This window comes from Nocardia amamiensis (genome assembly GCF_015477605.1).
In the GTDB taxonomy this organism is placed as follows: domain Bacteria; phylum Actinomycetota; class Actinomycetes; order Mycobacteriales; family Mycobacteriaceae; genus Nocardia; species Nocardia amamiensis_A.
In genome coordinates this window covers 1-57,671 of the sequence record NZ_JADLQX010000019.1, presented here as the reverse complement: position 1 = coordinate 57,671, position 57,671 = coordinate 1, and the positions used below count along the sequence as shown (strand labels likewise).

Sequence of the window (57,671 nt, the reverse complement as noted above, 5' to 3'; positions counted from 1 at the left end):
TCGGCGGGGGACCCATGCTTGGCCAGCGCCACCGCCCGCGCGATCTCCGCCCACGCCGTCGAGAGCGTCGAGCCGGACGACACCGACCGCTCCAGGAACCGCGCGGTGTTCTCCAGCGCCTGCTGCCGGTCGCCGACGAGGGCGGAGCAGAACGCCACGAATACGTCGCTGCGCTCGGCGCCGATGCGGTCGCCCTGCTCGGCGAACTTGTGCCGGGCGCGGGTGAGGACGGTGATCGCGCGCGGGTCGCCGCGCACCAGCATCAGCTCGAGTCCCCACATCCATTCCACCGGCGCGGGCAATCCGAAATCCACGTCGGTGTAGCGCGGCCCCGCCTCGGCCGGCTCGGTCACGCAGCCGGCGAGCAGCTGCGGGATGTTGTCGGTCCGCCCCTGCCACAACGCGATCCAGCCGAGCAGCGCGGTGGCGAGGTCGGCGACTCCGGAGGGACCGATCCCGGCCGCCTTGGTCGCATCCAGCGCGCGTTCGGTGAGCCGGGTCAGCGCGCCCGCACCGGACTTGACGAACGGCACCTTCATCGAGAGCAGCACCGTCGCGGTCTCCAGCGCGATCACGGCCTCCGCCGGATCGGCGAGGCCGGATTCGATGCCGAGCACGATGTCGTTCCACGCCGACCGCGCCCAGGCCAGCCAGGCCAGGTCGTGCGGGCCGAGCCACATGGCCTGTCCGGCGACGACCTTGTCCCGGAAGTACCGGCGGTGCCGGGCGGCGAGGCGATCGAACTCGCCGCGGTCGCGGCGGCGCAGGTGCTCGCGGGCGAACACGCGCACGCTTTCCACCAGGTACCAGCTGACCGTCGTCGCGGTCAGATGCGCCGACACCAGCGATTGCTCGGTGAGCCGCTCCAGCAGGTGTTCGATCTCGCGCGCGGGAAGGGAGTCGTCGGCACACACCGCGATCGCGGCGTCGAGATCGATGCCGCCACGAACCGACTCGTCGTCGGTCTCGTATCCCGCGGCGAAGACCGACAGCCGTTCCAGCAGCAGTTGCTCGGGAGCGCCGCACAGCGCGAAGGACCAGGCGATGACGTCGTAGACGCCACGGTGGCGCTCCTCGGCGCCTGCCCGGGCTCCGTGCGTCCAGCGCAGGCGCTTGTCGTCGGCGTCGCCGGTGAGTTCCCGCAGCACCATCGTCGCGGGCTGATGCCGCAGCCGGGCCGCGGCAAGCCGGATGAACAGCGGGTTGTGGTCCACCCGGCGGCAGATCTGGGCGGCTACGGCGACCTGCTCGCGATCGTCCGGGATCGCCCGTCCGATGAGTTCGGCGCGCTGGCGGAACAATTCGAGCGACTGGCGCGGCGACAGCGGCGGCACGGCCAGGAGGTACTCGTCGGCCCAGCCGATCGGTTCCCGGCTGGTGGCCAGGATGGTCAACCCGGGCGCGGCATCCAGCAGCTCGGCGATCATCGCCACGACCGCGCCGAGCAAGTGTTCGCAGTTGTCCAGCACGAGAACCGCGCGCTCCGCGGAACGGTCGCCGCTGGTGAAGGTGCGCACCAGCGCGGCGCGGGTCGGCGGGGAGCTGAGATCGGTGCGCACCGCGGACTGCATCACGTCCTGCGCGGTAGCGGTGCTGTCGGGCTCCAATTCGGCCAGCCGTGCCCAGTAGACCGGCCTGCGACCGGCCCGTGAGCCACGGCGCAGCGCCTCCGCGGCTAATCGCGTCTTGCCGATACCGCCGGGCCCGACCAGGGTGATCAGGCGGGCGTCGCCGTCCAGCAGCTCGCCCAGCCGGTCCAATTCCGTTTCCCGGCCGACGAATTCACTGGTGGACGCAGGCAGCACGTCGCCTGGTGCCTGAACCACGGACATAAAACGAAAGTTAGCCGACGACGCGCCGACGCGCTGAGCAATCAGAGGTTAACGTTCGTCTCACATGCCGCGTGGGCGGCGGGCGGCCGCGTGCGTGTACTAGCCGATCGACGCCGAGGCCGTCTGCTGGTAGTGCATTTGGACCACCGCGCTGTCGAACGTCATCACGTCGACGAGCTGTAGCCCCGAGGCCACCGCGGGCGTCGGGAACAGCGGGATACCGCCACCGAGCAGGATGGGGTGGACGAACAGCCGGTACTCATCGATCAGGTCGTGCTTCATGAACACCGACGCGGTCTCGGCCCCGCCGAACAGCACCATATCGCAGCCTGGCTGCGCGCGTAGCGTGGTGATCTGCTCGACGAGATCTTCCCGGACGATGCGGGTGTTCCACCCGGCGGTGGGCAGGGTCCGGGAGAAGACCAGCTTCGGCGTCTGCTTCCAGCACCGCGCGAAATCGACATAGAACTCCGAGATCGCCGGATCCACATCGGCGGTCGGCCAGAACGATGCCATGATCTCGTACGTCTTGCGGCCGTAGAGGAACAGATCGGCCGAACGCAGTTCGTCGAGGAACGACTCGCACAGTTCCTCGTCGACCACCGGCCAGTGGATTTCCTCATCCGGCCCCTCCGCGAAGCCGTCGAGCGACATCTGCATCCACAGCGTCACGCTTCCCATTGCCCACACCCATCTGCTGCCCTTGTGCGACCGTCAGATTGTCGGGGAGAGCGACACTTCGGCGCATCGGTAGGTCGGGGGAAGACATACTTAGGTAGCCGACCATAGGTAGCGTCGCAACAGTGCGAACGCGCGCCGAATCAGGCCAATATACCGCTAATTAACGGCACGTTACTGTTACGTATCGCCACTGATGGGAATCTGAAATAGAGATGTTTCCAGCGGTTTCGGCCGCACCAGCCGATCAGTCCCCGGGCAGTATCTCGGCGACCTCGGCATCTTGGTCGAGATACTTTGCGATGAAGCGGTTTACGAGTTCCGCGGCGGTTTCACCGGGGATCGCGCGGGCGGCGGCCAGCTGTTGCCCGAGGTCGGCGATCTCCGCCGGGCCGCCCGGGGAATCCTGGAACAACGCCCAGATGGTGCCCCGGAACAGGTCGACGAAGCGGCGGGCGATCCGGTCGGCGTCGGCGCGCAGCCGCTCCAGCTCGCCGAGCGCTTGATCGGCCGGGATGCCCGCGGCGGTCAGGCGATCGAAGCCGTGTGCCAGCCGGCGATCCGCGATCCGGTAGGTCGCCGCGTCCACGGGCTCGTACAGGCCCGCGGCGACGACTCGCGCCAGACCGTTGGGCACGTCGCGGTAGCGCTCGGCGAGCTCGGTCGCCGCGACGGTGTCTCCGGTTTCGGCGACGGCCGTCTCGGGTGCGCCGGGCTCGCCCACGCCCAGGATGTCGCCGAGGTCGTCACCGCGGTCCCAGGCGTTGAGCAATTCCTTGATGCCGTTGAGTTTGATCCCCCGGTCGAGCAGCCTGCTGATGGTGCGCACCCGGTTGAGATGGTCGGCGCCGTAGAACCCGGTCCGCCCCTTGACCTGCGGAGGCGGCAGCACCCCGCGTTCGTGGTAAACGCGCAGGCTGCGCACGGTCGTACCGGCCTCACGCGCCAGCTCGTCGATGGTGTACTCCACACCCGCAGTCATACTTCAAGGAAACCACATCGCAACACGGCGCGGCGGCCGGTGCACGGCCATTGCCTGCGCAACCGACCGGTCTCTAGCGACAATCCAGCAAACGTCATGCGCGTGGGCGCGCGCCATGCTCCGCCAGGCGCCCGCACAGCACGTGGCCGACCGCCCTTCCCGTCCTTGGAAAACCACGCGGTGCACCGCTTTTGCCGCTGCACCTATCCTTCCGGCATGGGTGAATCTGCGGGCACTCCGGCCAGTATCGCCGACCGTGAGCGGGCGCTTCGCGAGCTGACCCAGCACTTGGGCGCGGGCCGAATCGGCCTGGCCGAGTTCGACGAGCTCAGCGCGGCCGTCGCGGCGGCGACCAGCAGAGCTCAGCTAGCCGAACTGTTCGCCGACCTGCCCGGCAGCACACCGCCCGCACCCGAGCCGACCGCGGCCAATCCACTGCCCCGCCTCGTCGTCCTGGCGGGGGCGGCCGTGGTGTTCTCGGTGGTGCTCGCCGTGACCACCGGCAATTGGCTGTGGCTGCTGGTGATCCTGGCCGCGCCAGCGATTTTCATGCTCACCGCGCGGACGATCTGAGTCCGGTCACCACCGCGACTTCGGCCGCACGTAGTTGGCCAGGTCGACCAAGCGGTACCGGTGCAGGCGATGCGGCGCGATCCGCGCCAGCGCACGCAGGCTCGACTCGAGCCCGCGTTGCAGCCCCAGCAAGGTGAACGGGAACCCGAGCAGGGTCGCCTCGGGGGTGGCCGATTGCCCGCCCGCCCGCACCCACTCCAGCGCCGCGCCCACCACGATGACCTGCAGTTGCAGCGCTCGCGGCTCGTCCGGCGCCGCGTCCAGGCGCGCGGCGGCCTCGAGCAGGTCGGCCTCGGTCGTCTCCGGTATCGGTTGGGAGACCAACAGCAGACACCCGGTCATCCGCGCGACGTTCTGATATCGCGACGCCTCCGGCACCTGGTCCAGGACCTCGACGGCCTCCAGCAGCCCGCCGTCCGCGGCGAGCCTGCGCGCCAGACCGAAGGCAGCGCTCACCACGCCGTGGTTGGTCCGCCAGACGGTGCGGTAGTACTCCTCGGCGAGCCCGCCCCAGTCGGTGTCGCCGGCGGCGTCCCCGAGGTGTTGCAGGGTGAGTTCGGCCGTCGCGGCCAGAGCCAGCGCGGGCGCGATCTCGCCGGGCAGCATGCGGTGCACCAGATCGAAGTACTCGAAGGCGCGCTCGCACTGGCCGTCCAGCAGCGCGGCGATGGCGGAGTACCACTCGATACGCCAGTCGGTGCCGTAGTCGGTCCGCAGGTCGGCGAGCCGGTCGCACGCGGGCACCACTTCACCGAGATCGAGGTGCGCGCGCACCGCGGTGAGCGTGCCCTCCAGCTCGAAGGTCTCCGGTTCCCCAATCGTCCCGGAGACGATCCGGTCGGCGGTGCGGCGCAACGCGTCCAGGGCGTGTCTCGGGTCGCCGTGCAGCAGCGTGGACAGCAGGTCGGCGCTGGGGTCCTCGCCGTCGATCAATGGAACCGGCAGCGCCGCGACGACGCTCGGCGCGTCCAGCGCGGGCAACCGGTGCCGCCCGTCGGCCATCCCGTCGGTCTGCCCGATCAGCGTTTCGATGCCGAAATCTCCACGCATCGCGCCGAATTCGAGCGACGCCTGGGGGTGCTCCTTGCCCGTGTCGTAGGCCAGCACCATCCGCAGGACACCGGCGAGCTGGCCGTACATGGCGTAGGCGGTCGGGAAGCGGCGGGCGGGATCCGGCTCGGTCGCGCGCACCAGCAGCCGGTGCAGCGCCGGGTAGCGCCGCAGCAGCGGCTCCTGTTCCAGCGAGGGGATGCCGGGCAGCTGGTGTCCGTCGGCGTTCTTGGGCATCTCCATGACCAGCGCGGCCAACGTCCGCCCGACGGTGTAGATGTCCGAAGCCACGGTCGGGCCGGTCTCGGTGATCTCGGGCGCCTGATAGCCGGGGGTGCCGTAGATGCTGCCGTAGGACTCCATCGCGGCGACCGCGCCGAGGTCGATCAGCTTGACCTCGTCCTCGCTGACCATGATGTTGTCCGGCTTGAGGTCGTTGTAGGCCAGCCCGAACGAGTGCAGATAGTCCAGCGCGGGCAGGATCTCCATCATGAAGGCGATCGCCTCGGAGACCGGAATGCGATCCGGCGCACGGAGGTCCAGCATCTTCTTCAGCGAGCGTCCGCCGACGTACTCCATGACGATGTAGCCGTCGGGCACGTCGCGGCCGGAGCGGTGCTTGACGAAGTTGTGGATCTTGACGATGCCCGGATAGGCCACCTCGGAGAGAAACTGGCGTTCGGCGAGGGCGACCACGTGTGCTTCGAAATCGAGCGGGTTCTGCAACCCTTTGAGCACCACCCAGCGGTCGCTCACGTTGCGATCGACGGCGAGGTAGATCCATCCGAGCCCGCCGTGGGCCAGGCAGCCCTGCACCTCGTACTGGTCGGCGACCATCTCGCCCGGCTGGAGCGAGGGCCGGAAGTTGAACGGGGAACCGCATCGGCCGCACTCCCCCTCGACCGCACCCGGCCCGGCTTCGGTCGTGCGGCCGACCGGCTGCTGACACTTCCAGCAAAATCGTTTGTGCTCAGGGACTTCCGGGTCCTGCATGACCGCGGTGCGCGGATCGAGCGGACTCACCTTGGGCATGGACACCAGACCACCGCCCAATCTGCGCACGCTCGGCCGCGAGCGCGCGCTGCGCCCGGAACCGGGTTCCGATTCGAGTTCACCGAGCAGCAGCTCGGCGGTGCCGATGGTCGGCTCCGCCCCGGTGTCCGTACCGGGCGCGGCGCCCGGCGCGGTCGGGGGCCCGACGGCGCTCGGGACGGAGTCCACGGCGACGGCACGCTTCGACCGCTCCTCGACCCACCGCGGTGTCGACCACGGATCGGGCAGTCGTGGGGGCACTTCGGTTTTGAGCAGGTGCCGAGTCGCCCAGGGGTGGGAAGTTCGCCGAGGCACTTCGGTGCCGCGCATTCGCCGATTCGCCCACGGATGCGCGAGCGGACGGTCGGAGGCGCTGGGGTGCTCCGGCATACGAACCTCTCAAACCCACCGTTGAATCGGGGTTTCATTCTGGTCCGCCGCCTGTCGATGCGCAGAGTGTTGTTCCCGGCATTGGGAATAGCTCCGCCCCGGGCGGAACGCCCGGGGCGGATACTGCCTCACTCCTCGTCGGGCTTGTCCAGGATCACCACGGTGTCCCCCCCGTGCTCCCGGCGCTGCGGCCGCTCGGCCAGGACCGGGAACTGTCCGGTGACGCCCTCGCGGACCGCCGCGATCTGCAGCACCCGCTTGCGGGCGAGGAACCAGCCACCGACCAGTGCGGGAATCATGATGACGACCATGGCGATCACGGCTCCGCGTTGCACGTGGTCGTCACTGAAGGCCATCAGGCCGACCACGGCCACCAGGAAGACCAGCGTCGCGAAGCTGGTGTACGGCGTGCCGATCAGCCGGAAGGACGGCCGCTCCACCCGGCCGGTGCGCGACCAGCGCCACAGCTGCAGCTGGCAGACCACGATGGCAGCCCACGCGAAGATGGTGCCCAGCGCCGACATGTTCAGCACGATCTCGAACGCCTGCTCCGGCACCACCGCGTTCAGGCCGACGCCGATGAGCGCGACCGCGCCGGTGGCGAGGATGCCGACGTAGGGCACGCCGCCGCTGGACATCCGCGCCGCGATGGTGGGCGCGCTGCCGTTCATCGACATCGAACGCAGGATGCGGCCGGTCGAGTACAGGCCGGCGTTCAGGCTGGAGAACGCCGCGGTCAGCACGACCAGGTTCATCACCGAACCGGCACCGTCCAGGCCGAGCTTCGAGAAGAAGGTGACGAACGGGCTCTCACCGTTCTTGAAGGCGGTGTAGGGCAGCAGCAGGCCGAGCAGGACCAGCGAACCCACGTAGAACAGCGCGATACGGGCGATCACAGAGTTGATCGCGCGCGGCATGATCTTCTCCGGGTTCTCCGCCTCACCGGCCGCCGTGCCGATCAACTCCACTGCGGCATAGGCGAAGACGACGCCGGTGGTGACCAGGACCAGCGGCAGCAGGCCGGAGGGGAACAGCCCGCCGTTGTCGGTGATGACACTGGGGCCGGTGACCTGTCCGTCGATCTTGAAACGGCCCGCGAGGAACACCGTGCCGACGATCAGGAAGGTGACCAGCGCGACCACCTTGATCAGCGCGGCCCAGAACTCGAGCTCGCCGAACCACTTCACCGAGATGAGGTTGATGCTCACCACGACCGCGAGGGAGACCAGGGCGATCAGCCACTGCGGTACCGCTTCGAAAGCTCCCCAGTAATGGACATACGTCGCGATGGCGGTGATGTCTACGATCCCGGTCATACACCAGTGGAAGAAGTACATCCACCCGACCGCGAATGCCAGCTTCTCGCCGTAGAACTCACGCGCGTAGGAGACGAACGATCCGGAGGAGGGGCGATGCAGGACCAGCTCACCGAGCGCCCGCAGGATGAAGAAGACGAAGACGCCGCAGATGGCGTAGACGAGGAACAGCCCAGGACCCGCGCTGGCCAGTCGCCCGCCCGCACCCAGGAACAACCCGGTGCCGATCGCGCCACCGATCGCGATCATCTGCAGCTGACGGGGACGCAGGGCCTTGTGGTATCCCTCGTCCTCCTCATGCAGCGCGGCAGCGGGTGCGGGCGCCTCCGCGGGAGGTCGAACTGTGGTCATGGCGATGGCCTTTCAGGTGACGGCGATCATAACTTCGCTCAATGTACCGTTAGATAGCGGTACGTTCAATAGCGACTCGCCACTTGTAACATGCTGGACATCAATGATTTTGATAAAAAGCCGTCCGAGCAGCGGTGATCGCAAAGAGGAATCATTGAGCGAGCCACTTGTTATCGGTACGCTCGATGGGGAAAGACAGTAGAGGGAGCGCAGATGGCGTGGTTCGAGCGGGAGTTCATCGCGGTCCCCGAGGAGCGCAAGAACCAGTTGGTCTTCAAGTGGCCGGATGTCAACATCCGCCGCTACAGCCGCGCGATCGTCAACGCCGACGAGATCGCCTTGTTCGTCCAGTCCGGGCGGGTGATCGCCGCGATGGGCCCGGGCCGGCACCGCATCGACGCCGCCGAGCTTCCGGTGCTCGGCGCACTGGTCGACACGGTCACCGGCGGGAACTTCTATCGCGCCGAGCTGTATTTCGTCTCCACCAGAGAGTTTCCGGGGATCCGGTTCGGCGGTCGGCTGGCCGACATCCTCGACCCCGTCAGCGAGCAGGTGGTGACCCTGCGCGTGTTCGGCGAGTTCGCCCTGACCGTCCGCGATCCGGCCGAGCTGCTCACCCAACTGGCGGGCACCGCCGACCTCACCGACCAGCAACGGGTGCAGAGCTGGTGTGCCGACTTGCTGCTCAAAGCCATGAAAATCGCTGTGACCCAGGGCATCTCGCGCGGCGACTGGCAAGTGCTCGGGCTCTCGGCGCAGTTGCAGCCGATCGAGACCGCGGTGCTGCGCCAGACGAACACGGCGCTCTACGAATACGGCCTGCGCATTCCCCGGATCGGCAACTTCGACATCTCACTGGCTCCAGAGGACGCGGAGCGGCTGAAGCGGCTGGCCAAGGACGTCAAGTACATTCGCCTGACCGGCGATTTCCAGCGCTACGCCGCGGGTGAACTCGCACTCGGCGCCAGCCAGGGTTTCGCGCACGGTCACCACCACGGCGCCGACGGCGGATTCCTCGGCGCCGCTCTGAGTTTGAACGCCATCGGCCAGCAGGTCGGCACCCATTCCGCCGCACCGCAGCTGCCACCCGCGGCTCCCGCCGCGGGACAGGTGTCGTGCGCCGCCTGTGAGACCGCGAACCCGGCGGGCGCCCGGTTCTGTATGAACTGCGGCGCGCGCCTGGCGCCGCAGCCGCGGCACTGTCCCAGTTGCGGCGCGGAATCGGCCGCGTCGGCCAAGTTCTGCGGTGCCTGCGGAACGCCGATGCCCGGAGGCTGACGCCGAGCGCGCCATGCCTCCGGGCATCGTCCGAATGGATCAGCCGGCGACCGCCGGTGCGACGGCGGTCGACTCACCACCGCTCACCATGCCACGGACCTGCCGCGCCGCCACCGAGAGGGCGGCCAGGTCGTGGGTCTCGGCGGCGAAGATCTGCGCCAGCGACGCACGGGCGCGGGCCAGCCGCGACCGGTTGGTCGACTCCCAGTACGCGATCTTCTCGGCGGTGCTGTCCTGCGGTTCGGAAGCGGTCAGCACGTCCAGGGTCAGCGAGCGCAGCGAATCGTAGAGATCCTCGCGCACCGCGAGCCGGGCCAGCGCCCGCCAGCGCCCGCCGCGCTCCAGGTTGCCCACCGCGGTCAGCAGTCGCTCGATCTGGAAGTGCTCGTTCAACGCGTAGTACAGCACCGCGACCTCCGCGGGATCGCGGTCGGCGATGTCGGCCAGGTCGATCACATCCAGCAGCGGGAAGCGGTGGATCAGCCCGAAGGCCTCCTCGGCCAGCTCACGCGGCGCGCCACGGGAGATCGACCGCCGCGAGCGCTCGGCGAGATCGTCGGTGAGATACCCGGTCAGCCAGGCCGGCACTTGACCGGCCAGAGCACGCACTCCGTCCCGGTACCTGGCGATGTCGGCGCCGATCGCGATCGGCTGCGGCCGGTTGGACAGCAGCCACCGCGACGCCCGGTCGAGCGTGCGCTTGGTCTCCAGCTCCAGTTCGTTGCGCGCCGCCGTGGACATCGGCGTCTGCCTGATCCGCTCCCACAGGGTGTGCAGATCGAAGATCTCGACCGCCGCCTTGTAGGCGCGCACCGCGTCGTCGGTGGTCGCCCCCGCCTCCTCCGCGAGACGGAAGGCGTAGGTGATGCCGCCGTAGTCGACCATCTCGTTGACCACGACGGTGGCCACGATCTCGCGCCGCAGCGGATGCCTGCCGATCGCGGCGGCGAACCGCTCGCGCAGCGGCGCGGGGAAGTAGGCGGGCAGCACCGACGCGAACGCGGCGCTGTCGAGCAGGTCGCCCGCGAGCAGGTCGGCCTTGAGCGACAGCTTCACGTGCGCCATCAGGTTCGCCAGTTCGGGCGAGGTGAGCCCGGTGCCTTCGGCGGCGCGGCGGGTCAGCTCGGCATCCGCCGGCAGCGCCTCCAGCTCGCGGTCCAGGCCGCGGCGCTGCTCGAGATCGTTGATCATCCTGCCGTGCACGCCGGACATGCCCGCGGCGTCGGCCCGCGACATCCCCAGCCGGAAGTTCTGCGAGATGTTGTCGCGCAGCACGAGTTCGGAGACCTCGTCGGTCATCGAGGCCAGCAGCGGGTTGCGCTCGGCGATCGGGAGCTCGCCGCTGGAGACGACGGCGTCCAGCAGGATCTTGATGTTCACCTCGTGGTCGGAGCAATCCACACCCGCCGAGTTGTCCAGCGCGTCGGTGTTCATCCGTCCGCCGTTGCGGCTGAACTCGATACGACCGAGCGCGGTCGCACCCAAGTTGCCGCCCTCGCCGATCACCTTGACCCGGAGTTCGTCGGCATTCACCCGGACCGCGTCGTTGGACTTGTCGCCCACCTCGGCGTTGGTCTCCGTGCTCGCCTTGATGTAGGTGCCGATGCCACCGTTCCACAGCAGGTCGACCGGCGCGAGCAGAATTGCCTTGATCATCTCCGGCGGCGACAGAGTGGTCACGTGTGCGGGCAGGTCGAGTGCCGCACGCACTTCCGGCGTCACCGGAATCGCCTTGGCGGAGCGGTCGTAGATGCCGCCGCCGGAGCTGATCAGCGACCGGTCGTAGTCGGCCCACGACGAGCGCGGCAGGGCGAACATCCGCTGCCGCTCCTGGAACGAGCGGGCCGCATCCGGAATCGGGTCGAGGAAGATGTGGCGGTGGTCGAAGGCGGCCACCAACCGGATGTGCTCGGACAACAGCATGCCGTTGCCGAACACGTCACCACTCATGTCACCGACACCGACGACGGTGAAATCCTGCGTCTGCGTGTCGATCTCCATCTCACGGAAATGCCGCTTGACACTCTCCCACGCACCCTTGGCCGTGATGCCCATCGCCTTGTGGTCGTAGCCCGCGGACCCACCCGACGCGAACGCATCACCCAACCAGAAGCCATAACTCTGCGCCACATCGTTGGCGATATCCGAGAACGTCGCCGTCCCCTTGTCCGCGGCCACCACCAGATAGGTGTCGTCGCCGTCCCGGCGCACCACCCGAGCAGGCGGCAACACATCGCCGGTCGCGCGGTCCACGTTGTCGGTGATGTCCAGCAGACCGGAGATGAAGGTGCGATAGCAGGCAACACCTTCCGCGCCAAGCGCCTGCCGATCCGCTACCGGATCACCAGTCGCCGCGGGCGGTTGTTTGACCACGAATCCGCCCTTCGCACCGACCGGCACGATCACCGCGTTCTTCACCGCCTGTGCCTTGACCAGGCCCAGGATCTCGGTGCGGAAGTCCTCCAACCGATCCGACCACCGCAAACCACCGCGGGCGACCGACCCGAAGCGCAGGTGCACGCCCTCGACCCGCGGGGAGTACACGAAGATCTCGAACTGCGGACGCGGCTTGGGCAGTTCGGCGATCGCGTGGGGGTTCAGCTTGACCGACAGGTAGTCCAGCGGATCGCCTGCCTCGTCCCGCCGGTAGTAGTTGGTCCGCAGCGTCGCCTCGATCAAGCCGAACAGGGCGCGCAGGATGCGGTCGGTGTCCAGGCTGACCACGGCGTCGATCTCGCTCTGCACCCGCTCGGCGATCTCGGCGGCGCGGTCCGCGGTCTGATCGTCGACGCTATCCGGATCGAAGTACGCGGCGAACAGTTCGGTGCACGAGCGGGCGGTGGCCGGGTGGGTGAGCAGCACTCGGGTGATGTTGCCGAAGGTGTAGGCGAATCCGGCTTGCTGCAGGTACTTCGCGTAGGCGCGCAGCAGAGCCACCTGACGCCAGTGCAGGCCTGCGCGCAGGATCAGTTCATTGAGGCCGTCCACCTCGGCCCGGCCGAACCACATCGCGGTCACGGCGTCCGGGAAACGCCGTCGCACACTGGTTTCCGGAAGCGACGCGACATCCAACGACTGCCCGAGCTGCGCGGGCGGCTCGCTGTCGAGCGCGTCCCGCAGCGGCGCGGCCGTCACGCGCAGTCCGAAGTCGTAGATCCAGCGGTCCGGCCGGTCCGGCACCGTGATGCGGTAGGGCCGCTCGTCGACGACTTCCACACCGAGACTGTGCAGCACCGGAAGCACCCGGCTCAGCGAGATGCCCTCGCCCGCGACGTACAACGTGAATCGCCAATCCGCCGAGGCCGATTCACCGTGCCGGTAGAGATTGGTGTCGATCTCGCCGTCGTCGAGCCGCTCCAGCCGGCGCAGATCGGTCAGCGCACGCGCGGGCTCGTGCTCCTGCTGATAGCTCGCCGGGAAGGCGGCCACGTAGTCGCCGACGAGCGCCTGCGGTACGTCCGGCACGCCCGCCGCCTCGGCTACCAGGCGGTCGGTCCAGGTCCACGTGGTGGCCAGCAGCAGCTCCTGGATCCGCTCGCGGTTGTCCTCGGAGATGTCGCCCGGCTCGGCGCCCGGCTTGCGGTGCACCGTGAAATAGACGACGGCCAGCTCCGATTCGGTGGCCCGCGCGGAATAGGCGATCTGCTCGGCGTCGAACTCCGCACGCAGTATGTCGCCCATGCGCACTCGGACCTCGGTGGAATAGCGGTCCCGCGGCATGTACACCAGGCAGTAGATGGTGTCGCTGCGCGAATCGCGCCGGAGGAACAGCCGCACTTGGCGCCGCAAGCCCAGATTCATGACGGCGGAGACCGTTTCGAACAGCCGTCGCGCGTCGGTGGAGAACAGCTCCACCCGCGGGAACGACTGCAACATCTCCAGCATCGCCTGGCCGGAGAACGAGTTGAGGTCGAAACCGGCCCAGTCGATGACCTGCAGCACCCGCCGCGAGATGACCGGGATGTCGAGGATGTTCTCGTGCAAGCCCGCGACGGTGAAGGTGCCGACGAAGACGTGCTCGCCCTTCACCATGGCGACGGTGTCACCCCAGGCCGCGCGACCGCTCGGGTCGGTCGCGCCGTAGTCGGCGACACTGATGAAGTACAGATCCCGCGACCCCGGCAGCAGCGATTCCACCGAGCCGTTGGCCATGCGCAGGACCGTCCGCTTCGCGCCGACCACCGGCACGCTGATATCCGCGGCGGCCCCGCCCGCGAGCACGCCCAGTCCGGTGCCGGGCAGCTGCCACGGCTCGAAGTCGGCGTTCGCGCTCGGCGCGGAACGACGGAAATGGTAGTAGCCGTAGCCCAGCGGGGTGAAGTGCCCGTCGGACAGCCAGCGCAGCAGGCTGGCGGTCTGCGGGATCTCCGCGTCACCGGCCCACTGCGCGGCCTGATCGAGCTGGCCGGCAACGGTGGTCAGCACCTCGACCATGGTCGGCGTGTCGTCGGCGACCTGGCGCAGGTCGGCCAGCAGTGGCGGCAGCGCACGTTCGATCCGGTCCACCAGTTCGTCGGACAGCCCCGCGCCCAGCTGCACGTGGATCCACGACTCGCGCAATGTCTGTCCGTCGGCCTCGTCCGCGGGTTCGGCCTCGCCGTCACGTGGCGCGATGGCCAGCACCCTGCCCTCGGCGTCCCGCGACACGTCGAACACCGGGTGCACGACCTCGGTGATCGTCGCGCCGAGCCGCCGCAGCGCGGCGGTAACCGAGTCGACCAGCAGCGGCATGTCGTCGTTGACGATCTGGATCGCGGCGCCGAGCCCCGCGCTGTCGTCCGGCCGGTAGACCCGGGTGGTCGCCGAACCGGGCGCGCGGGTGGCCGCCAGTCCGAGATGCTGGCGGAAGATCTGCTCGGCCCGATCAGTGATCGCCGATGTCGAGGAACCCGGCTGAATCCAGCGGAAGTAGGCCGCCTCTAGGTCGGTCGGATCATCGTGGAACCGCTTCGGTGAAATCGTCTGCTGGGTGGTAGCCACCATCGATCCGTTGCCTTCCCGAGAACTGCACTCGTACGTGTTTCGTACTTTAGTTAACGTACCGCTGAATAACGGCACAATCAACAGTGTAACAATAATTCGTCGTGGCAGATACGGGTTACGACGTCCGGATCAGGGAGTTTCTCCGGACGAACGGGTGCGAGTGGCGCTGTGTCAGCGGACCAGTCCCGCTCGCGAGACGAAGGTCTGGGCGGCCGTCTGACCGGCGAATGTCCCTGTCTCCAACCGCAAGCCCGCCCGGGTGTCGGCGTACCAGACGGTTGCCGAAGGGCTGATCGCCACGTAGACGGGACCGTCGACGAGCACGACCGCGCGGGCGTTGCGCCAGCGAGAAATGGTGTCGGCCAACTGGTCCGGCTGTACCAGCTCGGAATAGAAGGTCATGTCCCTGCCGCCGGCGATGCCGCCGAAGAGCATCGGGTTGTTGGCCGCGATGACGCACTTCTCCCCCCGCCCGGTGGCATCGAGGGCCTGACACGATGCCGCGGACCGCAGCAGGCCCGGCATGGCCTGCGCCGGTGTGTCCGCACGCGGAAACGATGGCAGCGAACAGGACCGGATTCCGAGGATGGCGGCAACGATCATGGCCAGGATTCCGATTCCGACGGCACGCCACTGCCAAAGCGGATAGGTCTTGCCGACAATCTTTTTGGTCTCGGCGACCGCTTTCTCCGCCTCCGCGCCGACCTTCTCGACAGCCCCGGCGACCTGGGCGGGCAGCTTGCTCTCGACAACGGACTTGTCTCCGGACGCGCGCAGCGGCGCACCGCAGTGCGCGCACCGGGAATCGGCACCGGTATTGCGATGCCCGCAGTACTCGCAGACCAGCTCGCGGAGCGTGGACACGTCAGCGCCCCGTGACGACGACCGAGGAGATCGCGGTGGTATTGACCGACGGATCGCCCTTGGACTCCAACACCGTCAGCACGATCTTCGACGCGCTCACCGGGGGATCGATCTTGGTCACCACCAAGGTGCGCTGATCGAGCGTCGGCTGCGTGTAGACGGTCTTGTTGCTGTCGTCGAACTGGTACGAAACCCGACTGACGGTACGGTATTTCGCCCACTGGTCGGCGCCGTCCGGGCTGATGTGGTCCCAGCCGGGCACGATGCCGATCGAGTCGATCTGGTAGGTCTTGCCCAAGTCGATGGTGATGATCTGGCCGTCGACCTTGTAGGCGCGCGCGCACGACCACGCCTTGCCGGATTGCCCGGAGAAGGCGTCCATTGCCGAGGTGCTGCCGGGCCCGCATTTCGAATCGGCGGACTTCACCTGGATGATCGAGCCCGCCGCGGGAGCGGCCGACGTCGTCGGCGCCGCGGAGGTCGGCGGCGGGGTGACGACCAGCAGCTGGTTTTGCGCTGTGTTCTTCGAGTCGCCGCCGCCGGTGGTGACCAGCAGCAGAACCAGCAGCACTGCGACCACCGCGGCGACGATCAACGCCACCCTCGGTTTCCGCAGCTGGACGAGCGCGTCTTTGGCCACCTGCTGCGCCGGCGCGAGCCGGTTGGACTGGGTGGGTGCGGGGCGTTCCGGTTCCGGTTCCGGCGCGTCCGGTGTGTTCGAGCGCGCCGCCACCGCGGAGTAGTCGCCCGCGAAATCCATCGCCGGCGTCGGGTCCTGGGTCTGCCCGTTCAGCAGCGCGAGGATTCGCTCGCTCGCCCTCGGGCCGTCGGTGCTGCGGCGCCGTGGCACCGCCGGCTCGGAGTCCGGATCGAGGTCGGGAAACCCGAGCGACGCGGAGCCGAAGTCCGGGCTGTCGCTGGGCGGCGCGGCGGAAGGTCCGAACGACGGATCGGACAGCAACGCCTCCAGGACCGCGCCTCGATGACGGAGAAAGACGTCTCCCGCGTCCTCATCGGGCATGAAACGGATCGTATCCGGCGCGGGCAGCCCGCCGAGCTCCCGCTATTCCCGCTGAAGGGAACAGCCGAGCGGCCGGTTCAGCGCTTCTTCTCCTCGGTCACGAAGTACTCCGGCGGCACGTCGAACACACGGGCCAGCGCGATCACCAAGTCCAGCCGCGGGATCGCGTCGCCGTGGATGAGCCGGTACAGACCGGACTGCGACACCGGCACGTCCGGGTAGGCCAATTCCAGGTGCTGTGCCAGCGAATAGAGCGTCAGCGAGCGGGTCGATCCGTCCTCGGTGGACACGACGGATTCCGCGATCAGCTCCGACAACCGGCTGGAGAAGATCGCGGCGGCGGCCTGTCTCGGCGTCAGCGCGTCCCCGGCGTCCTGATGCGGGAGATCGCCACCATCGGAATGGGTGTCCGCAACCACGGTGATAGACATTAACCGACCGCTCCCGTCAGCTCACGCGACGGCCACCAGGTTGCGGAGGCGCAACCATGGGTGCAGTTGCCCGAGCGCCAGGCGCGGGCGGGCCGTCGACTGGATCGAAATATCGTGTTTCGCCTCTCGGCTCGATGAGGTCAACCCGCACCGTGCGCATCGGAATGCTCACGTCCACCGCGGTCGCGCTGACCTGGTTGATCGCGAGATCGACCGCACGCCTGCGCGGACCGCCGGGCTCGCTGATGGTGACCGTCGTGTGCGCGCTGGACGCACGCGGCGGCAGGTGGTCGAAGACGGCGATCGTGGCGGGGGTGTCCGCTTCCGCACCGTTCTGCGCTCCCGGTGCTGCGTTCGGATCGGCCATCCGCATCGAGCGCGAGTCGCCGACCGCGGTGACGAGCTGACGCCAGCTGTCCGGTCGCGCCGAATGGATCTCCACATCCGCGCCGACCACCATCGCGCGCAGGATGATCTGCTGCGCGACCGGCAACACGGCATGCACGTCGATGGTGCGCCTGCGCGGGTTGTACCGGGCCGGGTCGAACAGCGGCAGCGCCAAGGTGTGCCTCGGCTGTCCGCTGATGGCACCGAGGATCTGGCCGTTCGGGCCGATCGCGATGGTCAACTCGGCGACCACGTCGTCGGGCGCGACATCGGAGCCGGACTCGAAGCCGCGCAGGGCGCGGACCGAGTCGCCGGTGGGCAAGGACGCCATCAGCGCCGTCGACTGATCGCCGCCGAGCAGGCGCAGGTATTCCGGCGGCGCGGTGGTCAGCGCCGGGCCGATGAACCGAACCAGTGCGCGCGGCCCTTCCCCATCGTCGGTCAGACTCACCACCAGCGTTGTGCGGCCGCGGTTCCAGGTCCAGCAGTCGTCCAGGCCGACGCCATCCAAGCGGGTCCAGTCGATCAGGAAGCTGGTCACGAACCGGCCCGGCACCGACGACTCCAGATGGCTCCAGGTCTCCCGCAGATCGGTGAGTTCGACACCGGCGTGCAGTAGGCGCGTCGCGTCCCGCAAGGCGTCGGCGGGCAGCGCGTGCGCGGCGACGCCGCGTTCGCGCAGCCGTCCCGCGATCCGGTGCGCGGCGCTGGCCAGCGCCTTGGGCGCGACTACCGAGCACGGGCCGCGCTTGCTCAGCGCGGCCAGGTTGCGTTCCTGATCGAGCCGGACCACCAGCCAGGTCAGCCGATCGCCGACCACCGGGTGGGAGCCGATCAGCTGGTCGTAGAGCATGCTGTAGCTGCCCGCGGAACGGACCCGCTGCCCGGTGGTGACGATGTCGATGTCGACCGAGATGCCGAACTGGTCCAGCATCGGATACAGCACATCGACCGGAATGGTGTCCTCGGTGTAGAGCGTCTGCTCCCCGATGACGGTGGGCAGGTCCAGGTTCGGCGCGAGCTGGATCATCGCGATCAGCGTGTTGCCCGCCTCGTTGATACCGCACACACCGGCCGCGACCTGTACATCGCGGATTGCGGCGAGCTGCGCTCGTTCCCGCGCCCGTGTGGCCCGGCCGGATCGGTATTCCACCCAGTCGAGCAGCCAGCGCGCGCCGGTGCGACCGTTCACCCGGACGGTCACCGTCGTGACCAGGACCGTGACGACCACCGCGCTGACCCACCACGGTGTCTTGGCCGACAGACCGACCAGCAGCGGGCTGCCGACCACGACGAAGGCCGCGAAAGGACCACGCTCGACGCCGCCGACCCGGACGCTCGGAAAGCTCACCGCCGCCTCCGCATCAGGGAGTTCGCGTGACTGCCCACGAGGCCGATCAGCAGGGCGATGACGATGACGACGGTCGCGATGACCGCGGGCAGCGGATCCTTGGGGCGCGGCGGGGCGGGCATGGGCAGTTCCGAAGACCGGAACAGGCCGGCGGGCTGCTTCGGCGGCGTCCGGTAGCTCAGCGCCGCCAGCGGGTCGATCATGCCTGCGCCCACCGCGTTATCGATGCCGCGAGCCGGAGCGTGCGCACTGGCCTGCAAACGGGCGGCGATCTCGGAAGGCGTCTCGTTGGGGAACCGCGACCGCAACAGGGCGGCGACCCCGCTGACGTAGGCCGCGGCGAACGACGCGCCGCCGACCGGAACCAGCTTGTCCGGTGAGCCGACGCCGTTGATCAGACCGCCGCCGCCGGGACCCAGCGACTCGATGCCGGTCCCCGGCGCCGCCACCGAAACCCACGGCCCGTTCAGCGAATCCTGCATCGGCGCGCCCGTCGCGGTGGTGAATCCGACGGTGAGCACATCGGCGCCGAACCACCCCGGCGTGGAGATCGTCTTCACGTCCCGCCAGTTGCGGGAATCGGCGGGCCGGGCCGGATCGATGTCGGGATTCTGCGAGCAACCGGCGCTGCCGGCGGTGTTGCCCGCTCCCGCGACGATGAGCGCCCCGCGGACGTGCACGGCGTGGCCGATAGCCGCCGAGAGCATGGACTGGTCGACCTGCGCGTCTGCGGGCACACAGATCGGCAGCGACACCGTGATCACTCCGGCGCCTTGGTTCGCCGCGCGGGTGATCGCTCGCGCCATGGTGCGCAGCTCGATCGAGAGTTGCAGGTTGGGATCGGAACTCGGTCGTTCCAGGCTGAACGCGCCGGAACGCGTGCGAATGGAGATGATCCGCGCGTCCGGGGCGACGCCGGCGAATCCGTCCGCGGGATCGGAGGCGGCGCCGATGATCCCGGCGACCAGGGTGCCGTGCGCGTCGCAGTCGGACAGGCCGTCACCACCCGCCGCGACGTAGTCGCCGCCGCCGACGAGGTTGGGCAGGCGCGGATGGGGAGTCACGCCCGTATCGATCACGGCGACGGTCACGCCCGCGCCGCGGCTCAGCGCGCGGGCGCGGCGCAGATCCAGCGCGAGTTCCGGTGGCGGAACGCGGGACACGTCGCTGTCCGGCAGCAGACCCGCGGCCAGACAGCCCTTGTCCTGTTTCGTCGGGAGTTCGGGTCCGGGCGGATCATCCGCGGGCGGCGAACCGACCACGACCTGCGGCGGTTCCAATGCGATGGCGGGCGCGGCCGGGACGGCCAGCAACACTCCGGCCAGAGCCGCCACAGCGGCGCTGCCGACCCTCATCAGATCCCTCGCATCGCGGTGTAGACGCCCATGATCCAGAAGGCGATCACCGGAACCATCAGGATGAGCGCGTACTCCACCAGGTCGATGACCCGCCGGGTCACCGGGGAAAGTCGCTTGCCGGGCAACCGGATCGCCGCGACACAGGCCGCGATGGCGGCGATGGCGAGCACCAATCCGACCACCAGACGCGCGACCGGCGTCTCATAAGCGCCGACCAAGACGAAGCCGACGCCGCACACGGTGACGGCGGAGCCGGTGATCAAGGCGATTGCTTGCACCCGGTCCGGATGCCAGCGCGAGCGCATCGCCAGCAAGCCCGCGATCGCGGCGGCCATGACGATCTCGCGAATACCGCCGGGGCTGACCGCGGCCGAGATCACGGCGGAGACCGCGAGCACCGTCGAGGTCGAGGCGATCAGCCCGCGCAGACTGGTCACCGCCAGCCGCGCACGGCTCTCGATGCCCACCTCGTTGCTCTGGCGCTGTCGCTCGCTGTCCTCGGTGTGTTCGTCTCCTTCACGCACCGTCTCGGCGTCGAAGATGTCGGTCAGCGTCGTCGGGGAGACCTCGTTGCCCGGGTCGGGCAGGTCCGGCGGCCGGATCCGCGCGATCACCACGGCGATTCGTGCCGCCACGGTCAGCAGCACGATGCCGACGAACACCGCGCCACCGGCCACCTGCCCCACGGACAGATCCAGGTACGTCAGCGGCAAGGCCGCGGCGGTCAGGGCGGCCCCGAGCACCGTCACCGCCATCAGCGTGGCGATGCCGAGTCCGCTCAACCGCATCATGGTGGCGGCGGCCACCGCGGCGACCACCGCTCCGGCCGCGAGGTTGGCCGCGGCGAAAGGTCCAGGCTGGCCGTAGGCGGGCGGCACCAACATCGCGCCGCCCGCGAAGAGCAGCGGCGTCGCCGACAGCGACAAGCCGAGGCAGACCTTGGCCGGAGCGTCGCGCCGGCGCGCGATCGCGGCGGCGGCCCAGCACAGCGCGCCCAGCAGCAAGGCGGGCAGCCCGCACCACGCGACCGAACCGGTCATGGTCCACGACCAGTACAGCATCGCGGCCACCGCCGACGTGCCGATGCCCAGCGCGGTGAGTCCGACGATCGTCGCGGTATTCGCGTCGAATTCGGCGAACTCACGCTCGTTGATCAAGGCGAGCGCGTCGGTGATGTCCTCGACCACCGGCGTGAACACCTCCGCCGACTCGACGACCGACAGCATCAACACGGTGCCGTCGGTGACGTCGTGGTCGGCGAGGCTGCGCCAGCGCGGCATCGGCGGCTCGCCGGGGCGGGCCAGGCTCCACTGGCCCTGCGGCGGGGTGAAGTCCACGCTCTCGTCATCGATCGCCGAGGCCAGCACCACGAGCAGATCGTCGATGAACGTCTCGATGGTGAACTTGGTCGGCACCACCACGTCGACCTGGTAGGAGGCGACCATCACGGCGATCCGGGCCCGTGCGACCTCCGCCGACGACTGCGTCGCGGCGGGCGCGGGCGCGACGGCAGTCGTCATCGCCACGCTCCGTGATCACCGGAGTTGTCCGCGCCACCGGCGAGGTATCCGGGGAATCCGTCGGACAGCCAGGCGGCCAGTTCCTCGAACGCGAGCAAGGTCTCCTTCTCCAGCAATCGAAGGTCGATCTCGCCGCCTTCGGCCAGGTGCGCGTCGTAGGGCAAGACGCAGGTCGGGCGCTGCGCGGTGGCGAACAGCTTCTCGATCGCGTCCACGTCGACAGTCGGTTTCAAGGGCTGGTGATGCACGATCCCGACGATCGACTTGGCGATCAGATGTTGCAGACCATGCGAGCTCAGCCAGTTCAGCGTGGCCACCGCGCCGGTCACGCCGCCGACGGTGGCCGGAGTCACCACTACGACGGCGTCACTGGTCTGCAGCACCGACGCGGTCGCCGAATCGAGCACACCGGTCCCGCAGTCGACCAGCAGCAGGTTGAAGTGACGGCGCAAAACCTCCACCGCCGTGCGGTACTCCCCTCCGGAGAGTGCTTCGGTTGCCTCGGTGGTCCACGGCGAGGCGATCACGGCGAGGTCGGCCGAGTTGATCGAGGTGAACGATTGCACCGCGGAGAACGCGTCCAGGTTCTGCGACTGCGCCAGATCACGCAAGGTCAGCCCGTATGGATGCCTGCTGGTGCGCGTCGCCAAGTCCCCGAAGTCGGGATTCGCGTCGATCGCGACCACCCGGTCCGGGCGCAGGCTGGCGAAAGTCGAGCCGAGCGTGGCCGCGGTGGTGGTGCGGCCGACGCCGCCCTTCACGCTCACCACCGCGATCTGATACGTCGTGGTCAGCTGGCGGCGAATGCGGTTGCGGCGGTCCTCGGCGCGCTGCTCGGCAGGCGAAAGCCCAAGGTTGAAGCCGACTTTGTTCAGCGCACCACGAACTCCGGACTGGGACCGCAGCTGCGCGCGCTTCGCGGCGGAGATGTCGGCGAGCAGCTCGATCGAGCTGAGCGCGGCGGGCAGCACCTCGATCCGCGGCGTCCCGTCATAGGCCGAGCGGTCGACGCGCTCGGGAACCCAGGACGTCGCCGATTCGGACGACCAATCCTGATTCGTGGACGCGGCTTCCTTCCGCGCCAGCGCCTGAGAAGGCGCGGCCGCCTGCTCGGCTTGGTACTGCTCGGCGGCCTGTTGCTGGACCGAATGTTGCTCGGCCGCCTGCTGTTGCCCCTCCGCCGGTGAGGCGGCGGCGTAGTCCCGCTGCGTATTCGCCTGCGGCGGTCGAACGCTTGCCTGCGGCGGCTGCGCACTGCCCTGTGGTGGCTGCGCACCGGCTTGCGGGGATCGAGGCTTCACCTGCGGCGTCGGCACACTCGCGCCGGGCGGCGGCGCACTCGCCGCGGGTGGCGAAGAGACCACGCCCTGCGAATGGTGGTCGGATTCCGCCTGCGGCTCGCGCGGCGCTCCGGCAATGGGGTCGACCTGACCGAACGCGTCGGACTCCTGGCGTGTTTCGGCGGCGGGCCCCGGCGCCACGGCCGCGTCGGCCAGCTCGCCGGTCGATGCGAAGAACGCGTCGTAGCCGCCGCGAGCCCGCGCGGCGTCGGCCGAATGACCGTTTCTGCTCGGTGCTCGGTTCATTTCCGTCGTCCTCTCCACAACCATGGTCCGACGTTCAGTTCAGTCTGCTGGTGTCGAACCAACTTCGGCCGGGCAGCAACTCGACCAGCGCCCCGATACCCGACCGCAAGGCCGCATCGTCGCCAGGGGCGAACGTGGACCATACCTCTCCATCCATGGCCCTGCTCGGGGTGACGATCAACCGCCCCGAAAGCGTGTCGAGCACACTCACGCACGCCTCGGTCTGGATGGAGCCGCCGTCCCGATGCTCGACCATCACGATCTCGGCGCGACGGACCACCTCGTCCAGCGCCCGGGTCAGCGCGGCGGCGGTCTGCGGCTGGGCGCCCAGCTCCAGCAACGCTTGTCGCCGTTCGTCCGGTTCGGACGGCACCTCATCGAGTTGCTCGACTGTGGTCGTCATAGGCGTGAACCGAAGAATCTGCGCGGGGCCGAGCGCGGCGGCCAGCGCAGCCGTCACGTGATCCAGGTTCTGCCCGTCCTGGAACATCGTCTGAATGACCACATTGTCGTCGCAGCGCACGGCCAGCACATGGGTGTCGCCGCTGCGCACCAGTGAAAACCGCAGTATCCCTTGCGGTTCACCGTCCAGCCCGGTGGTGAGAACAACGGCCACCACTTCCATATCCGGCCGGTAGAGGCACTGCAGCCAGTGCTCGACCGTCGGATCCACCCTATCGCCATCGATGATGCCCGCCTCGGCGAGCTCCTGTGCTACCACAGCATGCACCCGCCTTTGATCCTCGAGCCGGTAGACATTGGGCAACAGCGCGAGCACCGCGGGATAGGAATCGATGCCCACCATGTCTTGCAACAAAAGGGCGGCATCGACATTCAGTTCGACCGAGACAGGATCAGCTTCCACACCTTCACCGAATACAGATCGAGGCCGTCGAACGCACCGGGGCAAGGTGCGGCACTGGTCTTCGAGTCCTTGGCTTTGTCCGGACGGACAAGGGTAAGGGCCTCCTCTCCATCGACTGGAACTCGGCAACGGTGTAGCTCACCGCGCGCGTTCCGGGTCGGCGACCGCCGGCTCATCGGCGGCCACTCCGATGACACCGACCAGCAGCAACTGTTCGATTTCCGACTCTTCGTGTTCCTCTCGGCGTTCGGGGTCGGCGTACTCGATGACGCCGATGACCGGGGGCTGCTCCAATACAGGAACTTCCTGAGGTTCACCGGGCACGAACACTTTCGACTTCTCGCGGTCCTCGTCGCGCCTGCGCCGCCGCATCTGCGCCTTCGGGGCGGTCGCTCCACGAGGCGGAGTGTTGCGCGAGGCCGGCCCGGCGGCAGTCGGATTCGACGTGGCGCCGAAGGCGGTGCCGCGGCCGAGCGACCAGTTGGACGGCATCCGGAACCCGCTCGATGCGCCGGGCATGGCACCGAGCCCGCCGCGGGCCATGTTGAGCGCGACCATACTGCCGACTCCGCCGTTCAGCCCGGCAAGGGTGGTCGAATTCAGCGATGGCTCCGAGAAACCCTGCGGCTCCATCGAACCGGTATCGGAACCATCCAGCGACGGGTTGGCGAGAGAATCGGACGGAGACGACGACGTGGAATCCACCGGCGCCTGCTCCACCGGTTGTGTGGGGTCCGGTGTCGTCGGGTCAGTGGGATCGGGGGGCGGCTTGCCCGGATCAGTGCCCGGATCGGTGCCCGGATCACCGGGCTTGTCACCGCTTCCGGTGCGGTCGCCCGGATCGACGATCGAACGGTTACCGGTCTCTTCGGAGAAGTGCTTGGTGACCGGATTCTCGAACGACGTACCCGGCGGTGTCGCCTCTGGACCGCCACCGAAGACGATCGGCGATGGCACTTCCGGCTCCGGCAACGTCGCCAGCGCAGCGTGCGCCGCGCCATCGTAGGCGGACATGACCGCCGCCGCGGTGAACCTGATCGCCTGATACTCGATCGCGAGGGCCACGGCCGCCCCAGCCGCGAGCGGAGCCAGCTTCGTCGTGCTGACCGCGGCCACCGCAGCCTTCTTCGCGTAGTGAGTGATCAGCCACGCTTCCACTCCCAGCATGGCAGCGAGCGCCGTGGAGTACGCGACCTGCGCTCCCCGCGCGGCGTGTGCCGCCTGTTCGGCCACAGCGGCCTGTCTGTGCAACCAGTCCGCATGCTGACGGAACGCTGCCTGGGCCTGCTCGGACGACGGTCCTTGCCACTCGTACCCCATCGCGTTCATCGAGGCATCGGTTCCGCTGGCAGTGGTCGCCAACGCGGCGGCCAATGACGTGTAGGCGTCTGCGGCAATCTCCAGCGCAACCGCGCCAGGACCGGTTTTCAACCGGTAAATATTCTCTTCCGGCGACTTCGCGGCGAACGCGAACGGCGAAGATGGCATGACATCAGCCTTCGCTCGAACTGACTTCGACTACTTGCCGAATTCCGAACCGTGGGCGAGAACGCGGCTGCTGCCTGCGCCGTCTTCCCCGGAGTAGGAGACCTCTACCGCCGGCAGGTGCGGCGCCGCTTCGGCGCGGTACACCGCTCCCTGTACCGTCTTGTCGTAGAGTTTGACCGCGAAATCCAAGAAACCTTCGGTGATGTCGCGACTCACGTCATCGATCCCAGGCGGCAGCGGAACGCTGGCCGGAGCCGTGACACCCATCGCGGCGATCATGTCGGCGGTCTCGCCACTCAGTTGCGCACCGATGGTGGTGATTTGCCCAGGATTATTGATGGCGAAGAACATGAAAAGCTCCTAAGGAGGGACGCCGAGCTCGCCTCGAGCGGTGCAATCAGAACGTTATGTTATTCCCACTGTTGGGAAGTGCGCTGGCGCCGCGGTCATCGGTGTGAACCGCAGCATGCGGTGCGGTTCGGCGTCCCGTGCTCAGGACCTTGGCAACCGATTCCATGTCCGGTCGGTACAGGCAGCGCAGCCGGTGTTCGACCGTCAGATGCACGCTCTCGCCACCGATGATGCCCACCTCGGTGCGCCCTCATGCTACGACAGCGTCCACCCGTTCCCGATCCCCGAGGCGGTAGACCGGAGTATCGGAATCGATGCCGACCGTGTGCCGTAACAGCAGGGCGGCATCGACATCCAGATCGATAGCTATGGGATCAGTTTCCACGCTCGCCGACCACATCGTCATCCGATGCAGTCCGTCCGCATCGCGATGCGAACCCGATGCGGACGTGGACTGCACCGTGAGCTAGATGTTGATAGCCAGGAACCTCCCGCCCTGAGCCTTGTCGGTGTTGTGCATGTCGCCGCCCGCACCGGCCACCGTCCGGACCACCTTCTGCAGACGACCGAGGGCCTCGTTGTACTGGTCCAGCTTGCTCATCAGGAGATTGATCTGCTGTTCCCAGGCCTGCTTGGCGTCACCAGTGAAGGAAGCCCGGAGTGCGGCGTCCATCCCTCGCAAGTCACCGTTGTTGGCCATGATGCTGCTGACAATGTTGTTGAATGTCAGCGAGTTTGTGTCTACGGCAGCGTAGTCGTACTTCATATTACCGGCCATGATCCTCTACCTTTCTCGAGCCAGCTTCCACCGAACAGTCGCGCTGACTGTCACCACAGGGTGTTGACCTTGCCCACCGCTTGTTGCGTTCCATCGACATTGACCGTGCCGGTTTGCGTCATGTCGCCGGAAACACTGCTGGTACCGTCCGCACCGAGCGCAGAGGCACCGTGTTCAGCAGCGGCAGCCATGATCTGGGCCCTGATCTCCTCGTCGGAGATCCCGATCCGGTTCGCACCGTCGGTCAGTTCTTGCAGAATCTGCTGCAGGGACGTGGAAAGCGCCTTTCCTTTCTCCCATGCCGAATACATGGCTGCCTGAATCGCCTGACCGCCACCAGGGCTCGTGACTGCGGTCTGCAATTCGTCCTGCACGGCGACGAGGGCCTTCAGGTATCCCTCGTGTTCGCCTTGGATACCCATCCCCTTCTGGGCGCACGGGATCAAGTGCGCCGGGTCGGCATTAAGGCCTTCCATCTGCCTGTTCCTTTCCCTAATGAATTACACTCGGCCTCGGTGCGCATCACCGGGGACGTATTCGCGAGCTGCTGGGTCGTCGAGACGATCCGAATCATCGTCATCGATGCGCGCGAACGCACCGACCAGCAGCGACCTTTCTTCGACGGACTCTTCCGTGCTTTCACCGTCGCCGTATTCGATGACGCCGACGACCCGAGGCACTTCCGAGCGCCGGCGCCTCCCGCGGTTCACCAGGCCAGACCGCCCCACGCGACGGCGTACTACGTGGCTTGTGCCGTCCATCGAAGGATCCGACGGCTGCCCCTCCCACAGCCCTGCAGTGCTCGTCGAGCTGTCCATTCCACCGGCACCGGCGGCCACTGCGGCGGAGCGGGCCTCGCACGCCTTCTCGGTACCGTCCATCTGGGACCGGTCCGCACCGACGGACAGCCCGGCGATGCCCTCCGCCGGAGTCAGCGCGACAAATGCGAACGGAATAGACGGCATGACATCAGCCTTCGCTCAGGCTCTCTCGAGATGCCGAGTTGCGTGCCGATATGGGAACCATGCTCGGGAATGATCGCGAACCATGGGTGACTCCTTACGAGGTCGTGCCGACTCGTCTCGAGCGGTACAGAAAGAACGCTAAGCCATTCTCAATCTTGGGAATGGCTTACGTACCGCACATCTCGCCGCAGCAGCCAATCGGCTCGATTCAGGAATCAGCTGGAGCCCAGGCGGATTGGACGAGATCCTTGCGGGAGCGCATCGGCTCGACAAAGATGCCGCGGCCGACCGGCTGCTTCATGGGCTTCACGTCACCGATGAGCATGCCGTCGAGTTTGGAGCCGTCCATGATCAGTCCGGACGAGTTGAGGTTCTTGATCTGGCCCAGCACGCTGTCGTACATCGCCGAATCGGCCTGGGCGATATTGCGGGCGACGATGATATGCAAGCCGATGTCACGACCGTCGACGATGACGTCCTTCAACGGTTCCAACGGGTTCATCAGCATGCCGCGCTGCGCGACCATGTGGTAGTCGTCGATGACCACGAAGATCTCCGGGCCGCTCCACCAGGAACGCTCCTTGAGCTGTTGTGAGGTCACCCCGTCCGGTGGGCGCCTGCTGCGCATCTTCTCCACGAACGGCGGCAGCCCCTCGAGCAGATCCCGCTCGCTGGTCAAGTAACCGATCATCTGGCCATCGGGAATGGCATCCATGTGCTGGCGCCGATAGTCGACCAGGAGCACGCGAGCTTCGTCCATGGTGAACTGCCTGCGGATCGACTGCAGAAAAGAGCCGAGCACCGTGGATTTGCCGCAGCCGGGCGCACCCACGACGATCAGATGCGCCGAGACACCGAAATCTGCTACGGCAGGCCGCAGATCCGACTCGCGTACTCCGAACGGAACTCTGAGACGTTCGGCCAAGCTGGTCGGCGCCGGGTGGCCTGCGAAGATCTCGTCCAAGGTGATCTGCGATGGCAGCAGCCTCACCTCCGGCGCCTTGCGGCCCTGCAGCGATCGGGTCAGGTGGTCGATCGCGGCCGCCAGACCCGCGCCCGCCGATTCGGCATCGCCCACTCCGTCGATCCGCGGCAACGCGGTCAGCATGTGCAGCCCCTCGGCGGAGATGCACCGACCCGGGCGATCGGGCGGAATGGCCGCGACCACAGCTCGATTCGCGGTGAACACGGTGTCGGTGAGATCGCCGAGGCGCAGTTCCATCCGGGTCTGCAGCAGATCCTTGATCGCCGGGCGAATCGCGGCCCAGCGTGAACTGCTGATCACCAGGTGAATGCCGTAATTGAGCCCCTGCAGTGCCAACGACTCCATGACCGGCATGTACTCGTCGTAGTACGGGCCGGTGACGGCGAATCCGATGTCCCAGCCGTCGACCACGAGAAACACGTCCCCGTGCTGATCCCCACGGGCTGTGAGTTCCGCCGATTCCCGCGGCGAGCTGCGCCGCCGCCGGAACTCCCGCATGGTGTCGATGCCGAGTTCGGCGAACAACGCCTGCCGTCGTGCGATGAGGTTCGTGATGAGTGCGAAGGTCCGCCGAATGCGGTCGCCTTCGCGAGTCGGGGCTACCGCACCGACGTGCGGCAGGTTGCGCAGACCGGACAGACCGCCGGAGAAGTCGAGGCAGTAGAACTGCACCTGTTCCGGAGTGTGCGTGAGAGCCGCCGACAGGATCAACGTCTGCAGCGCGGTCGATTTGCCCGACTGCGGCCCGCCGACCACGGCCACATGACCGCCCGCGGCGGACAGATCCACCGACCACACATCCTGGCGTTGCTGACGCGGCTTGTCCACGATCGCCAGCGGAAGCCGCAGCGTCCCTTGCGGAACCGAGCCGGCGAGCTGGTCGAGGGTGGCCGGTGTGCCCAGCGGCGGCAGCCACATCTTGTGGGCGGGCCTGCCGTGACCGGCGAATTGCTGGAGTACGGTTTCCATGATGGTCACCGGCTCGCCATCCGCGGCAGGTGCCTGCGCGGCCGGCGCGGGCGCGGCGACCGTCGCAGGACGCACGTCGGTGATGTGCGCAGCCGTGAATCGCTGCGGCGGGCGATAGCTGCCTCCTGCACGGCGCACGCGCTGGGCGGCTGCCACGGAGTTCTGCACGGGCGCGGTGTAGGGGGCGCCGACATACGCGGCTTGAAACCGCTGCAAGTCACCGGATCCGACACGCAGATATCCGGCTCCCGGCTTCTTCGGCAGGTGGTAGGCGTCGGCAGTGCCGATCGCGTCACGCGAATCGCTGGTCTGGTTGGTGCGCAACGCGACCCGATACGACAGGTGCGCCTCGAGTTCACCCATGCGGTTGGCGGGCACCTTCTGCGAGGCCAGCAACAGGTGAATGCGCAGCGATCGGCCGAGGCGGCCGATGGCGACGAACAGTTTGGAGAAGCCCGGGTGCTGCTCGAGCAGTTCGGCGAACTCGTCGAGGATGATCAGCAGCGTGGGCAGCGGGGGAAGGTCCGCACCCTGCTCGCGAGCTCGTTCGTAGTCCGCCACACTGGCGAAGTTGCCCGCGTCGCGCAGAATACGCTGCCTGCGGGCCATTTCACCGTTGATCACGTCCTCCATGCGGGTGACGAGATCGGCTTCCTCCTCCATGTTGGTCACGACAGCCGTCACATGGGAGAGGCGGTCGAAGCCGAGGAAGGTGGCGCCGCCCTTGAAGTCGACCAACAACAGGTTCAGGACATCCGGGGAATGCGTGGCGATCGCCGAAAGCACCAGGGTGCGAAGGAACTCCGACTTGCCCGAACCGGTGGCGCCGATGCACATACCATGCGGGCCCATGCCCTCTTCGGCGGATTCCTTGATGTCGAGATAGACCACACCACCCGCCGGGTCGTGGCCGAACGGAATATTCAACCGCGACCGGTCCGCGTCCCGTCGCCGGGGCCACTGCAGGTCGATGCGGACAGCGCCCGGATCGGGCAGCGCGACCATTTCCTCCCACGACGTGCCGCCGCTGGCCTGTTCGGCGGCCACCGCCTCCACCACCGTGGACAGCCGGTACGGCGAGAGGTGGCGCGCGATGGCCGTGATCGCAGGCACCGACAGCGTGTCGGCGACCCCGACGCGGCGCAGACCGCGCGGTGTCACCTCGTTCAGCGACCGGTCCTCGGTCACGGTGAACCGGAGTGCGCGGGGCAGGTTCTGTTCCGTGGCGCCCAGCCGCAACCAGGTGCAGCCGTCGATGCCGGAGATATCGCGGTCGGTGGCCGGTCCGCCGACGTCCACGATCAGCAGGTAATGCGTACGGTCCAAGGTGGGCTGCGAATTCGCCGAGAAAGGACCGCGGTTCAACCCGGCGAGCACCTTGGTGCGCAGCTCCGCGACGGTGCGGTAGACCATTCGGCTGGAACCGACCGCGTCGGTGTCGCTCGGATGCTGGGTGTGCGGCAGCCATTTCAGCCAGGACCATTCCGGCGCGTCCGGATTCGTCAGCACCGCAGCGACCGCCACCTGGTCCGGTCCGTGCAGCACCGCGACCTCGGCGATCATCGCGCGGATCAGCCCGGCCACCAGCTGCGCGTCGCCGTCGACGCCGACCTGCGGCGCCGACAGCAGATTGATCGCGACCGGCATGCCGCCGACCGTGGAATACGCCTTGGCGAACCGGGTCAGCTCGACGACGCCGACCGGGTCCAGATCCGAGGTGGGTGCGGCCTCCGGGACGATGACGCGGACTTGATTGGCGATGCGCCCACGGCCGACCCGCACGCGCAGGAACTGCGGACTGGCGACCTGCACCTCCCACATGCGCTTGCCGCCGATCAACCGGGCGATCTCGTCCGGCCCGGGGTGGGTGTAGCGCAGAAACGCGTATAGCTCGGCTTCCGCACCGTGCACCGTCTTGCGGTTGTCGGTGATGCTACGCAAGTAGTCCTTGCGTTCCTCGTTGAGACTCGCCGCGCCGCCGGAACCATTGCCCGCGAACGAACCGCCCATCATGCCGAACATCGACACCAGCATCATGGCCGGGAACATCAGCATCATCGGGTTCATGGCACCGCCGCCGCGGAACATCATGACCATCATCCCGGCCATGGCCGCCACCATCACCACAGGCATGATCATGCGCAGACGTGACGGCGGAACCGGCTTGGGCAACTCGGTCGGGGGCTGCAGCCGCAATTCGGTCACGGCGGGCGCTTTGGGACCGCGCACCATCCGGGCGGGTCGAACGAATCTGCGCGTACTGGTCACTACGAACCACCCAGCCCGGCGACGATCTTGTTGCCCGGAATACCGTCGTGCTGAATGCGAGCCTCTTTCTGGGACAAAGCCGGACCGACCGCGAACAGCGAGATGATGCTCCACGGGGCCGGGACCGGCGTCCGGAACCCGAGTGCGGAGAGTGTGGGGTCGTTGGCGCCGCCGTTCGGATCGGTGATCACGCCGTAACGAACGCCGCTGTCGGAAACCCAGTACAGCGACTCCCGCAATGGCGATCCCGGTTCGGACCCGGTCACCTGCACGAAACGGCCGGTGTCCCGGGGTAGATAGGCGGCGTCGGCGGTGGATCCGCGCGAGGCGGCCGAGGTCACCAGATCGACCGCACGGCCCTGCTCCTCCTTGGTCAGTGGCAACTGCCTGCCGACCAGTAGCTCGGTGGCCGCGTTCGGGTCGTTTCCGGCGCGTGACCAGCGGTAGCAAGTCACGCCCGAGCGTTCCGGATCGACCAGGCGAATGGGGCGGGCCGGGTAGGTCGCCGTGCCCGGCCACTGACCTGGGCGCAGGTTGGCCGCGATCACGTCCGGGCCGACTGCGCGAGTGGAGACCGAGCCTTGGGAGTCCGCGTTGCGGACCATCGCCGCCAGCACCGCGGTCACCCGGACCAGACCTGATTGCGAGACAAGGTAATAGGCGGCGCCCTGATCCGGCGTCGACACGGTCAGCACCGACCCGACCGGCGTGGTGAATCCGGAGTTCAAGGTGACGGCCTCCCCCTTACCGGGCACGTCGGGCACCCGCAGCGGCGGTACTTCGGGGATCGCGTTGACCAAGCCCTTGGACGCGGCCATCACCGGCGCGGTCGAATCGATGCCGAGCGCCATCGCGACCGCGGTGTTCGCGAGATCGATCGAGGCGCGCACTACGCCTTTCTCGGCGTCGCCGTACACCAGCCAGGTAGTGCTGTCATCGCGCAGCAACCGGGCCTCGCCATCGCCGAGCGGGCGGATGGCGTCACCGTCCACGGTGAGGGGACCGCCGATCGCGGTGGTCCGGACCGCGGAGCGGCTCACCGTCGGCAGACCGGTCGCGGGATTGACCGGCGCCGCGGCGCCGGTTCTCGCCGTGTCGCACACCGTCCAGATCGAATCTCTTTCGTCGGTGTCGACGATGCTGCCGGGCGCGCCTGGAATGCCGACCCACGGCCCCCGCGGGTATTTCGACAACTCGTCCCGGGAGACCTGCACCGGACTGTCGGGACTACCGACAATCAAGCGGGCCGAGGTCAGGTTCAGCGCCGGAAACAACCGATTGCCCAGTCGCACGAACAGTGCGCCGGTGTCCTTCTCGGCCACGATATTCGAGTCGCCCACCTTCTTCGCGGGTTTGAAGAAGGCCAGCACGGCGGCGCCCGCGATGATCACGCAGGCCAGCGCGATGCCGATGGTCAGCGCGGTGGAACGGCCGCGCTGCGGGTCGTCGATCATCGAGGCATCCCGGCGGACCAGCGCGTGTTCGATCCGCCGAAGCAGAAAACGCCAACCAGATATCTGGTGCTTGGTCACAACCCGGAAGCGCGCCACCGGTTTTCATTCCTTCCGCCGACCTGCCGTCACACCCTAACGGCCGGTAACAACCCGAAATACGACCTCTATCCCCAACCGTGGGAATGTCGGATCCGGCGCACGCCCGTCAGCCGCCGACTCTCGATTCGGCGCCGGTCGCCGAGCCCCGACCGGCGCTAGTCGACGCATCACACCCGCGAGCTCGGCGCCAAACCCTCCAGCGCCGCGGTGACGTCGAACGCATCAATCGTCATGAGTTCTTCGTCGGTCATCGAAGCGATGTCGGCGTTGTCTCTGGTGAAGCGGTAGTCGCGCTCGGCTTCGGCGGCCTCGACCACATTGCGCACGAAACGCCCGTTGCCGGCCAGGTCGATGAGCCGCCTGCCGTTCTTGGTCTGTCCCGCCAATTCCTCGCAGCGCAAGCGCAGCACCTCCCGCGCCTGCTCGGAGAGGATCGAATCCTTCTTCTGCGCGATATGTTCGGCGATCTGCACCAGTTCATCGGCGTCGTAGCTGGAGAACCGGATGCGTTTGGTGAAGCGCGAGGCGAGACCGTCATTGGACGCGAGGAACCGGTCGATCTGGTCCTCGTACCCCGCGATGATAACGACGAGTTTGTCCCGGTCGTTCTCCATCCTGGCCAGCAGAGTGTCGACCGCTTCCTTACCGAACGCGTCGCCGCCGGAAAGGCCTTCCTGGATCAGCGTGTACGCCTCGTCGATGAACAGCACGCCGCCCAGCGCCGAATCGATCAGCGCGTTGGTCTTCGGCGCCGTGTGGCCCAGATGCGTGCCGACCATGTCGTTGCGGGACACCTCGATCACGTCGGCGTTCTCGACGACGCCCAAGCCGGCGAAGATCTTGGCGATCACCCGCGCGATGGTGGTCTTGCCGGTGCCGGGCGGGCCGGAGAAGATCAGATGTTGCGAACGCGAATCCACCGCGAGCCCGCGCTTGGCGCGGACCTGGTCCATCAGCACGCCGGACTTGAGCCGGTCGACCTGCTCCTTGACCGAGTCCATGCCGATCTGCGCTTGCAGCAGGTCCGAAGCCTCCGCGAGCAGGCTTTCCCGTTCGGCGCGCGCCGCGCTGGCGGCCGCCTCGCGTGGGTCGTCACCCGTTGTCGGGTCCCACTTGTTCGTCCGGGAGGCGATGAGCTCGGCAGTGGCGACCTCGAAGCGGTAGGACTTGTCCCGCACGGCGCGCTGCCATTCGTCGCGCTCGGGCCACAACGCGGAGCCCTGCAAGCCCTTGAGGATTTTGTCGGCGGCGTCGTGATCGCCGTTGTGCCGCATCAGCATGCCGAGCAGGAAGTGCGCGTCGGCCCAGATGTAGGAGAGATTGCCCGAGGAGCTGTCCTCCACGATCCGCTGTGCGCGCGGCAGGGCCTCACCGAAGCGGCCCAGGTGGGCCAGCGACTGGGCGGCCATCAGTTCGGCGGCGATGTCCAGCAGACCGTCCTCCAGCACCGGCCGCGCGTTGCGCAACGCGAGGACGTCCGGCCACTGCTTGGTACGGAAGAACAGCGACATCCGCACGAAGTCCGCGACGTCGTCGCTGGGGACCTCGTCGAGAATGGCCGCGGCTTCTTGCCATTCACCGCCTTCGGCGTACGAACACGCCTGTGCGATGGCGATCTGGTCACGGTCGGCCATCGCGACGCGCAACCCGTACATCCCTATCTCGACCTGGCACCACAGAGCGCGGTCGACCAGACCCGCCCGTTGCTGGTCACGATAGAGGTTGTGCACCGAACGGTAGGCGCCGTAGATCACCTCCGAGGTGACCTCCCCGGCCATCGCGCGCCCCAACCAGGCATCGCACATGTCCGGATCGAGGTCGGTGGCAGCCCGGAACGCCGCCGCCGCATGCTGTTCGTTGCGCACACCACCCGGGACCAACGCAAGATTCTGAACACCCGTGTAGAACGCGTCCTCGGCCGCTGACACTCGGACTTCCCTTCCGCCGATTTTGCCTGATCGAACGATAGATTCCGGCGGTAACGCACGGGTCTCCAACCCTTCCCAAATATGGGAAGTTTCGCAGCTGTCCCGGTTGCATCCGCACGCCGACCACCATAGGCGTCATGCCAATTTTGAACGTGCCATCAAATAGCGGTATGTTCGCTCCGGGTCGGCAATCATCCGCCTGCAGACGGCCCCTTCGGCGGCGGCTGGCAAGCCGCGATCCGGCCCTCCAGCCGCCGCGCAGCAGGCCACAGTCGCTCTTCGAAATTTCTTGCCGTTATTTAAGTGCACACTATTGAACGTTCCGCCAGAAGAGGGTACTGTCTGAACACAGATCGTCAGTCCCTCATCCTGACGATCTGAACCCAAGAAGCAACGGCCGGTGGCACCGGCAGGCCACCGGCCGTTGTGGGGGTACAAGATCCGAGACGGGTCGAACCCACGCAACCGGTGCTGCGTCTACGTTTACCACCACCGCCACCTCGTCTTATCTACCCATTCCCGTTGCTGGGAATGGGTTTTCGTCGTTGCGGCAACGAAGTGGGTATGTGTCGATCAGGCGCGCGTGCCCGGAGGATCCGCGCGATCGGGCGCCGGTGCTGTCACGCGGGGTGGCGGCGAACTCGCTTCGGATGAAGCGACGCGGTCGGCCTTGTCTACGTCAGCCCGGTTCTCCCGCAGCATCCGCAGCGAGGGCCTGGTGCCGGACGAAGCGGCCACCACGGCCGGTACGTCCCTGGTCCGGCGCGACTTACTCCATGGAGTGACCATGGGTGTGCGTGCCTTCGAGGGTTTGTCGGCCGAGCGTGCCGGAGTGGGCGGCGCTTTCGGTGTCGACGGCAGCTGTCCGGGACGTCCCCACGGCGTGGCCGCCGCGCCTGGAGCTTGCCGGGCACCGAGCGGACCTCCCTCGGTGGGATTGCCGACAACGGGCGGATGACTGGCGGCAAGCGCCTGATCGGACATCGAACTCGGACGGGCCGACTCTGGTTCGAACACCGAGCGCGCCGGTTCGGCCAGCCCCGCATCGCGGAAGTCCGCCACCTCAGGGTGCGACACGTCCAGTTGGTGCGTCGAAAGCCTCTCCGCCGCAGGCGACTCCAGGGTGGGTGCCGCACCGGCAACCGACGGCTTCATCGCGGGGTCGAGCCCGGATTCACCACGTTCCACTCCCCCCGCCGGTGGTGCCGGCCGGTCTCCGGTGTCCGCCCGTGCACCCGGGTTGTCTCCGGAAACGCTTCGATCGGACGGCTGTTCAATGGTTCCGGGCGCGTCCATGGCAGCCCGGGTCGCGCGGGGCGCATTACCGGTTTCGGGCTGCCCCTGGCTACTCCACTGCGCCGGCGCGGTAGCGCTCGGTCGCGACTCGAACGGTTCCCGCAGCGGACGAGCGGACTCGTCCGGGGTCGCAGTGGGGCCGGTCGGCGAGATCCCGCCCGGCGCAATGCTATCGGCCACGTCATCGAAGCGCGCCGGTGTTGTGAAGTCCAGTGTCGACACGTTATCCGCGAAGGTCGCGGCGTGCTGCATGATGTCGTCGGCGTGATCGTCGAGCAGCTTGGCGAAGCGGTGCACCTCGTCGGGTTCGATGCGCAGGGGCTTCGGCTCATTCGACGGCGCGGGCACGCCGAGCGCGTGCCGGGTAGCGTCGTACACGATGCCCTTGATCATGTCATCGATGGCCTGCTCGAGCGGTTCGATGGCCCTGCCGATGACCTCGGCGGCGATGTAGCCGATCAGGCACTCCTGCATCTGATGGCAGATCCTGCGCGCCGCGGCCGCGACCAGAGGCGCGGACGGTGCCAGCGGCGGCGTCACCATGATCGAGGTGTAAGCCACTGCCAGCGCGGCGAGTTCGGCCAGCACGGCGACTTTCACCACGGTGATCACCGTGGCGGCCGCGTAGAGCGCCTGCTCCACGACCTTGCAGGCGTCCTCGAGCCGATCCATGTGCGTAGAACTCATGCGGGCCCAGCTGGCGACCAGTTGGTCATAGGATTCGCCCGAGTAGACCGCACCCATATCGCCGATCACGCCGGTCGCCGAGTCGTGCGTATCGCGCACCTGCGCGGCGAAGGTGCGCACATGCCTGGCGAGGGCGCGCACGTCGTCCTCGTTGATGTCCGGATACGGGATTCCGCACAGGTTGAGGAAGAACGCGACCTCATGGGGCAGGTCTATGGCCACGGCCGGTTCCCCTCCACGATCACCGGCTCACAGGACTCGGACGACGACGGCCTCGCTGGGCATGCGGGACCACTTCACCGTCGAGCCCGTGTAAGGCGCCTCGATGACCATGCCGTTGCCTGCCGCCAGCTGGACATGCTCGGGTCCTCTGGCGCTGAACGACCCGGCGGGGAACACCAGGTCGCCGGGCCGCACCTCGGCGGGATGCACCCGGACCCCGCTGTAGATCTGCTCGTATGTGGTGCGGGGCAACACCACTTCGCCGCCGCTGGCCTGGGCGATCGCGTACTGGGTCAGGCCCGAGCAGTCGAATCCGCCGCCGCTGGGTCCACCCGCGCCGCCCCCGCCCCAGACATACGGCGTGCCGAGCCAGTCACTCGCGGCGCGTACCGCGTTGCTGCCCGTCGTCCCGTCCGTGGGAACCATACTGCGCCGCCGCAGCCGCGAGTCCGATCTCGACCTGCTACGCGTTCGCCGCCGCCTGCGCGACGACGGCCCGTGCCGCGCCTGGCGCGTCTGCGGAACGGCAGGTGGCATGATCTTCGCGGCCTGCTGCTGTACGGCCGCGATATCGGCATTGACCTGTTTGGTGGCATTGGCGATGGTGGTGTGCGCGGCATCGAGGAGCGCGGGACCACTGAAACGCGTATCGGCGACCGAAGCGATCGCCTGCGCCCGTGTTTGGAAATCCGCGATCTGATTTCCCAGACGTCCCCGGCCATGGACCGTTCCGTCGCCCGACTCGCCGACGGCCTTGCTGACAATGCTGTCCTTGCCCGCATGCGATTCCGCCGCCGACATCTGCATGCCCAGCGCATCGCCGTAGCGCAGCGCCACCGCGCCGGAATGGGCACGCATATCAGCGGCGAGATTTTGACTCACGACCGCCGACTGGCCCGCGGGTTGGCCGTCCCCATACAGCGCGAGCAGCGATCGGAGTACTCCGTCCAGGTCGTTCGTCAGTCCCGGTGCCATTCGACCGACTCACCATCGCTCATCACCGACCGCCTCTCGCAATTCTGACCAACCATTGTGTCGCCCATACCGATTCCGCCGTATTCCCATTCATGGTGGGGTTCTTGAAACTATGCACTCCTTCCCAATCTCGGGAAGCCGAGACAATGAGTGAGGACTTCTGAGAGGCGGTGGCGAGGGCATGGCACCAACGGCGGCGGAAACCAAAGCCGACAAGGCGGCAACGCTGGCGTCCACTCCATTGGCGAGCATCGCCGCCGAGGCCAAACACTTCTGGCTGGTGGATCTGCATTACCCACCTGGCGCCTCGGAGGGCCTGCGCGCCTTCATCGCACTGGCGGACACCGCGATTCAAACCGCCGTCGACCTGCTCGGCCGTGGCATGACCACGCCACCGCCGAAAGTGGACGATTTGCTCGAGCCCGCGTTCTACGAAACCCTCGGTAAAGGCAAGGCCGACGAGGCATACCGGAAAACCATCGACAAGGTCGAGGCCAGGCAGCTGCAGTTGCTGCAAATGGACAACAAGGTGATCAAGTCCTCGGTCACGGTAGCCGCCGAACAGGTGCAGGCCCTGCGTTCGATCAAGAACATCGTTGCCGAGCTCAACGCGAAGTTGAAGGGCGCGGGCAACGCCAAACTCAAGCCCTCCCAAGAGCTGCCCTTGCTGAAGGCCGTCGCCGCCGCCGTGGATGCGGTGTACGACAAGGTCACCGCGATCGCCGACCTCAATGAGGAGGTGGCCAACGGGGGGAAGGGCTCCGGCGGGGGCCAGACCGGTGGTGGTGGCGGTGGCGGGGGTGCTCCCAGCGGCGGCGGGGGCGGTGGTGGTGACGGCGGACTGTCTTCGCTGCTCCCGATGCTCATGATGCCGCTGATGGCGGTGGCGCCGCTGGCCGCGCAGATACCGGAAATGCTGCAGAAGGCCGAAGCGGACAAGGCCGAGAAAGCGGAGAAAGCCGAGCAGAGCCAGAAGGGCGCCACACCTGCGCCGCCCGGCGATCAGAACGCGCCCGCGCCGGCGACGCCGCCGCCGGGCGATCCGAACGCACCCGCGCCCGCCCCGGCCGGCGATCCCAACGCGGCACCGGCCGCGAACGCTTCGGGCGATCCGAATGTGGTCCCGGCCGCGGCTACTATGCCGCCCGGCCAAGTGCAGGCGCGGCGGGCTCGGAATGTGCCGCCGAACGGACAGCCGGGCCAAGAACAGCCCGCGACAGAGGACGAAGCGGTGCCGGAACAGAGCCCCGTCATCGAGGCGTAGCCGGTCGGGAAGATCGGCTGGCGCGCAAGAGCATTCGCGCTGCGGCGCGGTCGGTGCCCAACGGTGGGGCACCTACCGCAGAGGAAAGCCGTCCAGCTCCGCACCGGTCGGTAATCCTGGATGCGCCGTTCGTCGTCTACTCGCTGCGCGGCGTGTTATGCGGTCCTTGGGGGTTACCGGCCGCGATCCACGGCCCGTCCACGGCGGGTTCGCCACCTTCCCGGATTCTCCAGCTCCACGTCGAGAACGTGCCGCCACCGTCGTAGGTCCTCAGGACAGGGTCGTCACCATGACGAGCGGAGTTGCCGCCCGGACGGATCCGGGATTCCGAGCGGCATCCGTCCGATAGGCGGTGCACTTCAAGTGCGTTCTCCGACGTTCATGATCGGGGCGCCCGCCACTCGGCTGGCGGCTGGGGCCGACACGGTGCTGTGACCCCAGCCGATCACCGATGGTTCGTCACCGGCCCGCCCTCAGGGTCGGGCCCGGATCAGCGCTGCCACCACATCGCGAACTCGTGGTTCTCGCGCTCACGACCGCTCCGGAGGCGCGACCGGGGGTGGTGTCGACGGCGCGACCACCGCGGTACGCGGCGGCCCCCCAACGACATCCGGTGCGGTGACAGACGGGACTGTCGGCCGAGCGACGCGCTCGGGCTGGACGGCGGTGGACACCGGCGCCGGAGTCGAGACGAACTGTGGATGCTGCGTGATCTGTTCGTGCGCGTACACCGCGTCGCGCAGCGTCTGCCTGCTCGACTCGTCCGCGAGCAACAGCACCAGCTCGTTGCACCTGCGCTCGAAGACCATGCTGCGCAAGGGCGAAACCCCGGCGTCCACCCGCAGCTGCCCGATCTCTACCCGGCCGACGTCGACCCGCTGTCCGAGCATCGATGCCGCCAGCAGATCGTCGGCGTCGCGTAGTTCGTTCCACAGTTCGGACGACACCGGTTTGCCCGCCTGCAGCGCGGCGAGAATGCGTTCCCGCACCTGCCGTGACGCGGCGGCCTCGGCGGGAACCGGTCCGGATCGCCCGACCTGCGCGTGCGCGTCGGCGGCGAGTTCCATACAGCGGGATCGGACCTGCGCGTCCGGGACCGCCGACACGTGTTCGAGGCCCGCGATCGAGCCGGCCAAGCCGAGCCGATCGGCCGTGTCCGGTGTGAACTCACGCAGATCGACGTCGTAGGACGGACCGACGAGTCCCTCCATCGCCGCGTCACCGAATCGGGAACGCAGGCCGGGGTCGATCGGCCCGGACGACACCAGCGCCGACAATTGCGCGTTCGCCTTGGCGCCCCAGGCCAGCCCGAATTCGGCCAGCACCCGGGCGGGGTCGGTCACGCCCTCCCACGGCGATCCGCTGCCGTCTCCCTCGGTCAGCAACTCGTCCCAGTTCCACGGGGTGGAGACTTCCCGCGGCAGGAACAGGCCCGCGGGCAACCAGCCACGGCCTTCGTTCGAGGTGATGAATACGCCGGCTCCGCCTGGACCTCGCAGCACCGCAACCGCCCAGGCCATGCCCACCGGGGAGTCCACTGCCGCCAGCACGCTGCCGAGCAGGGTCTTCGCCAGCACCAAGTCGTCGTTCACCTGCCCGCCGACCACATACGCCGGTTCGGCCTCCTTGTCCTTCGCCGCGGCCACCGCCGCGCCGAACGGAGTCGCGACCGGCAGCGGCATGGGCGGCAGGTCCGGCCGACCGGTCGCACCGCTGGGTGGCTGCGCCGATCCTCGGTCGTCCGGCGAGGAGTAGAGGGGCCCGGCACCAGGCGGCAGGCCGGCCCCGGTCGGCGCCGTCACGCCGGTGCTCGCCGGCGCGGCCGACGTCGACGTCGGCGTCGCGCCGGTGGCGTTGGGTGCGCTGCCGGAGGGCTCGGTTGCCGCCGTGACCGGACTGGACGGTGCAGCCGTGGTCGACGGCGTCGACCCATTCGACTCGGCAGGCGTACTGCCGAGGGGGTTGTTCTGGGTGCCGTCGGGGCCGACTGCGGTCGGACCACCCGGAGGCCCCCCGGGCGGCGGGGTGAACGGTGGCGTCGACCCGCTCGTATCCGGCGAATCTGGAGACGTCCCACCGGGAACCGTCGGCAACGACGGGCCGGCCAGGTCACCGGCTTGCCGGATCTGCGAACCGAAGTCCTGATCGGCGTGCTCGTATGCCTCCGCGGACGCCAGCAGCGAATCGCGCGTACGCTCATGCTCGCCGGCCAGCGCCTCGCCGGCGCGCTGCCGGGCGTCGTAGTATTTCTCCAGCGCCTCGTAGACCGGGAAGGCGATCTTGCCGTAGGTGGGCAGGAAGTTCGCGAGCCATTCCGTCGGCGGTTTGGCCCACTCCCGGGTATCGCGCGCGACCTGGTCGTGTTGACTGGCCAGCTGACGCAATACCGCAGGGTCTATTTCCATGCGGCTATCCGGCATGCTCGATCAGATCCTTTCCCACCACCGACCTCCCTATTGTCGATTCTTCCCACGACTGGGGAGCCGGGCAGTGCACCGATCCTCGTCGGATACCTCTATTAGTTTGAGCGAGAATATGTTTCGGGATTCCGCCGCAACCTGCTTCGCTCCCCTCAGCGCCCCGGACCCGCCGTGATGGTCGGACGACGGGCCGGACCGCCGGCCGGACCCGGTGCGGCCGGTTCGGCGAATGCCGGGTGACCGACCACCTGCGCGTGGGCGTACACCGCGTCGCGCAGATTCTGGCGCCTGGCCGCACCCGCCAGCAGCAGCACGAGCTCATCGCACCGCCGCTCGAAGACCATGGCACGCAAGGCGGTCATCTCCGAGGCCGACCTGCCGTCGTCGGCGCGCAACTCGCCCAGCGCCACCCGGGACACGTCCGCACGCCGCGCCAGCATCGATGCGGCGAGCAGATCGTCGGCGTCCCGCAACTCCTCCCACCACTCTTGCGGCACCTCGCGGCGCTGCCGCAACGCGGCGAGAATGCGGTCGCGTACCGCGGGCGCCCCTAGCGCGGCCGGGGAACCGAGACCGGCCCGGTGCACGCGAACGTGCGCGTCCGAGGCCAATTCCCAGCATCGCCAGGCGATCTCGGGCTCCGGCGTCGCCATCGCCCGCTGTACCAGCGGCGGCGCACCGACCAGTTCGAGACGGTCGACCAGCCCCGGCTTCGGCGCGCTGAGATCCATCGCCGACGAGGCGGCCACCTCACCTTCCATCGGGACCTCACCCAGCTGCCTGCGCAGATCCGCGTCGATCTCGCCGGACGACACGACCGCCGTCAACCTGGCGCCGGACTTGCGGCCCCAGGCCAGCCCGAACTCGGCCAGCACCCGCGCGGCGTCGGCGACGCCCTCCCACCCGCTACCCTCGGAGACCTCCCAGACCCACGGCGTGGACACCTCACGCGGCAGATACAGCCCGGCGGGCAACCAGCCGCGACCTTCGTTCGAGGTCACGAACGCGCTGACGCCGCTCGGATGCCGCATCACCGACACCGCCCAGCCCAGGCCGACGACCGCGTCGCCGCCCGCGGCAAGCACGCCGCTCAGCAACGTGCGCGCCAGTACCAGGTCACCGTCGACCCGCTCGCCCAGCACGAACGCCGGCGCGGCGGCGGAGGTCATGGCCGCGCCGACCACGTCGCGGATCAGCTCGTCGCTGCCCTCGGCCTCGTTCTTCGCGGCATCCGTACGCTGGTTGGCCCGCTCCGGCGGCTCCTTGCCGGTGCCGCTGGACACTGCCGACGGCGGCGCCGACGGACCCGCGGTGACCCTCGGCGCGACGACGTTCCCGCGCGAGTCGGCCGCTGGCACCGCAGGCTTGGCCTGCACCGGCGGCGGCCCCGAGCCCGCCTGTGCCGCGGGGGCGGAGACTCCTGATCCGGACGGAGCAGCCGATACCGCCGATACCCCCGATGCGGCGGGTGCCGGTGGTGCGATGGGTGGCGGAAGGATGAGCGGGGGCGCCGCGGCGGTCGGGTCGGCCGTCGGAGAGCTTGTCGCGGTGAACGGTTCGGCACCGCCCGCGTGACGCGATTCCTCGGCCGCAACGGTGGTCGAACCGTCATGAGCGGCCGACTCCGTTCCCTCGGCCGAGGGGTCCGCGGAAGCCGTATCCCCGTGGGTGTCATCCGCCGAGACATCCTGGTCCGAACCGGCCGGCTCGCTGTCGCTGCCCTGAGCACGCGCGGGGCCTCCTGCGGGCGAGCCCGGTCCGTCGTCGGTGACGGCGCCGGGTGAGTAGCCGACGGGGGTCGTCGGACCGGGAGTCGTCGTCGGACCGGGTGTCGTCGTCAGCGGCGTCGGGCCCGTCGACGGAGGAACGACCGGAGTGCCTTCCGTGGGACCAGAATTCGACGGAAGTTCGATTTCGGTTCCCGGCGCGCCCGGATCGATCTGGGGCTCATGCCCGGTGACATCCGGAAACAGTGGTATCGGGATAACGTCTTTCGGCCCTGGCCGTCCTGGTGGTCCGCCATACCGGTGGTCGCCGGAGTGGTCGTGGGCGGGCCGGTGTTGCGGATCGGCATCTCGCCCTTCCCCCCTACCCGATACAGGTTCCGGCGGTCCCATAGGCAGCTCGGGCAGCGGGAAACTCCGCGCGTTCCGCACGACGTCCTCGACGTCGTCCCGTGCAGCGGCGATGATGCCGGGAATCCGGTCCTTGATGGCCTGGGCGTCGGATTCGTCCTCCTCCGCCGCTGCGGCGCGCTTGGTGTCGTTGATCCTCTTGTCGGCGGCCTCGACGATGTCCAGGATCTGGTTGCGCGTTCGGCGCACCACGTCGGCGAAACCCCGGAAGGCATCCGCCACGTTCTCCAAAGCGTCGACGACCATCTGTCGCTTCGCGCGCCGGCGAAGCATGTCCTGCTTGACCCCTTCCAACCCCGCACCGGAGCGCACCCGCTCCTCGAAGTCGCGACGGCGGCTTTCCGGATCAAACAGGTCCAGCGACGCCGCACCGTCGCGCGCAACGCGTTCGAGATCGTCCCAGTGCGAGGGGTCGATCTCCGGCCAGTTGTCGCGGACGATCTCGCGCCAGTACGGGCTGTTGCGCTCCGGTTCCATCGTGAGGGATCAGGTGGGCTCGGCGCGGCGAACCGTGGCGGCTCCAGCCTGGTCCGTGCTCGAGTATGCGCCGACGGTCTCCGTGACGTGCCCATCGAGCGCGACCGTCCGGCGGCCATCCGCATGCACGTGAGCACGGACCAGTCGTCGCACAGCGTTGGTGTACTTGGTGTGGTCCAGATCGAGCTCCGACTTCGGACCTCCTGGAACCCGGAACTTTCCGGCGATCTCCTCGACCCGGTCACCGAACGTGGTGTCCGCCGTCCGGTACTTGCGCCAAGAGACGGCGACCTCGTCGGGATCGTCCGTATCCACCGCGTCGGTCATGTCGGTGTCCTATCTCGAAAGTCGAAGCTCTGCACTCAGGAATTGCGTCGGAACTCGGCCTCCTCCATCGCGCGATACGACGCCTCGGTCGGAAGGTCGAAGGAGTCGATCGTGTAGGGGCGAGTGCCGTTGTACTCCATTTCGGCGCGCAACCCGACCCGTGACTTCGCATGCGCCAACCGCGCGAGCCGGACGATCTCGGCGGCCAGCCAGGTATCGCCGTTGTCGCGGGCATCGTCGGTGATGTAGAGGCCGATGATCTCCCCGTCGCGGTCACAGCCGACGCCGAGGGTGTGATCGGGGTTGAACACCTCGTAGGTCCTGCTCCGCCAGTCCGGCGGGGCGGCGTCGAGATCATCGTCGACGTCGAAATCGTCCATGTCGATCGGGTGCATGTCGGTCATCGGGTGCTCTCTCAGAGTCGTTCGGCAGGTTCAGGACTGATCGCGTAGCCGGCGTCGTCGGCCGTGGCGTCCAAGCGCGCCGCCAGCGCCGACCAGGCGGCGTCCTCGATACGCATGACCTGGCGCAGCTGCCAGAATCGCGCGCCCAGGTACATCTCGCCGGTGCCGTCGGCGGCCACGTCGAGATGATCGGGACCGTCGGTGGTCGCGTTCAATGTCACCGCGGTGACGGGCGGGCGCGTGTCATCGATGTTCACCAGGGTGGCGCCGCCGCCGGGGATGAAACTCTGCCGCAGCCGGGCACTGGTGCCGATCGCGACGTCGCCGCTGTTGGTGGTGATGGTGATCTCCGGGTTCAGCAGCAACTGCATTACCCAGGACCGCGCCGCCTGCTCAGGGTGGTCGGCGTTGATCGCGATCGCGAGGGTCGCGGCCAAGTCGATCACCAGCACTGTATCCGTCGTCGTGACACCGGCGATCACCAGACGCTTGGCGGTGCCGACCGGATACGGCAGGTCGTCGGCGGCCAATGACACCGCGTCCGCGCCGACACCGCCTCCAGTCGCAGGATGCGCGGTGACGGTTCCGGTCGCGACATCGATCGTGTAGGCGACGATCGTCTCCGGCATGCTTTCCGCGACCCCGGCGAGGCGCACCAGCCCCTCGTCGTGCAACCACCGCACCGTATCCGCGACGGTGACGTCCGGGACCGGCTCGCTCATGCCCTCGCCTCGCGCCGCTCGCTCATCCCGCCTGCCCGGATGCCGTGGTGACCGGTTCGGTTTCGTCGATGGGCGCCGCGTCCATGATGCTTTCGTACTGCCGCGCAGCGTCGGCGGTGCTCTCCCGGATGGCGGACATGATCTCGTTGGTCAGCTCGGGGCAGGTCAGCCGGGCGGCGGTGCCCGGAGCCAGGTAGAGATCGGTCAGCCTGCCCATGGCGTCGACCTCCGGGATGACCGCGCCGCTCGGCGACGGCCTGCGGGCACGGATGTTGTCGATCTTCTCCCGCATCTCGGCGATCCGGTGCCGCAGATCGCGGGCGGCATCCAAGGCCGCCTGCACGTCCGGGTGGATGGAACTCATGAATCCACCTCGCTGCGCTCATTCATGCGTTACCTCCGGGTTGGCTCGGGGTCTGGTTGCTCGGGGTGGGCGTCGGCGGGGTCACAGTCGGGGCGATGGTCGGCCGCTCGCCGATCACCGCTTCGGTGTGCGGTGTGTCGTCGACGTACATGAGACGGTCCGGATGCCATGCCACGACTCGGCTGCGATCGTTGCCGTTGCCCGCGGCGTTGCCCATGCCCGGCGCCATGGGCATGTACGGCATCATCGGCGTACCGCCGCGCGCGGCGGCCGCGTTGGCCGCCGAGGATGTGGAGAGGGGCTCGATCACCGGCGTACGCGGCATGGATGACGAGCCGACACTGGCCGATGCGGCCAGCGGCAAGGCCGTGGCCGAGATGGTTTCCGCGGTGACGTCCGAGATGCTGGTGCCGAGGCTGCTGATGGGCGTCCCGCCGGGGCTGCCCGTGCCGATGCCACTCGGGATGCCGAGGTCGTCGTAGCCGTACTCCTCGAGGCTGTAGTCCTCAGCGGAATCCGACTGCCCGAGCTGAGACAGCGGCATTCCGGCCGAGGCCATCGCGCTCATGAGTGCGGGCAGCATCTGGGTGAGCGCGCTGCTGTCGCCGCCGCCGCTGCCTTTTCCGCTTCCGTTGCCTTCGCCTGTTCCCTCACCCGTCCCCACTTTGGAGCCGACCTCGGTCGAGTATCCGGTGATCGTCTCCAGCGAACGGGCGTTCTGCTCGTTGAATTTGGCCAACGCCGCCTGGACGCCGAGCTCGTTCTTGGAGCGCATCGCGGCGAGCAGCTCTTTGCGCGCCGCGATGATCTCCTCCGGCGTGGGGTGCTTCGCCTTCGCCGTACGGAATGCGTTGCTGTAGGTGTCGATTCCGTCGGCGAGCATCCCGAGGCCCCGGCCGAGCTGGTCCAGCCACCCGCGGTGTTGACCGAGTTCGACCGCCGCCGAGGCGCCCACCGGCTCCCAGTTCTGCATCGCCCGCGCCGCCGAGTCGACGCCCCCGGTCGCGAGTAGATGCGGGCCACCGGTGAACTTGCGCAGCGCGTCCGCGAATCCGGTTGCCGCGCCGGGCCCAGGACCCGTATGCAATTGCTTCGCGAAGGTCAACGGGTCGACCGCACCACCGGCAACCGGGAACCGCAGCGCAGGCGGCCGCCGCGGACTGACCTCCTGGACGTCGCCAACCGGATTGGCGACGATGTCGCCACCACCGTCGCCGATCGCACGCGCACCGCGGTCATCTTCCTCGGTGTAGTCGACCGCCGCGGCGCCGACGTTGTACGCGGTGCGCTGGATCCCATTGAGCACACCGATCATCCCGTTGAGCAGCGACGCCGCTTGCGCGTTGAGCTGCGGCACCGCCTCCGCGGAGATCGGGTCGGCGCCCGCGGGCACAACCCATCCCGGGGGCAACGCCGCGCCGGTATCCCGCGCCATCTGCGCAAGCTTCGCCGCCGTGGCGACCAGCTCCTGCGGATCCACATTCAGCGGCATCGCGACCTCCTCTCCTCATCTGCCGCAACCTTCCTCGCGCGATCAGCCCGCGGCGACAACCGGCATTGTCGTGTTCGCGGACTGATCGGCCGAGCCCGGCGTCGACAGGGGCGTACCCTTGTCCACCGGCGCGGTCACATCGATGCCATTCGGGCGCCTGAATCCGTCGAAGGAACCTTCCTCCGTTGCGAGTTCGGGCATGTTCTGGTCGAACGGCTTCAGTTCGCCCTTGATGACGACGTGGAACCCATCGCCCTTGTCGGGAGCCACCCGCAGCAGCGCCGTCTTACCGCCCTTGAACATGACAACGCAACCACTTGTGAAGCGATCCTCTTCTTCGGGCATGACACGCAGAAGCCGAAGTGCCTCTTCGTCCTTCCACCACGCCGGCGTCCCCTCGTATGCCTTCTGAGCATCGGTGTCGCTGTGGTTGCCGTACGCCTTGTCGAATGCCTGTGCGGCCGTAACGTTCAGCTTCTCCGTGACGCCGTCCGGGTGCGTGTACATCACGCTGCCGTCCGCATCCGGTATGCGAGCGGGTGCGCCCGCAGGTTGCGTGGAAGACGTTGTGCCGGTCGGCTGTCCGTGCTGCGTCGCCGGAGCTGTCGCGGATTGCTGCGCCGTGGCGGGCTGCGCCGTGACCGGCTGTGGGGTGACCGGTTGTGGGGTGACCGGCGCGACTTCGTCCTCGAAGCGGCTCGGATCCAGCTCCCGGCGCCGGCTGTCCTGATCGGCGAGCTGCCGCATCAGCGCCTGCTGCTGCATCGCCTGCATCATGGGGCCGAGCATGTCCATGCCGGAGCCCACCGGCGAGGGCGCGGCCACGGGCTGCACGCCAGGGCTGGTCGGCGTCGTACCCGGTGTGTTCCCGAGATTGCCCGGGCTACTGGGTGACTGGCCGTTGAGGCCGGAGTCGTCCAAGCCGGGCGGCGTCAGGCTATCGGGACTGCTGCCGTCATCCAGACCGTCCAGGCCGGGCGGCAGAGTACTGTCGTCCACGTATGGCGGCTCTGTCGTACCGGGTGGTGTCGGGGATACCGGGGGCACGGAGGGCGGATTCAACGCCGGATTCTTCGCCGCGTCCTCCAGCGCCTTGATCCTGGCCACGAGCTCCTTGGTCAGAGCGGTATCACCGTCGATGCCTTCCGCATGTCTCTCTTGCTCGGATTTCGCGCCCGTCATAATTTGCAGGGACTTTTCCATACCGGCAGTGATGTAGGCCATGACATGCTGGTCCTCGCTCATTTCAACAGGCGGCTTCTCCGCCTCGATGTTGAGATCCGCGATCAACTTCCTGAGATAGCCTTGAGCAGTCTCTGTGGTAATCTTCGAGTCCTCAATCTTTTTCTGGACTTTCACATCCTGCTGCTGCATGGCGTCGAACGCCCTCTTGAGGCTGTCATTTACCTGTACATAAGACTCGAACATGCCAGATCTGATTCTGGCGCTTGTCAAGTCGACGGGGGGAACCGTGCCGCGTGGTGGCACCTTCGGCCTCGGCTTCTCCCCGAAAGCCTGCCAGTCCTCTTTCAGAATCGTAAAAAGGCTTTTGACCTCGGTGTCTTTGTCCAACCAGTCATGAATCGGGACGGAAAGTTTGAGCCGCTCCGCCGGCCATCGGGACGAATATACATCCGGCACATACAAGGTCGGCATTTCGTCGGTCATGCAGGCACCAGAGCGGCAGAATGAGTGCCCCTGTATTGCTCACCCGCCGGGCGCACTGGGAGCTTCGTGGGGATGGCCTGCTGCTCCGGTTTCGGCGGCTGCGGCCGAGCCGACGGATTGTTATAGGCCGCGATCCCAGCACCCAAACCTGAGCCAGTGTACCAACCGGCCCCGTAAGCGCTCACGGCGGCTTTTCCGGCTTGTTTGTTCGCGAACTTGGTCCCCGCGAGCTTCGCGCCCGCTTTCGCGGCTTGTTTTCCGCCCATCATCGCACCGCGGAGGGCAGCGCCAGCCATTCCTCCGCCCACCGCACCTAGGCCTCCGTCTATGAAGAATGCCTCGAATCCATCCTCGAAGCTGCCGGTCTGGCCCCAGGTTATGCCGCCACCCACCAACCCCGATACCAGCCCCGCGCCGATCGCCGTCCCGATCCCGGGCGCGATCATCGTTCCGACCGCACCACCGATGAGGGCGGCGCCGCCGGTCGCCACGCTCTTTCCTAGTTCACCCCACGACATCCCGAACGGCATGAGATCACCTACCTGCTGCTAGGGCGAGTGCTTGTCCACCACGACCGGCCAGTCTTCTTGTCATCGATCTCCCCCGCGGCGGCTGACACCACCCGGTCAAAGGCTCGCACGGTTCGCGCATCACCACGGCCACGTCCGCCTCTCGATCAAACGCCTCATCGTGGAGCGGAGCGGTGACCGACCATGAGTGAGACCTACTTTCGACGTGTTCATTGTCGAGGATTCCCAGTAACGGGAAGCATCGACCTGGCCCGACCAGTCAGGATGGTTGCCGAAGACTTACATTGTCAGAGGTGAATCACCCAGGCTGCCAGGCCGTGCCCAGCCGATGGTGACCGAGCAGGAGGAAGTACTACATGAACCTCCATCGCCTACTGCTCCGACATGCCGCTTTGGCCGCCTCCACTCATCGATCAGGCCGTCGACTCGGGAAGTGTCATGACCACCGCTGAGGTCTGGCCAGTAGGCGTCGAAGCAGAAGCGAAAGAGCCGAAAACGGCGGAAGATCAGCATTCCGCGCCGGTAACTCCGTGGTCGAACCGACCCAGACAGCAACATCCTCAGCCGGGCAAGACTGTGCCTGGGGAGTCGGGTGTTCCGTCGCATGGACCTGGTCAGCCGAATGGTGCACCTGGTCCGGGGCAGTCGAAGGATGCTGGGCAGCCGGGCCAGTCGGGTCCACTTGGTCATCAGGGTGTTCCGGGTCAGGCGGGTGTGCCTGGGCAAGCTGGTGTGCCGGGTCAGGGTCAGTCGGGTCAGGTGGTGCCGGGTGAGGCGCTGCCGGTGTCGCCGGGTGGTGTGGTGGCTCCGCAGACTCAGCAGGTGCCGCCGCCGGGTTCTGGTGTGGTGGAGGGGGAGTCGTCGGCTGGGCCGGTGGATGCGGGGTTGGTGGGGGATTTGTTGCCGGTGGCGGCGATGGCTGCGCCGTTGGCGTTGGGGATGTTGCCGATGATTGCGTCGGCGTTGGCGGGGTTGGGTAGTGGTGGCGGTGGTGGGGGTGGTGCGCCGGTGGCTGCGGATGGTGGGGATGGTGGTGTGGTTGGTGGGGGGATGTCGCCGGAGGCGCAGCGGGCGTTGCAGGTGTTGCGGGAGTTGGAGGCGGTTTATGGTGGGGGTGATCCGTCGGATCCGCAGGGGCGGGAGTTGGGTAGGGGGTCGGGGGTTTCGTCGGGTCGGGGTGCGGGGGCGGCGTCGATTCGGGCGACGCGGTTGTTTCAGCGGACGGCGGCGAAGGCGTTCAATAATCTGGATAACCAGTTGGTGTCGTATGTGCGGGGGTTGGCGGGGTCGAACAAGGTCGATAAGAAGGCTGTTGTCGGGTTGGTGCGTGAGGTGAATGTGGCGTTGGCGGAGTTGGGTCCGCAGGCGTATACGAAGGCGGGGCAGCGGAAGGTTCATCAGATTCTGACCGCGGCGTTGCAGAAGGCGCAGGCGATTGTGTCGGGGGGGCAGGCGAAGTCGGCGGATACTGCGGCGGCGATCAATCGGTTGACGAAGCAGTATCTGTACAACATCGCAGGAAAAAACTACAAACCCCGCGGCAACGTTAACACGGCCGGAATGTCCTCGGCCGTGCAGCGAGCGATCCAGATCGCCGCCGGCGAACTCGGCGTCAGCGAGTACGCCCAGAATCGCGTGAACCGGCCGTACAACATCAACGACGCGTGGTGCGCCTCCTTTGCCACCTGGGCCTGGAGCCAAGCCGGCATCAACGTGCCCTGGACCAACAAGAATGCCGTGCTGAGCATTTGGTCCGATGCGCAGCGTATGCGTCTCGCCGACAGCTCATCCGGCGCCCGACCCGGCGACCTCGTCATCCTCAACGGCGGCGGTCACATCGGTATGGTGGTGGCGCGCAACGGCAATACCATCACCACCATCGAGGGCAATTCCAGCGATGCGGTGCGCCAGCGAACCTACAACCTCGGTGCCAGCGGCATGGTCGGCGTCGTCCACCCACCCAGCTGACTCACCGCGCGGCTTTCAGTCGAACAACTGATCGTCGAGCGTGATTTCCTCACCGCCTGGTGGGCACTGTCGGGCGTACTTTGTGCTCAGCGCGCGGCACCGGAGCAAAGGTGAAGGTACGCCTACCGAGTCCAGCCAGCCCGATCGGCGGTCGGTACCGAAGTGGCGATCAGATACCTCGCGCACGATGATCTTCATACACGGCAAACTCTTCCAGTAACTGTTCGTCCGGAGTCAGATCCGAGTACCGGCCCGGACCCAGCTGATGTTTGACAGCGAACGCCAACCCCTGGGCGACCGAGGTGAGTGCGGTCAACGAAGGCAGTTCCGCCGGGCTGTCGGTCTCGGCGTAGAAGGTCATATCCGCGATGCGGGCCAGCGGCGAGGACGGCCCGTCGGTGAGCGCGATGGTCGTGGCGCCACGTCGGCGCGCCCACTCCACAGCATGCACGGTGTCGCGCGCGTATCGGTGGATTGATATCGCGACCAGGGTGTCACCGGACTCGATCCCACGCAGCTCGTCGACGAGAAGCCCGGCACCCGCCCTGATCCGTCTGACCCCCGGCCGGATTGCTTGCAGTAGATAGGCGACCTGGTAGGCCACCGATAGCGAGGCCCGAAGGCCGATGACATGCACGGTCTCGGCCGAGGCCACGGCGTGTACCGCCCGGTCCCAGTCGTCGCGGTCGATCCGGTCGAAGGCGCGCGCCATATTGGCCGTGTCGCGGTCTAGCACGGCGGAGAGGAATTGCTCTCGCGAGGACGGCTCGGCGGCGCGCCGGCGCAAGAGATTCGCCTCGGCGGCGAGCTGCATCCGGCAGAGCTTGACCAGATCCGGGTATCCCGACAGACCGAGCATGGTCGCGAAACGCACCAGCGACGAGCGGTGCACACCGGCCAGTTCCGCACTCTCGCCGATGCTGCGAAACGCGGTCCCGTCCGGATCGTCGAGCACCAGTCGGGCGATGCGCTGCTGACCGTCGGCGAGCTCGGGTAATCGCCGCTGCAAAGTCGCACGCAACTCGCGATATGTGTGGGGTGCCTCGCTGGCCACGGGTGCCCTATCCGATGACCGCGGAGGCCGACTGCCGATCCATTCGTTCGATATTGCCCGCGATGGCGGCTCTCACACCACCAATCGGTGAAGATTGTCAGCCTGCCCACACGCCCGCCTACGAAGACCATGGGTTGAGACCGCCGTTCGGATCGAAGTTGTTGAAGTTGGCCAGCCGCCGGTTCGACCGCTGCAATGCCTGGAAAAGACCCCTGTCGTTCTGGTTGTGGTAGTAGGCGGTGGCCACGGCTTGATGCTCCAGAGCCAATCGTCGCCCGATGTGCTGGCGGACATCACGCCCTGCGGTGGCCCATTGAGCAGGCGTGATCGTCCTGAGCTGCTGCTCGTCGTCCACCACGCCCATGACCTGCTGCACGAAATGGTGATTGTCCGATACCTGGTTCATCGGCGCAGTGGAGTGCCGCACGAAGTTGTCCGCCGCGACCACGGCCTGCGCCGCGAATGCAGGCAGCGCGCGACCGGCGTTCTGATGGTTCTCCACTGCGTACCCCGCGGCGAGTGCCTTCTGCAACGGCGCGAAGCCGAGCGGGTTGAAGTCCTTCATGCTGGCCTTCTGGACCGCCGCCGCACGCTGGGCATCCACCGCCTGCGCATCGGTCGCACCCCTCGACCGCAGAACCGGAACGAGCATCCCGTCCGGGACCTTGCTGTCCCCCAGGCCATCGAGAATATTCGCCACACCGAGAGCCGCATCGATTCCCATGTCGCCCAAGCGCCCGTCCGCCTTGAATCCCCAATTCTCCAGAGCGACACCGTTGTGCTCGGCCAACAGCCGCTGGATCGGCGAAATGGCGATGGTGTTCTTGTCCACCTTCTTTTTCTGGCGGGACAACGGGTTCAACGGGTTCACCGTTGCTCCGAGGAGCCACGCGGTCACCGGCGACGCATTGATCGTGTTCAGCGTGGACATCCCCGACAGGAGCCCGGCGCGCAGCGAACCTCCGGCCTGTGCCCCGCCCATGCCGAGTGCGGATCCCCCGCCACCGCCGCCGCGCGGTGGCCCCTGAATCGCCGACGCGAATCGGTTCGCCACCCAGTCGTTACCCCTGCGGAGACTCAGATCGAGTCTGCGCAACTGGGAGATCGCGATGGCCTCGACCGCGCCCGCGATGATGATCACCGCCATGACCTGCCCGCGCGCCTGCTGGAAGAGATTGCCCAGGAACAGCACATAGACGCCGAGGAAAATGGTGAACACCGCCATTCGCGCCGCGGCGATGAATCCGTCGACGATATTGCGCACCAAGAACGTCTGCGTCGGCCCGTAGATGAAGCCGCCCGCCGCGAATCCGAAGATCGTCATGAAGCAGTGGTAGACCGCGTCCATGGCCGCCTTCATCACCTTGACGGCCAGGAACACCGCGAAGACGAGCAGGATTCCACCGCACAGCAGAAGTAGGAAACCGGTGCCGACCTGCCCCATGGTCGGATCGCTGGCTTTGGCGTGCGCGGCCGCGTCGCCGCACACCTTCATTCCGTTCCGCACACGATCGTCATCGCCCGCCCGCATCCCCGCCGTCCAGGCGGCGCGGCAGGACGGGTTCTCGTCCACCACGTGCCCGAAATTCCAGACCTGCACCGGACGTCGTGCGAAGTTGTCGGCGAGATCTTGCTGCATCGTCGCGAGCAACTGCGCCGGATTCGGGCTCGCGTTGCCGTTCAACCCCGCGGCTACCGAGATGCCCACATCCCTGCCCTGCGCCAGCAATCCGTGTGAGGACAGCACCTCCGACAGCGGGTCGGCCAGGAACACCGGTCCGAGGATCGCCACTCCAGCCATGGTCACGACCTGTATCGCGGCCTTCGCGTGATACCCGCGCGCGATGAACCACGCGACGAAGAACGCGCCGACCGTCGCCGCCGTCACCAGCATGATCGGCGTCGCGATCTGACCGGTCAGCGCATCCGCGACACCACGCAGCGCCGCGGCGAACCAATCCATCCAGCGGAAGCTCAACGCGTAACCGATCAGCCAGATCGCCGAGGTCACGATCGCCATGTAACCGATGAACTCCAAGCCGAGGATCGCCCAGAGGATGGTGGCGCCGGGATTCAGCGGCCCACCCCGGTCGGTGGCGAAGGTGTAGCTGGACAACGGAACACCCGAGGAGTCACGGATATTCATCCAACTGAGACCGTCGATCTCGGATGTCCCGGCCGAGGCGGCCTGGTACTGCGCGGTCGCCACCGCACCGAGCAGGCCGGGAAAGACGAAGAGCGCGAAGATGATCAGGAGAAGCCAGACGATCCTGCGCCGCCATGACCGATCGCCGAACCGGACTCGGACCCGCGACAGCACGGTCTCCGGACAGCAACCCTCCGTATTGTCCGATCCCCGTTCCGGCCGAGACGGCCGACTGTGTGAGGAACGCGCAATCATGAACTCCAGCATGACGCAACTTATGTTGCGCGGCAACCTACTTACGCAACAAAAGGTTCACCTCCTGGACATCCTCCGGCATACTGTGCGTTGCACGGCAAAATGACCTGCGCGCGATCGAGTTCCACACTCACACAAGGAAATTGAACAAATGACCGATGGGCTCGTCGAGTCGATAACTCGCGGACCGACTGCCCGAATGCGATCCGCGACCAACTCAATACCCCACGTATGATCCGCCGCTACGCATCTGCACTATCCCGGGTACGTTGCTGACCGACCCGTACCGGTCGATGGCGTATCGCACCCCAGCGACGATGTTGTCCACTGGATTCCAGATATCACGGTGTCCCGGAACGGAATACGCGTTGAACGTCGGATCGATGGTTTGCATCAGCCCTTTGGAGGGGATGCCCGCCGCGGCGTTGCTGTCCCACAGATTGATCGCGTTCGGGTTGCCGCCGGACTCGTGCTGGATGATCGCCGCGATATCGGCCGGATCGATCTGTCGGGTGTCATAGCCGTGCTGACGCAACACTTCCAGTGCCTCGTTGATCCATTGCCCCTGTTGCCCCGAAGGTCGCGTGCGCGGCGGACCACCGCTGGGAGCGCGCGCGCCCGGGTGCGTGGCGCGACGCGGCCTCCCCGGCCGCGCGGGACGCGATTCCCGCAGATAGCGATCGGCCAAAGCGGCCACCCGCTCGGCGGTGAGCACCGTCGAGGCCTGCCCCTGTCCCAGGACGGTACCCGCGCGCTGCAATGCGTTGTCCAAGGTGGAGATCACGAGCTGCCTGCTGGCGTTGGCATCGTTGATGGTGCCCAGCGCGGTCAGGGCGGTGTTCACCTCGGCGATGATCGCCCCGATGGCGGCTCGCCCCTGGGTTGTGCTGTCGACCGCGCCGCTGAGGATGCGTTCGAGTTCGGTGTTCATGGATTCGGTGGAGTTCCCGTGGCGGGCCCGATTCTGGCCGCTCGCCGCATAGTGCGAGCCCAGCTCGCCGTCCCACGCAATTGGTCCACTGGGCCGCGACGCCACTCCGATATCGGGCGGCCGGTACGGCTGTCCCGTCACGGCCGTCGGTGCTCCGTCGCCGTACTGGGCGGCAATAGCGGCCAGGGCACCCATCGCCGCGGCAGCCATGGGCATGGAGGAACCCGCCATCCCCATCGCGTCCGAGCCCCGGAGTGATGCCGGACCCGAAGCGGCGGAGGGCGTTTCGACCACCGAAGGCGCCGCCTGATTGCGTGCCTGCACCGCGGCGGCCGGCCCCGACGACGCTGGCGCACCGGCCTGCATGGGTGGCGCCGGGGTCGAACTACCCCGCGTCGCGGACTTGGCCGGACGGCGCGGAGTGGACGTCGTCGCGCTCGCGCGGACATCACGAACGCCGCCGGTGTCATCGGGGTCCAGCTCGGACGGAGTGCGGTTCGTCGGCGCCATCAGCGCCCCACGCGGGCTCGGACCCTGTGCACAGCCGAGCTGTAGAGATTGCCGGCATGCCGGATGCCCGCGAGAACGGTTGCGTGCAAGGCGTTCTGGGCTCCTGACATCGGTATGAATACCTCCGTCAGGTCGCTGGCCTTGTGTCACCTGCCCCGCTGTGCGGCACTCCGCAGGAGACCGTCGTGTCGAGTCTCGCCCGGCAGCGTAGTCGCAGCTTAGACCATGTCTCACATGGATGTAATTCGTTCTTGGCGCATTGAGATCGGTTGTGTTGCATGATGTTCGGTCGTGGTGGATGCGTTGTCGCGGCGGCTTGTGCCGGACGAGTTGTGGGATCTGGTCGAGCCGTTGCTGCCGGAGTTCAGCCCGCGCCCGCAGGGTGGTGGGGTAGCGCCGGTGGACCAGCGGGCGGTGTTCACGGCGGTGGTGTATGTGCTGAGCAGCGGTTGTGCGTGGCGGTTGCTGCCGCCGTCGTTCGGGGTGAGCGTGCCCACGGCGCATCGCCGGTTCACGGTATGGACGAACGCTGGGGTGTGGCGGCGGCTGCATCGGGCGGTGCTGGACGAGCTGGGTTCTGCCGGGCTGATCGATTGGTCCAGGGCGGTGGCCGACGCGGCGAGCGTGCGGGCGAAAAGGGGGGCGATCTGACCGGCCCGAACCCGGTCGATCGGGGCAAACCCGGCTCGAA

The 57,671-nt window shown here is 67.6% G+C and carries 40 protein-coding genes and 1 pseudogene (1 of these 41 running past the window's edge); 5 read left to right on the top strand and 36 right to left on the bottom strand.

The window, feature by feature from the left end; all coding sequences use genetic code 11:
- From IU459_RS23960 to IU459_RS23950, 3 genes are all read right to left on the bottom strand, one after another.
- A protein-coding gene (locus IU459_RS23960; RefSeq protein WP_195131818.1) for an ATP-binding protein crosses the window boundary here: on the bottom strand, positions 1-1,832 show its 5' portion. Its footprint begins 694 nt before the window's first position; the window shows 1,832 of its 2,526 coding nt (coding positions 1-1,832); it begins with the start codon at positions 1,830-1,832; its stop codon lies beyond the left edge, outside the window.
- A gap of 99 nt (positions 1,833-1,931) precedes the next feature.
- Positions 1,932-2,513 (bottom strand): dihydrofolate reductase family protein, encoded by a 582-nt coding sequence (locus IU459_RS23955; RefSeq protein WP_228838413.1) that lies wholly within the window; start codon positions 2,511-2,513, stop codon positions 1,932-1,934.
- A gap of 244 nt (positions 2,514-2,757) precedes the next feature.
- Positions 2,758-3,492, bottom strand: coding sequence for a MerR family transcriptional regulator (locus IU459_RS23950; RefSeq protein WP_195131817.1), 735 nt, complete (start codon positions 3,490-3,492; stop codon positions 2,758-2,760).
- Between the two features lie 216 nt (positions 3,493-3,708).
- Here IU459_RS23950 and IU459_RS23945 point away from each other — a divergent pair, with 216 nt between their 5' ends.
- Positions 3,709-4,065 carry a DUF1707 SHOCT-like domain-containing protein gene (locus tag IU459_RS23945; RefSeq protein ID WP_195131816.1) on the top strand — a complete coding sequence of 119 codons (357 nt, stop codon included), beginning with the start codon at positions 3,709-3,711 and terminating at the stop codon, positions 4,063-4,065.
- A gap of 6 nt (positions 4,066-4,071) precedes the next feature.
- Here the strand turns inward: IU459_RS23945 and IU459_RS23940 are convergent, their stop codons facing one another.
- Positions 4,072-6,537, bottom strand: a complete 2,466-nt coding sequence (locus IU459_RS23940) for a serine/threonine-protein kinase (protein WP_195131815.1) — start codon at positions 6,535-6,537, stop codon at positions 4,072-4,074.
- A gap of 128 nt (positions 6,538-6,665) precedes the next feature.
- A complete protein-coding gene (locus tag IU459_RS23935) occupies positions 6,666-8,204 on the bottom strand; it encodes an amino acid permease (protein WP_195131814.1) in 1,539 nt (512 codons plus the stop codon).
- Positions 8,205-8,417: 213 nt separating this feature from the next.
- Here IU459_RS23935 and IU459_RS23930 point away from each other — a divergent pair, with 213 nt between their 5' ends.
- On the top strand, positions 8,418-9,482 hold the full coding sequence (locus IU459_RS23930; RefSeq protein WP_195131813.1) for an SPFH domain-containing protein: 1,065 nt from the start codon (positions 8,418-8,420) through the stop codon (positions 9,480-9,482).
- A gap of 39 nt (positions 9,483-9,521) precedes the next feature.
- On the opposite strand, the gene IU459_RS23925 is transcribed toward IU459_RS23930, so the two are convergent.
- From IU459_RS23925 to IU459_RS23840, 19 genes are all read right to left on the bottom strand, one after another.
- On the bottom strand, positions 9,522-14,465 hold the full coding sequence (locus IU459_RS23925; protein WP_195131886.1) for an NAD-glutamate dehydrogenase: 4,944 nt from the start codon (positions 14,463-14,465) through the stop codon (positions 9,522-9,524).
- 171 nt (positions 14,466-14,636) lie between these two features.
- Complete coding sequence (locus IU459_RS23920) at positions 14,637-15,329, bottom strand: hypothetical protein (protein WP_195131812.1); 693 nt, start codon at positions 15,327-15,329, stop codon at positions 14,637-14,639.
- A 1-nt stretch (position 15,330) separates the two neighbouring features.
- A complete protein-coding gene (locus IU459_RS23915) occupies positions 15,331-16,350 on the bottom strand; it encodes a discoidin domain-containing protein (RefSeq protein WP_195131811.1) in 1,020 nt (339 codons plus the stop codon).
- 77 nt (positions 16,351-16,427) lie between these two features.
- Positions 16,428-16,781 carry a helix-turn-helix domain-containing protein gene (locus IU459_RS23910; RefSeq protein WP_040775643.1) on the bottom strand — a complete coding sequence of 118 codons (354 nt, stop codon included), beginning with the start codon at positions 16,779-16,781 and terminating at the stop codon, positions 16,428-16,430.
- Positions 16,782-16,797: 16 nt separating this feature from the next.
- Entirely contained in the window at positions 16,798-18,519 is a 1,722-nt protein-coding gene (gene eccE, locus IU459_RS23905; RefSeq protein ID WP_195131810.1) for a type VII secretion protein EccE, read from the bottom strand.
- The gene (mycP, locus tag IU459_RS23900; protein WP_195131809.1) at positions 18,516-19,874 is read right to left on the bottom strand and encodes a type VII secretion-associated serine protease mycosin; all 1,359 of its coding nucleotides are present in this window, start codon (positions 19,872-19,874) and stop codon (positions 18,516-18,518) included. Before mycP ends, eccE begins: the two co-directional genes overlap by 4 nt.
- Positions 19,874-21,397: a type VII secretion integral membrane protein EccD gene (gene eccD / locus IU459_RS23895; protein WP_195131808.1), complete on the bottom strand. Its 1,524-nt coding sequence runs from the start codon at positions 21,395-21,397 to the stop codon at positions 19,874-19,876. Before eccD ends, mycP begins: the two co-directional genes overlap by 1 nt.
- On the bottom strand, positions 21,394-22,983 hold the full coding sequence (locus tag IU459_RS23890; RefSeq protein ID WP_228838412.1) for a MinD/ParA family ATP-binding protein: 1,590 nt from the start codon (positions 22,981-22,983) through the stop codon (positions 21,394-21,396). The genes eccD and IU459_RS23890 overlap by 4 nt, the downstream gene beginning before the upstream one ends.
- Positions 22,984-23,017: 34 nt before the next feature.
- Positions 23,018-23,848 carry an ESX secretion-associated protein EspG gene (locus IU459_RS23885; RefSeq protein WP_195131807.1) on the bottom strand — a complete coding sequence of 277 codons (831 nt, stop codon included), beginning with the start codon at positions 23,846-23,848 and terminating at the stop codon, positions 23,018-23,020.
- A 138-nt stretch (positions 23,849-23,986) separates the two neighbouring features.
- Positions 23,987-25,336, bottom strand: a complete 1,350-nt coding sequence (locus IU459_RS23880; RefSeq protein ID WP_195131806.1) for a PPE domain-containing protein — start codon at positions 25,334-25,336, stop codon at positions 23,987-23,989.
- Between the two features lie 30 nt (positions 25,337-25,366).
- Positions 25,367-25,687 (bottom strand): PE domain-containing protein, encoded by a 321-nt coding sequence (locus IU459_RS23875; protein ID WP_195131805.1) that lies wholly within the window; start codon positions 25,685-25,687, stop codon positions 25,367-25,369.
- A 250-nt stretch (positions 25,688-25,937) separates the two neighbouring features.
- Positions 25,938-26,072, bottom strand: coding sequence for a hypothetical protein (locus IU459_RS39400; protein WP_267469869.1), 135 nt, complete (start codon positions 26,070-26,072; stop codon positions 25,938-25,940).
- Between the two features lie 81 nt (positions 26,073-26,153).
- The gene (locus IU459_RS23870; protein WP_228838411.1) at positions 26,154-26,465 is read right to left on the bottom strand and encodes a WXG100 family type VII secretion target; all 312 of its coding nucleotides are present in this window, start codon (positions 26,463-26,465) and stop codon (positions 26,154-26,156) included.
- Positions 26,466-26,515: 50 nt separating this feature from the next.
- Complete coding sequence (locus tag IU459_RS23865) at positions 26,516-26,941, bottom strand: hypothetical protein (RefSeq protein WP_195131803.1); 426 nt, start codon at positions 26,939-26,941, stop codon at positions 26,516-26,518.
- 697 nt (positions 26,942-27,638) lie between these two features.
- Positions 27,639-31,589, bottom strand: coding sequence for a type VII secretion protein EccCa (gene eccCa / locus IU459_RS23860; RefSeq protein ID WP_324199006.1), 3,951 nt, complete (start codon positions 31,587-31,589; stop codon positions 27,639-27,641).
- 62 nt (positions 31,590-31,651) lie between these two features.
- A complete protein-coding gene (gene eccB / locus IU459_RS23855; RefSeq protein ID WP_195131801.1) occupies positions 31,652-33,202 on the bottom strand; it encodes a type VII secretion protein EccB in 1,551 nt (516 codons plus the stop codon).
- A 170-nt stretch (positions 33,203-33,372) separates the two neighbouring features.
- On the bottom strand, positions 33,373-35,133 hold the full coding sequence (eccA, locus tag IU459_RS23850) for a type VII secretion AAA-ATPase EccA (RefSeq protein WP_195131800.1): 1,761 nt from the start codon (positions 35,131-35,133) through the stop codon (positions 33,373-33,375).
- Between the two features lie 573 nt (positions 35,134-35,706).
- Positions 35,707-37,338 (bottom strand): WXG100 family type VII secretion target, encoded by a 1,632-nt coding sequence (locus IU459_RS23845; RefSeq protein ID WP_195131799.1) that lies wholly within the window; start codon positions 37,336-37,338, stop codon positions 35,707-35,709.
- 27 nt (positions 37,339-37,365) lie between these two features.
- Positions 37,366-38,313, bottom strand: coding sequence for a C40 family peptidase (locus IU459_RS23840; protein WP_195131798.1), 948 nt, complete (start codon positions 38,311-38,313; stop codon positions 37,366-37,368).
- A gap of 181 nt (positions 38,314-38,494) precedes the next feature.
- On the opposite strand from IU459_RS23840, the gene IU459_RS23835 reads away from it, so the two are divergent.
- Positions 38,495-39,577, top strand: coding sequence for a hypothetical protein (locus IU459_RS23835; RefSeq protein WP_195131797.1), 1,083 nt, complete (start codon positions 38,495-38,497; stop codon positions 39,575-39,577).
- A gap of 530 nt (positions 39,578-40,107) precedes the next feature.
- Here the strand turns inward: IU459_RS23835 and IU459_RS23830 are convergent.
- The 9 genes from IU459_RS23830 to IU459_RS23790 all read right to left on the bottom strand — a co-directional run bounded on the left by IU459_RS23830 (position 40,108) and on the right by IU459_RS23790 (position 50,116).
- Positions 40,108-41,982 (bottom strand): type VII secretion target, encoded by a 1,875-nt coding sequence (locus IU459_RS23830; protein ID WP_228838409.1) that lies wholly within the window; start codon positions 41,980-41,982, stop codon positions 40,108-40,110.
- A gap of 167 nt (positions 41,983-42,149) precedes the next feature.
- Positions 42,150-44,609, bottom strand: a complete 2,460-nt coding sequence (locus IU459_RS23825; RefSeq protein ID WP_195131795.1) for a hypothetical protein — start codon at positions 44,607-44,609, stop codon at positions 42,150-42,152.
- A 9-nt stretch (positions 44,610-44,618) separates the two neighbouring features.
- The gene (locus IU459_RS23820; protein WP_195131794.1) at positions 44,619-44,936 is read right to left on the bottom strand and encodes a hypothetical protein; all 318 of its coding nucleotides are present in this window, start codon (positions 44,934-44,936) and stop codon (positions 44,619-44,621) included.
- Between the two features lie 35 nt (positions 44,937-44,971).
- Positions 44,972-45,340 carry a hypothetical protein gene (locus IU459_RS23815; RefSeq protein ID WP_228838408.1) on the bottom strand — a complete coding sequence of 123 codons (369 nt, stop codon included), beginning with the start codon at positions 45,338-45,340 and terminating at the stop codon, positions 44,972-44,974.
- An 11-nt stretch (positions 45,341-45,351) separates the two neighbouring features.
- Positions 45,352-46,062, bottom strand: a complete 711-nt coding sequence (locus IU459_RS23810) for a hypothetical protein (protein WP_195131793.1) — start codon at positions 46,060-46,062, stop codon at positions 45,352-45,354.
- Positions 46,063-46,084: 22 nt separating this feature from the next.
- Positions 46,085-46,426, bottom strand: coding sequence for a hypothetical protein (locus IU459_RS23805; RefSeq protein ID WP_195131792.1), 342 nt, complete (start codon positions 46,424-46,426; stop codon positions 46,085-46,087).
- A gap of 22 nt (positions 46,427-46,448) precedes the next feature.
- Entirely contained in the window at positions 46,449-47,918 is a 1,470-nt protein-coding gene (locus tag IU459_RS23800; protein ID WP_195131791.1) for a PPE domain-containing protein, read from the bottom strand.
- A 42-nt stretch (positions 47,919-47,960) separates the two neighbouring features.
- Positions 47,961-49,586 (bottom strand): hypothetical protein, encoded by a 1,626-nt coding sequence (locus IU459_RS23795; RefSeq protein ID WP_195131790.1) that lies wholly within the window; start codon positions 49,584-49,586, stop codon positions 47,961-47,963.
- A complete protein-coding gene (locus IU459_RS23790) occupies positions 49,583-50,116 on the bottom strand; it encodes a hypothetical protein (protein WP_195131789.1) in 534 nt (177 codons plus the stop codon). The genes IU459_RS23795 and IU459_RS23790 overlap by 4 nt, the downstream gene beginning before the upstream one ends.
- 762 nt (positions 50,117-50,878) lie before the next feature.
- On the opposite strand from IU459_RS23790, the gene IU459_RS23785 reads away from it, so the two are divergent.
- Positions 50,879-52,084 carry a DUF4226 domain-containing protein gene (locus tag IU459_RS23785; protein WP_324199005.1) on the top strand — a complete coding sequence of 402 codons (1,206 nt, stop codon included), beginning with the start codon at positions 50,879-50,881 and terminating at the stop codon, positions 52,082-52,084.
- A 169-nt stretch (positions 52,085-52,253) separates the two neighbouring features.
- Here IU459_RS23785 and IU459_RS23780 read toward each other — a convergent pair whose 3' ends face one another.
- The 3 genes from IU459_RS23780 to IU459_RS23770 form a co-directional block, all read right to left on the bottom strand.
- Complete coding sequence (locus IU459_RS23780; protein WP_195131787.1) at positions 52,254-53,138, bottom strand: MurR/RpiR family transcriptional regulator; 885 nt, start codon at positions 53,136-53,138, stop codon at positions 52,254-52,256.
- Between the two features lie 118 nt (positions 53,139-53,256).
- Positions 53,257-55,458 carry a hypothetical protein gene (locus IU459_RS23775; RefSeq protein ID WP_195131786.1) on the bottom strand — a complete coding sequence of 734 codons (2,202 nt, stop codon included), beginning with the start codon at positions 55,456-55,458 and terminating at the stop codon, positions 53,257-53,259.
- Between the two features lie 298 nt (positions 55,459-55,756).
- Positions 55,757-56,980, bottom strand: a complete 1,224-nt coding sequence (locus tag IU459_RS23770) for a transglycosylase SLT domain-containing protein (protein ID WP_228838407.1) — start codon at positions 56,978-56,980, stop codon at positions 55,757-55,759.
- Positions 56,981-57,271: 291 nt separating this feature from the next.
- Between IU459_RS23770 and IU459_RS23765 the strand changes: the two are divergent.
- Positions 57,272-57,671, top strand: a pseudogene (locus IU459_RS23765) (transposase); the annotation flags it as partial.

Bases quoted from the DNA above. Each gene is read 5' to 3' on its own strand.
- IU459_RS23880 (WP_195131806.1), bottom strand. From the start codon at position 25,336: ATGCCATCTTCGCCGTTCGCGTTCGCCGCGAAGTCGCCGGAAGAGAAT.
- IU459_RS23915 (WP_195131811.1), bottom strand. From the start codon at position 16,350: ATGCCCGATGAGGACGCGGGAGACGTCTTTCTCCGTCATCGAGGCGCG.
- IU459_RS23815 (WP_228838408.1), bottom strand. From the start codon at position 45,340: ATGACCGACATGCACCCGATCGACATGGACGATTTCGACGTCGACGAT.
- IU459_RS23820 (WP_195131794.1), bottom strand. From the start codon at position 44,936: ATGACCGACGCGGTGGATACGGACGATCCCGACGAGGTCGCCGTCTCT.
- IU459_RS23870 (WP_228838411.1), bottom strand. From the start codon at position 26,465: ATGGCCGGTAATATGAAGTACGACTACGCTGCCGTAGACACAAACTCG.
- IU459_RS23825 (WP_195131795.1), bottom strand. From the start codon at position 44,609: ATGGAACCGGAGCGCAACAGCCCGTACTGGCGCGAGATCGTCCGCGAC.
- IU459_RS23830 (WP_228838409.1), bottom strand. From the start codon at position 41,982: ATGGAAATAGACCCTGCGGTATTGCGTCAGCTGGCCAGTCAACACGAC.
- eccD (WP_195131808.1), bottom strand. From the start codon at position 21,397: ATGACGACTGCCGTCGCGCCCGCGCCCGCCGCGACGCAGTCGTCGGCG.
- IU459_RS23805 (WP_195131792.1), bottom strand. From the start codon at position 46,426: ATGAGTTCCATCCACCCGGACGTGCAGGCGGCCTTGGATGCCGCCCGC.
- IU459_RS23890 (WP_228838412.1), bottom strand. From the start codon at position 22,983: ATGAACCGAGCACCGAGCAGAAACGGTCATTCGGCCGACGCCGCGCGG.
- mycP (WP_195131809.1), bottom strand. From the start codon at position 19,874: ATGAGGGTCGGCAGCGCCGCTGTGGCGGCTCTGGCCGGAGTGTTGCTG.
- IU459_RS23950 (WP_195131817.1), bottom strand. From the start codon at position 3,492: ATGACTGCGGGTGTGGAGTACACCATCGACGAGCTGGCGCGTGAGGCC.
- IU459_RS23810 (WP_195131793.1), bottom strand. From the start codon at position 46,062: ATGAGCGAGCCGGTCCCGGACGTCACCGTCGCGGATACGGTGCGGTGG.
- IU459_RS23865 (WP_195131803.1), bottom strand. From the start codon at position 26,941: ATGGAAGGCCTTAATGCCGACCCGGCGCACTTGATCCCGTGCGCCCAG.
- IU459_RS23930 (WP_195131813.1), top strand. From the start codon at position 8,418: ATGGCGTGGTTCGAGCGGGAGTTCATCGCGGTCCCCGAGGAGCGCAAG.
- IU459_RS23770 (WP_228838407.1), bottom strand. From the start codon at position 56,980: ATGGCGCCGACGAACCGCACTCCGTCCGAGCTGGACCCCGATGACACC.
- IU459_RS23795 (WP_195131790.1), bottom strand. From the start codon at position 49,586: ATGACCGACGAAATGCCGACCTTGTATGTGCCGGATGTATATTCGTCC.
- IU459_RS23790 (WP_195131789.1), bottom strand. From the start codon at position 50,116: ATGCCGTTCGGGATGTCGTGGGGTGAACTAGGAAAGAGCGTGGCGACC.
- IU459_RS23935 (WP_195131814.1), bottom strand. From the start codon at position 8,204: ATGACCACAGTTCGACCTCCCGCGGAGGCGCCCGCACCCGCTGCCGCG.
- IU459_RS23955 (WP_228838413.1), bottom strand. From the start codon at position 2,513: ATGGGAAGCGTGACGCTGTGGATGCAGATGTCGCTCGACGGCTTCGCG.
- IU459_RS23800 (WP_195131791.1), bottom strand. From the start codon at position 47,918: ATGCCGCTGAATGTGGATCCGCAGGAGCTGGTCGCCACGGCGGCGAAG.
- IU459_RS23835 (WP_195131797.1), top strand. From the start codon at position 38,495: ATGGCACCAACGGCGGCGGAAACCAAAGCCGACAAGGCGGCAACGCTG.
- IU459_RS23940 (WP_195131815.1), bottom strand. From the start codon at position 6,537: ATGCCGGAGCACCCCAGCGCCTCCGACCGTCCGCTCGCGCATCCGTGG.
- IU459_RS23840 (WP_195131798.1), bottom strand. From the start codon at position 38,313: ATGGCACCGGGACTGACGAACGACCTGGACGGAGTACTCCGATCGCTG.
- IU459_RS23875 (WP_195131805.1), bottom strand. From the start codon at position 25,687: ATGTTCTTCGCCATCAATAATCCTGGGCAAATCACCACCATCGGTGCG.
- IU459_RS23925 (WP_195131886.1), bottom strand. From the start codon at position 14,465: ATGGTGGCTACCACCCAGCAGACGATTTCACCGAAGCGGTTCCACGAT.
- IU459_RS23910 (WP_040775643.1), bottom strand. From the start codon at position 16,781: ATGTCTATCACCGTGGTTGCGGACACCCATTCCGATGGTGGCGATCTC.
- IU459_RS23945 (WP_195131816.1), top strand. From the start codon at position 3,709: ATGGGTGAATCTGCGGGCACTCCGGCCAGTATCGCCGACCGTGAGCGG.